The organism is Rossellomorea vietnamensis (assembly GCF_025398035.1).
Classification (GTDB): Bacteria; Bacillota; Bacilli; order Bacillales; family Bacillaceae_B; genus Rossellomorea; species Rossellomorea vietnamensis_B.
This window is the reverse complement of the sequence record NZ_CP104558.1, coordinates 3,345,172-3,402,842: the sequence shown is the minus strand read 5'-3', so window position 1 is coordinate 3,402,842 and position 57,671 is coordinate 3,345,172. Positions and strand designations below refer to the sequence as shown.

45 protein-coding genes and 1 riboswitch (2 of these 46 only partly in view) are annotated in these 57,671 nt (G+C 46.1%); of the genes, 16 read left to right on the top strand and 29 right to left on the bottom strand.

What is annotated here, in order from left to right; all coding sequences use genetic code 11:
* Window positions 1–1,317 carry the 3' portion of a bifunctional 2',3'-cyclic-nucleotide 2'-phosphodiesterase/3'-nucleotidase gene (locus N5C46_RS17355; RefSeq protein ID WP_420720420.1) on the top strand. The gene continues 744 nt to the left of window position 1, outside the view, so only the last 1,317 of its 2,061 coding nucleotides appear in the window; the start codon falls outside the window, past its left edge; the stop codon is at window positions 1,315–1,317.
* A 188-nt stretch (window positions 1,318–1,505) separates the two neighbouring features.
* Window positions 1,506–2,426 (top strand): UDP-N-acetylmuramate dehydrogenase, encoded by a 921-nt coding sequence (gene murB / locus N5C46_RS17350; protein WP_079533214.1) that lies wholly within the window; start codon window positions 1,506–1,508, stop codon window positions 2,424–2,426.
* A 105-nt stretch (window positions 2,427–2,531) separates the two neighbouring features.
* On the opposite strand, the gene N5C46_RS17345 is transcribed toward murB, so the two are convergent.
* The 6 genes from N5C46_RS17345 to N5C46_RS17320 all read right to left on the bottom strand — a co-directional run bounded on the left by N5C46_RS17345 (window position 2,532) and on the right by N5C46_RS17320 (window position 7,278).
* Window positions 2,532–2,660, bottom strand: coding sequence for a hypothetical protein (locus N5C46_RS17345; RefSeq protein ID WP_258264940.1), 129 nt, complete (start codon window positions 2,658–2,660; stop codon window positions 2,532–2,534).
* Window positions 2,661–2,749: 89 nt separating this feature from the next.
* Window positions 2,750–3,211 (bottom strand): hypothetical protein, encoded by a 462-nt coding sequence (locus tag N5C46_RS17340; protein WP_051758487.1) that lies wholly within the window; start codon window positions 3,209–3,211, stop codon window positions 2,750–2,752.
* A 180-nt stretch (window positions 3,212–3,391) separates the two neighbouring features.
* Window positions 3,392–4,288: a helix-turn-helix domain-containing protein gene (locus N5C46_RS17335; protein WP_261749571.1), complete on the bottom strand. Its 897-nt coding sequence runs from the start codon at window positions 4,286–4,288 to the stop codon at window positions 3,392–3,394.
* Window positions 4,289–4,697: 409 nt separating this feature from the next.
* The gene (locus tag N5C46_RS17330; protein WP_261749570.1) at window positions 4,698–5,084 is read right to left on the bottom strand and encodes an SMU1112c/YaeR family gloxylase I-like metalloprotein; all 387 of its coding nucleotides are present in this window, start codon (window positions 5,082–5,084) and stop codon (window positions 4,698–4,700) included.
* 67 nt (window positions 5,085–5,151) lie between these two features.
* The gene (locus tag N5C46_RS17325; RefSeq protein WP_261749569.1) at window positions 5,152–6,078 is read right to left on the bottom strand and encodes a manganese-dependent inorganic pyrophosphatase; all 927 of its coding nucleotides are present in this window, start codon (window positions 6,076–6,078) and stop codon (window positions 5,152–5,154) included.
* Window positions 6,079–6,222: 144 nt separating this feature from the next.
* Complete coding sequence (locus N5C46_RS17320) at window positions 6,223–7,278, bottom strand: DctP family TRAP transporter solute-binding subunit (protein ID WP_261749568.1); 1,056 nt, start codon at window positions 7,276–7,278, stop codon at window positions 6,223–6,225.
* Window positions 7,279–7,353: 75 nt separating this feature from the next.
* Here N5C46_RS17320 and N5C46_RS17315 point away from each other — a divergent pair, with 75 nt between their 5' ends.
* From N5C46_RS17315 to N5C46_RS17290, 6 genes are all read left to right on the top strand, one after another.
* Window positions 7,354–8,964: an ATP-binding protein gene (locus N5C46_RS17315; protein WP_261749567.1), complete on the top strand. Its 1,611-nt coding sequence runs from the start codon at window positions 7,354–7,356 to the stop codon at window positions 8,962–8,964.
* Window positions 8,948–9,643, top strand: a complete 696-nt coding sequence (locus tag N5C46_RS17310; RefSeq protein ID WP_261749566.1) for a response regulator — start codon at window positions 8,948–8,950, stop codon at window positions 9,641–9,643. Before N5C46_RS17315 ends, N5C46_RS17310 begins: the two co-directional genes overlap by 17 nt.
* Window positions 9,644–9,781: 138 nt before the next feature.
* A complete protein-coding gene (locus N5C46_RS17305; RefSeq protein WP_261749565.1) occupies window positions 9,782–10,777 on the top strand; it encodes a TAXI family TRAP transporter solute-binding subunit in 996 nt (331 codons plus the stop codon).
* Window positions 10,778–10,819: 42 nt separating this feature from the next.
* Complete coding sequence (locus tag N5C46_RS17300) at window positions 10,820–11,293, top strand: DUF1850 domain-containing protein (protein ID WP_261749564.1); 474 nt, start codon at window positions 10,820–10,822, stop codon at window positions 11,291–11,293.
* 15 nt (window positions 11,294–11,308) lie between these two features.
* Complete coding sequence (locus N5C46_RS17295) at window positions 11,309–13,471, top strand: TRAP transporter permease (RefSeq protein ID WP_261749563.1); 2,163 nt, start codon at window positions 11,309–11,311, stop codon at window positions 13,469–13,471.
* A gap of 15 nt (window positions 13,472–13,486) precedes the next feature.
* Entirely contained in the window at window positions 13,487–14,278 is a 792-nt protein-coding gene (locus N5C46_RS17290) for an SDR family oxidoreductase (protein WP_261749562.1), read from the top strand.
* Between the two features lie 80 nt (window positions 14,279–14,358).
* Here N5C46_RS17290 and N5C46_RS17285 read toward each other — a convergent pair whose 3' ends face one another.
* Window positions 14,359–16,365, bottom strand: coding sequence for a penicillin-binding transpeptidase domain-containing protein (locus tag N5C46_RS17285; protein WP_261749561.1), 2,007 nt, complete (start codon window positions 16,363–16,365; stop codon window positions 14,359–14,361).
* A 252-nt stretch (window positions 16,366–16,617) separates the two neighbouring features.
* Between N5C46_RS17285 and N5C46_RS17280 the strand changes: the two genes are divergently transcribed.
* Window positions 16,618–17,583: an oxygen-dependent tRNA uridine(34) hydroxylase TrhO gene (locus N5C46_RS17280; protein WP_261749560.1), complete on the top strand. Its 966-nt coding sequence runs from the start codon at window positions 16,618–16,620 to the stop codon at window positions 17,581–17,583.
* Window positions 17,584–17,640: 57 nt separating this feature from the next.
* Here N5C46_RS17280 and N5C46_RS17275 read toward each other — a convergent pair whose 3' ends face one another.
* From N5C46_RS17275 to N5C46_RS17240, 8 genes are all read right to left on the bottom strand, one after another.
* Entirely contained in the window at window positions 17,641–18,078 is a 438-nt protein-coding gene (locus N5C46_RS17275; protein ID WP_261749559.1) for a VanZ family protein, read from the bottom strand.
* A gap of 109 nt (window positions 18,079–18,187) precedes the next feature.
* The gene (locus tag N5C46_RS17270) at window positions 18,188–20,689 is read right to left on the bottom strand and encodes a cell wall-binding repeat-containing protein (protein WP_261749558.1); all 2,502 of its coding nucleotides are present in this window, start codon (window positions 20,687–20,689) and stop codon (window positions 18,188–18,190) included.
* A 121-nt stretch (window positions 20,690–20,810) separates the two neighbouring features.
* Window positions 20,811–24,782 (bottom strand): cell wall-binding repeat-containing protein, encoded by a 3,972-nt coding sequence (locus N5C46_RS17265; RefSeq protein ID WP_261749557.1) that lies wholly within the window; start codon window positions 24,780–24,782, stop codon window positions 20,811–20,813.
* Between the two features lie 240 nt (window positions 24,783–25,022).
* On the bottom strand, window positions 25,023–26,552 hold the full coding sequence (locus N5C46_RS17260; RefSeq protein ID WP_261749556.1) for an AbgT family transporter: 1,530 nt from the start codon (window positions 26,550–26,552) through the stop codon (window positions 25,023–25,025).
* Window positions 26,553–26,724: 172 nt separating this feature from the next.
* Window positions 26,725–28,032 (bottom strand): helix-turn-helix domain-containing protein, encoded by a 1,308-nt coding sequence (locus tag N5C46_RS17255; protein ID WP_261749555.1) that lies wholly within the window; start codon window positions 28,030–28,032, stop codon window positions 26,725–26,727.
* Between the two features lie 3 nt (window positions 28,033–28,035).
* Window positions 28,036–29,268, bottom strand: a complete 1,233-nt coding sequence (locus tag N5C46_RS17250) for a M20 family metallo-hydrolase (protein ID WP_261749554.1) — start codon at window positions 29,266–29,268, stop codon at window positions 28,036–28,038.
* Entirely contained in the window at window positions 29,265–30,584 is a 1,320-nt protein-coding gene (locus N5C46_RS17245) for an amidohydrolase (RefSeq protein WP_261749553.1), read from the bottom strand. Before N5C46_RS17245 ends, N5C46_RS17250 begins: the two co-directional genes overlap by 4 nt.
* Window positions 30,581–31,783, bottom strand: coding sequence for a M20 metallopeptidase family protein (locus tag N5C46_RS17240; protein WP_261749552.1), 1,203 nt, complete (start codon window positions 31,781–31,783; stop codon window positions 30,581–30,583). Before N5C46_RS17240 ends, N5C46_RS17245 begins: the two co-directional genes overlap by 4 nt.
* 278 nt (window positions 31,784–32,061) lie before the next feature.
* Here N5C46_RS17240 and N5C46_RS23230 point away from each other — a divergent pair, with 278 nt between their 5' ends.
* The gene (locus tag N5C46_RS23230; RefSeq protein WP_272501213.1) at window positions 32,062–33,213 is read left to right on the top strand and encodes an SEC-C metal-binding domain-containing protein; all 1,152 of its coding nucleotides are present in this window, start codon (window positions 32,062–32,064) and stop codon (window positions 33,211–33,213) included.
* A gap of 92 nt (window positions 33,214–33,305) precedes the next feature.
* Here N5C46_RS23230 and N5C46_RS17230 read toward each other — a convergent pair whose 3' ends face one another.
* The 8 genes from N5C46_RS17230 to N5C46_RS17195 form a co-directional block, all read right to left on the bottom strand.
* A complete protein-coding gene (locus N5C46_RS17230) occupies window positions 33,306–34,121 on the bottom strand; it encodes a MetQ/NlpA family ABC transporter substrate-binding protein (protein ID WP_261749551.1) in 816 nt (271 codons plus the stop codon).
* 20 nt (window positions 34,122–34,141) lie between these two features.
* Window positions 34,142–34,807, bottom strand: coding sequence for a methionine ABC transporter permease (locus tag N5C46_RS17225; protein WP_261749550.1), 666 nt, complete (start codon window positions 34,805–34,807; stop codon window positions 34,142–34,144).
* Window positions 34,797–35,810: a methionine ABC transporter ATP-binding protein gene (locus N5C46_RS17220; protein WP_261749549.1), complete on the bottom strand. Its 1,014-nt coding sequence runs from the start codon at window positions 35,808–35,810 to the stop codon at window positions 34,797–34,799. Before N5C46_RS17220 ends, N5C46_RS17225 begins: the two co-directional genes overlap by 11 nt.
* 69 nt (window positions 35,811–35,879) lie before the next feature.
* Window positions 35,880–35,985, bottom strand: a riboswitch (SAM riboswitch).
* 184 nt (window positions 35,986–36,169) lie between these two features.
* Complete coding sequence (locus tag N5C46_RS17215; protein WP_261749548.1) at window positions 36,170–37,159, bottom strand: LacI family DNA-binding transcriptional regulator; 990 nt, start codon at window positions 37,157–37,159, stop codon at window positions 36,170–36,172.
* Between the two features lie 91 nt (window positions 37,160–37,250).
* Window positions 37,251–38,888 (bottom strand): alpha,alpha-phosphotrehalase, encoded by a 1,638-nt coding sequence (locus N5C46_RS17210; protein ID WP_261749547.1) that lies wholly within the window; start codon window positions 38,886–38,888, stop codon window positions 37,251–37,253.
* Window positions 38,889–38,969: 81 nt separating this feature from the next.
* A complete protein-coding gene (locus N5C46_RS17205; protein WP_261749546.1) occupies window positions 38,970–39,800 on the bottom strand; it encodes a carbohydrate ABC transporter permease in 831 nt (276 codons plus the stop codon).
* 33 nt (window positions 39,801–39,833) lie between these two features.
* On the bottom strand, window positions 39,834–40,736 hold the full coding sequence (locus N5C46_RS17200; protein WP_261749545.1) for a carbohydrate ABC transporter permease: 903 nt from the start codon (window positions 40,734–40,736) through the stop codon (window positions 39,834–39,836).
* A gap of 111 nt (window positions 40,737–40,847) precedes the next feature.
* Window positions 40,848–42,083, bottom strand: a complete 1,236-nt coding sequence (locus N5C46_RS17195) for a sugar ABC transporter substrate-binding protein (RefSeq protein ID WP_261749544.1) — start codon at window positions 42,081–42,083, stop codon at window positions 40,848–40,850.
* Window positions 42,084–42,448: 365 nt separating this feature from the next.
* Between N5C46_RS17195 and bglX the strand changes: the two genes are divergently transcribed.
* Both bglX and N5C46_RS17185 read left to right on the top strand, forming a co-directional pair.
* Complete coding sequence (bglX, locus tag N5C46_RS17190; protein WP_261749543.1) at window positions 42,449–44,608, top strand: beta-glucosidase BglX; 2,160 nt, start codon at window positions 42,449–42,451, stop codon at window positions 44,606–44,608.
* A gap of 19 nt (window positions 44,609–44,627) precedes the next feature.
* Window positions 44,628–47,960, top strand: coding sequence for a GH36-type glycosyl hydrolase domain-containing protein (locus tag N5C46_RS17185; protein WP_261749542.1), 3,333 nt, complete (start codon window positions 44,628–44,630; stop codon window positions 47,958–47,960).
* Window positions 47,961–48,004: 44 nt separating this feature from the next.
* Here N5C46_RS17185 and chbG read toward each other — a convergent pair whose 3' ends face one another.
* Window positions 48,005–48,688, bottom strand: coding sequence for a chitin disaccharide deacetylase (gene chbG / locus N5C46_RS17180; RefSeq protein ID WP_261749541.1), 684 nt, complete (start codon window positions 48,686–48,688; stop codon window positions 48,005–48,007).
* A gap of 21 nt (window positions 48,689–48,709) precedes the next feature.
* Entirely contained in the window at window positions 48,710–49,435 is a 726-nt protein-coding gene (locus tag N5C46_RS17175; RefSeq protein ID WP_261749540.1) for a GntR family transcriptional regulator, read from the bottom strand.
* Window positions 49,436–49,658: 223 nt separating this feature from the next.
* Here N5C46_RS17175 and N5C46_RS17170 point away from each other — a divergent pair, with 223 nt between their 5' ends.
* Genes N5C46_RS17170 through N5C46_RS17155 form a run of 4 tightly spaced genes read left to right on the top strand, consistent with a single transcriptional unit; the run spans window position 49,659 to window position 52,905 of the window.
* On the top strand, window positions 49,659–50,966 hold the full coding sequence (locus tag N5C46_RS17170; RefSeq protein WP_261749539.1) for a 6-phospho-beta-glucosidase: 1,308 nt from the start codon (window positions 49,659–49,661) through the stop codon (window positions 50,964–50,966).
* A gap of 23 nt (window positions 50,967–50,989) precedes the next feature.
* Entirely contained in the window at window positions 50,990–52,282 is a 1,293-nt protein-coding gene (gene celB, locus N5C46_RS17165) for a PTS cellobiose transporter subunit IIC (RefSeq protein WP_261749538.1), read from the top strand.
* Window positions 52,279–52,587 (top strand): PTS sugar transporter subunit IIA, encoded by a 309-nt coding sequence (locus N5C46_RS17160; protein ID WP_261749537.1) that lies wholly within the window; start codon window positions 52,279–52,281, stop codon window positions 52,585–52,587. Before celB ends, N5C46_RS17160 begins: the two co-directional genes overlap by 4 nt.
* Window positions 52,588–52,599: 12 nt before the next feature.
* Window positions 52,600–52,905 (top strand): PTS sugar transporter subunit IIB, encoded by a 306-nt coding sequence (locus tag N5C46_RS17155; protein ID WP_261749536.1) that lies wholly within the window; start codon window positions 52,600–52,602, stop codon window positions 52,903–52,905.
* A gap of 26 nt (window positions 52,906–52,931) precedes the next feature.
* Here N5C46_RS17155 and N5C46_RS17150 read toward each other — a convergent pair whose 3' ends face one another.
* From N5C46_RS17150 to N5C46_RS17135, 4 genes are all read right to left on the bottom strand, one after another.
* Complete coding sequence (locus tag N5C46_RS17150) at window positions 52,932–53,945, bottom strand: LacI family DNA-binding transcriptional regulator (protein WP_261749535.1); 1,014 nt, start codon at window positions 53,943–53,945, stop codon at window positions 52,932–52,934.
* A 98-nt stretch (window positions 53,946–54,043) separates the two neighbouring features.
* On the bottom strand, window positions 54,044–56,281 hold the full coding sequence (locus N5C46_RS17145) for an alpha-galactosidase (protein ID WP_261749534.1): 2,238 nt from the start codon (window positions 56,279–56,281) through the stop codon (window positions 54,044–54,046).
* A 12-nt stretch (window positions 56,282–56,293) separates the two neighbouring features.
* Window positions 56,294–57,118, bottom strand: coding sequence for a carbohydrate ABC transporter permease (locus tag N5C46_RS17140; protein ID WP_261749533.1), 825 nt, complete (start codon window positions 57,116–57,118; stop codon window positions 56,294–56,296).
* Window positions 57,115–57,671 carry the 3' portion of a carbohydrate ABC transporter permease gene (locus N5C46_RS17135; RefSeq protein WP_261749532.1) on the bottom strand. The gene runs 298 nt beyond the window's last position, so 557 of the gene's 855 nt are visible here — the last part of the coding sequence; its start codon lies off the right edge, out of view; its stop codon occupies window positions 57,115–57,117. Before N5C46_RS17135 ends, N5C46_RS17140 begins: the two co-directional genes overlap by 4 nt.

Sequence of the window (57,671 nt, the reverse complement as noted above, 5' to 3'; positions counted from 1 at the left end):
CCTCACTCCGGTATCGGTAACGTCACACAGGAAGGCATGGAGGAGAACGCAACGTATGACCTTTCTAAAGTAGATGGAATCAACGCGATCTTGTTTGGCCATTCACACGGGGTCTTCCCTTCTGATTCGTACAGCGGGATTGAAGGGGTGGACGTGAAGAAAGGAACGATCAATGGCGTCGGATCGGTTATGCCTGGTTCCTGGGGAGATCACCTCGGACTCGTTGACCTTGAACTTGAGTTGAAAGACGGGAAATGGGATGTGACGAATACGCAAACTTCCACCCGTTCAATCCTGAATCCCGACGGAACGCCTGCTGTTGAGGCAGACCAAAGCATCCTCGACGCAGTGAAAGAAGAGCATGAAGCGACGATTGAATGGGTCCGCAGTGCAGTCGGTGAGACAACTTCACCAATCAACAGTTACTTTGCATTGGTGAGTGATGATCCGTCCGTTCAAATCGTGACAAACGCACAGAAATGGTATGTTGAAAAGTATATCCAAGGGACTGAATATGCAGACATCCCGGTTCTGTCTGCAGGTGCCCCGTTCAAAGCGGGTACACGAGCAAATCCTGATTATTATACAGACATCCCGGCAGGTGAAATCGCGATTAAGAATGTATCTGACCTATACCTTTATCCAAACACGCTTCAAGCCGTGCTGCTTACAGGAGCCGACGTGAAGGAATGGCTTGAAATGTCTGCGGGTCAGTTCAATCAAATCGACCCTTCTACATCAGAAGAACAAAATCTTGTGAACGGTGACTACCGCTCCTATAACTTTGACGTGATTGACGGCGTTACCTATGAAATCGATGTGACCCAGCCTTCTAAATACGATGCTGAAGGCGTACTGGTGAATAAGGACTCAAGCCGCATCAAAAACCTGAAGTTTAATGGAAAAGCCATCGATCCGAACCAGAAATTCATCGTGGCAACCAATAACTATCGTGCAAGCGGTAAATTCCCTGGCGTAAAGAACTCAGAAATCATCGTCAAATCACCGGATGAGAATCGAAATGTGATCATTGATTACATCATGGAGAAAAAGACCATCGATCCAAAAGCGGATGGGAACTGGTCCTTTACTCCTGTGAAAGGAAATACGAATATCGTTTTCGAAACGTCCCTGAAAGCTCAGAATTACATCAAGGATGCAAGAAAGTATAAGTTCCTCGGAGAGCAGGAAAGTGGGTTTGGGAAGTACTCGATCAAACTGAAAGAAAGCGATGGAACGAATCCCGGACAGGAAAAGAAAGAAAACCGCGGTTTCATCACAAACCTCATCTCGAGTGTAGCTAATTTCTTAAAATAATAGGCAATTCCAAGAACCTCCAATTCGGGGGTTCTTTTTCTTATGTATGGAGTGGGATCTTCCTCCAATAGGCTGATATTACTCACTCCCAACTGAAACCATTTAACTTTCATGGGTTTTCGTCATATAATGGTGGGGTAGGATTGAATAGTGAAGAGATGAAAATTACTTTATAGGACTGATATAGAATGTACAATAAAGAAAAAGTGTTTGAAGAATTAACGAAGGTCATGCACTCTGACAATATTAAGCGTGACGAACTGTTAAGGGATCATTTGTATACAAAGCTTGGGGGAAGAGCAGACTTCTTCCTTACCCCGACGACTTATGAAGAAGTTCAAAACATCGTGAAGCTTTCGAATAAAGTCGATGTGCCTTTTACGCTACTTGGAAACGGCTCGAATTTGATCGTGAAGGATGGCGGGATCCGCGGCATCGTCCTTCACTTAAAGAACTTCAAGGACATTAAAGCTACCGATCAGCTGATCGTCGCTCAAAGCGGCGCGGCCATCATCGATGTGTCCAGACGGGCTTTAGCCGAACAGTTATCGGGACTGGAGTTCGCATGCGGGATTCCGGGTACGGTAGGCGGCGCCCTGTTCATGAACGCAGGGGCGTACGGTGGAGAGATCAAGGATGTCCTTGATTACTGCCATGTCGTCGATCGTGAAGGCAACCTTGTGAAACGAACAGCAGCAGAACTTGAGCTTGATTATCGACACAGTAATATCTCTGAAAAAGGGGATATCGTCCTGGAGGCGACGTTCAGTCTGCAGCCCGGGGTCTATGAAGACATCAAGGCCATCATGGACGATTTGACGGACAAACGGGAGTCGAAGCAGCCGCTTGAATACCCATCATGTGGAAGTGTCTTTAAACGTCCTCCTGGATATTTCGCAGGTAAATTGATTCAGGACAGTGAGCTTCAAGGTACGAACTTCGGCGGGGCAGAAGTATCAACCAAACATGCCGGCTTCATCGTGAATAAAGACAACGCAACGGCATCTGATTATATTTCACTGATTGAACATGTCCAGAAGACGGTGAAAGAAAAGTTTGATGTAGAGCTTGAGCGGGAAGTCCGCATCATCGGGGAAGACTTGGAATAATGAAAAGTCGGGAATCAGTGGATTTCCGGCTTTTTCACTTTTTCATATAAAAAAAACAGCCTAAACGGATTTAGACTGAGCAGGGTCTCTTTTCAAAAGGATCCATTAGCTATTCTTTTTAGCAACAGGAGCGGGCTTGGTTCTGCGGTATTCCCTCAATCTTGTAATCTGGGATTGAGATACTTTCGCATCCAGTTCATAGGCTTCACGAGCCTTAAAATAGAGCAATGACAAAGCTAATGCCCTCCTTTATCCATAATTAGTTTCTTATTACCCGGAACACAGGGGATAAAACCAATTCCATTAAAAATTTTTTTCTCCGCTCAGAAATTATAATTCCACAGTATCCTCCAATCGTCTTCTTCAATCGCCACATAACACGTTTGAGTAATCATCAGCTCTCCGAATTGGCTATCGAAATACATGTTCACTTCCGCTTTCCTCACATTTTTGAACTGTAGCCCTTCGTCGTTAAACGTAAACTCCTTCACCTTTTCTATGCTCCCTATTTCCACATCGAACTCATCTACCCCCATATGCCCCATGAATACATGATTCTTCGTCTGGATATAGGAGGATTTGGGAAACTTGTTTTTCATTTCCGAGTGAAATAGCTCCCACGCATTTCCGAAGTCCCCATCTTTTTCGAAGTCATAAAACTCCTTGATTACTTCTTCAGGTGTATCTGGTTCCTGGGTTTTTCCGATAAACGTGAACAGAGCCACCAACAGGATGATTGCCCCGACTGCACCGATCATCAGGGGAACCGGGCTTTTCCTTCTCATACATCCACACCCCTCACCTACAGTTCATCTTATGAGGGACATGCTGAATGTATGAACGAGAATCTCAATACATTCATTTTTAAGATGATTCCTTTTTCTTCGTTAAAATTTCAATGTGAACTTGATTTTTAAGTGATTCAACCGATAATCTGGATTTATCAATATAAGATATGGATTGGTTCACGTTGTATGACTCATCTTTTCTTTCAGTTCTTCTATCTTCCCTTCGATAAAAGCGGATAACGTTGTATTGTATTGAATGTCAAACAACATGGCCGCTTTAATGAGATAAGGTAATGCTTCCCCGTATTTCTCTTCCAGTTCAAGGTTATATCCAATATGATAATTCAATTGAGCGAAACCATATAAATTTTCTTCTTCTATGATCCAACGAATGCCTTCTTCGCAGTACCTGGTGGATTCGTGATATTTTCCAAGTCTCGTCAGAACCCTGGCGATATTATACAACAGTCGTGTTTTGATGGACTTATCGCTAAGCTGGTCATTATAAGTCAAAGCGGCATTGACGTCTTCGTAAATTTCTAACGCCCGTTCATGATTGCGACGGCTGAATTCCAGGATTCCCATACTGATCATAATATTCATTTCACGTTCTGACATCGCCTTTTTCTTGTTATACGTCAGTGAGAGGGCCCTCTCTAATATACTCAGAGCTTCGTCTTTATTTTTTTCGACCTCATTCACATAGATTCCTTTATGCCAGTAGAGAAGTTGAAGATTGGTTTCGTCTTTTAGAAATAACGGATTCTTCTCTTCGGTTTTGACAATCTCAAGGATTTCATCATATTTCAATTTCACTCTCAGCTTCTTTAGTTGCCGCTCAACCTCTCTCACATAATCCAGCCGGGGAGTCAACCCAATCTCAAAAAAGTAGTTTACATCGACGCCGAGCTTCTTTGAAATTTGATAGAGAGACGTGGCGCTCGGATAGATATCCCCCTTCTCTATCCGGCTGATCAGAGCCTGGGTACATATTCCGTCTGCCAGTTCTCCCTGAGTCAAACCGACGACTTTTCTCAATTCCTTTATCTTTTTTCCGATGACTGAATAGTCCACAAGTCCACCTCCTTCAAAATATTAATATTTTAATATTTTATCAGAAAACAGGCAGTTTTTTTAGGATAATCCTCATCTATTCTTTCTCAGGAACCTATGCCGCCAATACATGCATTCTGAATCTATGTTTTAATAATCTTAACGACAAATTACAATACCTTTTGATAGTGCTTCTCCTGGTGGGAAGTGCTCTTTTTTTTACTTAAAGAAAATATTAATATTTTTATATTAATGTATAAAACAACTGATATTCCCTAGGAACCGCACTGTTTTTCCATGATAATCGTGCCATATCCTCAATCCTTCAAAAATCGATATATGTTTAAATGAATCTAACGACAAATTACAATACCTTTGGACAGCACTTCTCTTTATGGGAAGTGCTCTTTTTTTGAGGGACGGACCTCTATCAGATTTCATAAAGCTCCAGCGGCAGTCCATCCGGATCTTCAAAAAACGTGAAACGTTTATGAGTATACGGATCTATCCTTATTTCTTCTGCTTCAATCCCTTTTTGATTTAACTCCTTTACCGCCTCACCGATATCCTCCACTTCAAAGGCTAAATGGCGCAGCCCTTGTGCTTCGGGATAACTCGGCCGCGCCGGGGCTTTAGGGAATGAGAAGAGTTCGATGATATATTCACCGTTTAACGCAAGGTCGAGCTTGAATGAATCCCTTTCTTCCCTGTAAATCTCCTGCTTTATATCCAACCCCAGTTTGTTGACGTAAAAGTCTTTCGATTTGTTGTAATCTGAGCAGATGATAGCGATATGGTGGATTTTTTTGAAGTTCATGTTGGACTTCCTCCTTTGTTGGTATAAAAAAAGAAGCAGCCAAAAGACTGCCCCTTCCAATTTTTCCTTATTTCATTGCATCCGTCAACACAGGTACGATCTGCTTCTTACGGGAGACCACGCCTTTTAATAGGGCCGTGTTGTTTTGAAGTGTGACGTTGAACGCCTTTTCCACTTCAGCCGACTTGCTTCCAAGGGCAAGAGCCGTCGAGTCGTTTTCCAGGATGTCTGTCACGACAAGAAGGAACAGATCCAGACTTTTTTCCTTGATCATCGTTTCCATTGCCGCTTCAACTTCTGCCTGACGTCCGAATACGTCATTCACATCCACAACGTTGATTTGAGCCACTTCCACTTTCGCGTTACCCATGGAGAATTCTTTCGCATCAAGGGTCACAAGTTCAGCGACTGATTTCGTGCTCATATTCGCTCCGGCTTTCAGCATTTCCAATCCGTACACTTGCGGGTCTACCCCTGCGATGTCAGCCAGTTCATTTGCTGCTGCTACATCTTCTTCTGTGCAGGTCGGAGATTTGAATAATAGGGAATCAGAGATGATAGCGGAAAGCATCAATCCAGCCATTTCCTTCGTCACTTCTACTCCCTTTTCCTTGTAGATCTTGTTTAAGATCGTTGCCGTACAACCAACCGGCTCAGCACGGTAGTACAGGGGATCAGCCGTTTCAAAGTTCGCGATGCGGTGATGATCGATGACTTCAAGAACGCGTACTTCCTCGATGTCCTCGGCACTTTGCTGGCGCTCGTTATGGTCAACGAGGATGACCGTATCCGTCTCAGCGGCAACCTTTTCTACCAAACGTGGTGCATCGACTTTAAAGTAGTCAAGGGCATATTGCGTTTCGCCGTTCACTTCACCCAGACGGACCGGCTCCACGTCCATCCCAATTTTTGATTTCAAATCTGCATAAACAAGTGCTGATGTGATCGTATCTGTGTCCGGGTTTTTGTGTCCGAAAATTAGTGTTTTACTCATTGATCATTCTCCTATCTCTATGTAATGTGGTTCTTTGTTATCTCTCTTTACATTTTCTTATATTACCATATTTAAAAGCAAAACCGTATGTCCGGATAAGATTTTTTCCAGTGATTGTGAAGGGAATATTCCCAGATTCTGTACTTACCGACGTCTCCCGTTTATTTCACCAATCTCCCCCATCAATTCCTTTCCAAAAACATCTTCATATTCATCATACAGAGGAGCCAATTTCTCTCTCCACTCCTCTTTCTCTGAATTCAGCAGAATATGAATATCCATATCGGTGTCTCGCTTCAACTCCCGCATTTGCTCATCATTCATTTCGATGGAGTGCCGTCGGATCCAGTCTGTGGTTTGAATCATCGCCTCATTGATTTCCACCTGGTACTCTTCGGGTAACTCATTCCAAAACTCTTCGTTCACTAATACCACATAACCCAGGTACGAATGGTTGCTGACAGTGAGGTAGGATTGATGATCATAGAGCTTTTTGGAATATATATTGGAAATCGTATTCTCCTGCCCATCAATGAAGCCGACCTCCAGGTTTTCATAGGTTTTATTAAAGGGTAGGTCACTCACAGCCGCCCCCATCATTTGATATTGTTTCTTTATGACTTCACTTGGCATGGTTCGAAAATGCAATCGATTAAAATCAGCAGGGGTTAGTAAAGGGCGCTGATTATTCGTTATTTGTTTAAACCCGTTATACCAAAAGGTGACACCTTTTACATGTTCACGCTTTTCTGCTTTTTCCAGTAAAATCTCTCCAATCCTTCCTTCAAAAGCTTGCTGAACCTGGCTGTAGCTATCGAAGGCAAAAGGTAAATCAAATAGTCCGAACTCAGGAACATACTGAGATACTTTCGAGGTGGCCGGAATGATCATCTGCACATTATTATTCTTAAGGGCCTCCCACTCACTGATATCCGAATACAGTGAGCCGTTCGGGTAGATTTCCACCTTCACTTTTCCCTTTGTACTTTCTTCTACAAGCGCTTGAAATCGCCGGACTGCCTTTCCTTTAGGGGTGTTTTCCGACACGACATGACTCACCTTGATCACGATTTGATCCCTCATCTTTTCCTGATCGTCATCATATTCTCCAGAAAATCCATCCCGTGATTGAAATCCCACCACATAGGCGGTCACCATCCCTGTCAGGATAAAGAGGCCAATGAACAAAAAGGTTCTCATCAGCGGAACCCTCCTCTTTCAGATTCTATTAAAAATGGTACAATAACTTTGAACAAAGAGGAAGGAATATTCAGAATGAACCGAAAACAAATGCCCATTCGCTGGAAAATGACGATATTATCCTTCGGGGTTGTCTTATTCGCCCTGATTATCGGATTTATTATTTTTGTCGGAAAAGCAATCGAGATGAAGAAAGAGGAATTAGGGAATCAGGCCCTTATTACGGCGAGGACCGTAGCCAACCTCCCCACCGTTCAAAGTCACCTGGAAGACTCCCTGGGATGGAAGGACATTCAGCCGGTCGTTGAAAACATCCGTACCGTAAATGGATCGGACTATGTTGTCGTACTCAATATGAATCGCATCCGCTATTCCCATCCATCAGAAGAGCAGCTCGGCACCATATCCGCAGGGAAGGATGAAGGTCCTGCCTTTGCGGAACATAGTTATGTCTCGACGGCAAAAGGAGAGCTTGGAGTGGCAGTGAGGGGATTCGTGCCAGTCATGAACCCTGAACATCAACAAATCGGTGTAGTCGTTGTAGGCATCCTCCTCCCTTCCACCTTTGATATTATGAGCAATCTAAAGAATGAATTGATCATCATCGGGGCGATCACCCTTTTATTCGGCATGATGGGTTCCTGGTTGTTAGCGGGACAAATCAAGAAAGACACCTTTCAGCTCGAGCCCCATGAAATTGGCAGGCTCCTGGTGGAACGTACGGCAACATTCCAAGCCATGAATGAAGGAATCATCGCCATTGATAACCAACAGAGACTAACCGTTTTTAATGAAAAGGCGAAAGAAATAGTATTCATTAAGGGGAATCCGACCGGAAAGTCCATTCATGAGGTCCTCCCATCTTTTAAGCTGCCGGACGTTCTGAGAACCAGGGAACCTGTCTATCATGAAGAGATGACATTAAACAACAGGATCATCCTTCATTCAAGGGTTCCGATTTTAATAGATGGCAAGATTGCAGGGGCGGTTGCCGTGTTCCAGGATCGGACAGAAATGACCAAGCTTGCAGAAGAGCTGACGGGAGTCAAGGAATTCGTCGAGGCATTACGGGTACAAAACCATGAACATCAGAATGCATTACATACCGTCGCCGGACTGATTCAACTTGAAGAAAATGAGAAGGCCCTCGATTATATCTTCCACTCTTCCAGGGAAGAGGAGGATCTCTCCGCCTTCTTAACCGAGCGAATCAAGCTTGATCGGTTGACCGGGCTGCTGTTGGGTAAAATCAGGCGTGGACGGGAACTCGGAATAGAGGTTCAGCTCGATACCGATAGTTATCTGACCTCCCTCCCTTCCCTACTGGATGAACATGATTTTGTCATACTCTTGGGAAATCTGATCGAAAATAGTTTATACGCGTTAAAGGACACAGCTGAAGAATCGAAATCGGTCCATATTTATTTGAAAGAAGATCCGGATACTTTCCATATCGAGATAGAAGACAACGGAATCGGGATATCAGAAGACCAGATGCCGCAGTTATTTCATCAGGGTTACACAACCAAAGGAAAAGACGGATCAGGGATCGGGCTCTACTTGATTCACAGAATCATAGAGAAATCGAACGGCCATATACAAGTAAGATCAACCCCTGGGGAAGGGACGCTATTTCAGCTTACCTTCCCCATGAATGGAGGGAACACGTATGACGAAACCAATTAACGTCCTGCTCATTGAAGATGACCCGATGGTTCAAGAGGTGAATCGGATGTTCATTGAACGGGTGCCGGGATTTACCGTGTGCGCCATTGCCGGAAACGGTCAGGAAGGCGCAGAAAAGGTCTCTTCCTACCAGCCCGATCTTGTTCTCCTTGATAATTTCATGCCCCGACAGACCGGGATCGAAACATTACAGGCTTTTCGGCAGCAGGGCACGGACGTGGATGTCATTGTCATATCTGCCGCACAGGATAAAGGAACCATCCGGGATATGATGAGGTTGGGAGTCGTTGATTACATCATCAAGCCTTTCAAGTTCGAGCGGTTGAAGCAGGCTCTCGAAAAATATCGGGCATTTAAACAACAGATATCAGGAGAAGGAATCATTGGACAGCAGGAGATCGATCAGCTCCAAGGAGGACCTTCTCCCTCTGGGGCTGACAACCATCATGTGGATTTGCCGAAAGGGCTGAACGCGCAAACCCTTCAGCAAATCGTTCAATATCTTTCCGGCCAATCCAGCCCCCTTTCCGCTGAAGAGACGGCGGAAGGAATCGGGATTGCGAGGGTGACAGCCCGTAGATACTTAGATTATCTCCTGAAATCAGAACAGGTTCAGATCTTGATCGAATATGGCGGGATCGGGAGACCGGTCAATCGCTATCAGTGGAAGAACGGATAAGGCACTTGGCCTTATCCGTTTTTTTGTTCAGATTAAAAAAGACCAAAAAGACCAAAACGTCCTTTAAGTTCTAAATATTCTAATTTTAATATGTAAGCGTTACCATACTAAATAGGTAACTAAAAGGAGGACGAAATGATGAAAAAATTAAAGTGGATTTCAATGATAGCCATCGTCTCCATTCTACTGGCAGCATGCGGCAGTGACGGGGCAAGTGGAGACGATTCAAGTGGCGGTGATTCTTCCAGCCAATCAGTCGTATTTGGGACAGGTGGAACATCCGGTGCTTATTATGCAATCGGGGGATCGTTAAAACCCATTTTCGAAGAAAGTGATTCCATCGGAAATGTAACGGTAGAATCGACTGGCGCATCTGTTGCCAACATCCAGAACATCACGGATGGCTTGAATCAAATGGCCATCGTGATGAGTGACGTGGCTTATGATGCCGTTGAAGGAAAAGGACAGTTCGAAGGCAATAAAGTAGACGTTCAAGCAATGGCAGGCATGTACCAGAACGTGGTGCAGGTAGTCGCGATGTCTGATAGCGGAATTAAGAGTATTGAAGATTTAAAGGGTAAGAAAGTCGGTGTCGGACAGGTAGGTTCCGGTGTGGAACAGAGCGCAAAGAAGGTATTGGAAGCTGCCGGCCTTACGTATGATGACCTTGAAAAAGTGACTCACACCGGCTATGCGGATTCGGTGCAGGAAATGAAGAACGGCACGCTGGATGCTGCCTTCTTCACCTCGGGAGTACCAAACAGTAATATTACAGACCTGATGCAGCAAAATGATGTATCGTTTGTTGAAATCAAAGGTGATCTTGCTGATAAGCTGATGGAGAAATATCCTTTCTACAAAACCTTCACCATTGATTCAGGTGACGAAGCGAAATACAACCTGGATTCAAAAGTAGAAACCGTCGGGATTCAAAATATGCTGATCGTATCAAAAGATTTAAGCGAAGACACCGTATTCGATCTGACAAAGCGCTACTATGATTACTTAGGGACGGATGCAGTGGCAGTCGCTCCCCTTAAGGAAGTCGACCGGGACGAGATGGCGAAGGGCCTCATAGCTCCCCTTCACCCAGGGGCGAAAAAGTTTTATGAAGAAAAAGGATTACTGGAATAAATCGGAAAGGGCATCAATCCTGGTGCCCTCTTCTTTCTATCTATGAAAAAAAGAATACTGGTTATCGTTATTCTTTTCCTTCTCTCCCTTTCTGCCTTCGTCCCGATGAACACATTGATCTTATCCTATGAAAATCAAAACACAATCGTTCAGCCCTTTTTAGAAGAGAAGGACGTTTCCATACGCTGGACCCATTCGGTTGAAAAAGAAGATTGGGAAGAATTCTTTCATATTCAAAAAGGAACCATCCTGCTGACTTCGACCCGTTTCAAAACGTTCGGAGCAGGCGTCCCTGATCACGCAGGAGAAGATACGTATATCAAAGATGGCTGGGTGTATATGACCGGCATCCATCAAACGATCGGAAGCTCATTGCGTTTTCAAACAGGCAAGGGGACGAATCACCGGGTTCGATTGGACGGACGGACCATTTCCCTTGATCCCCAAGTGTCCTACCAATTATCGGTGAGGTCCGTCCCCCTGTATAAAATGATTTATATGATTGTTAAAGATTAAGCGAGGTGACTCATGATGAAAAACGAGAAGAATACATCTGTGGAAGAGTTGGACCGGGAAGGCAATACGAGGAGCAAGTATCCTAAAATCATCGGTTTATTCCTATTGGTACTGGCGGCCGGGATTGCCCTTTTCCATCTTTACACGTCCTACGCCGGGGCACTGGTCGATGTAAAACAGCGAAGCATTCACTTATATGGACTGATGGCAATCGGCTTCATCCTATACCCCTTTGTGAGTAAAAAGAAAGATCAATCGGTTCCATTTTATGATTATATCTTAAGTGGATTATCCTTGATCGTCGGCATTTATATGTTATTCAGTGCAGAACGCATCATCCGTACAGGCGGGCAGATCAACGATATGGATTTCTACGTCGGAATCCTTGTCATCGTCCTGCTTCTGGAACTGACGAGACGTGTGACCGGCTGGGGATTGACCCTCCTGGCGCTCGGATTCTTACTTTACGGTCTCTATGTGAAACTGTCGATCTATCCTGAATTGAATTCGCAGATCACGCTGACCGTTACCAAAAAGATGATTTCACAACTTGTTTATATTACGGAAGGGATCCTCGGTACGGCGATTGGTGTATCTGCCAGTTACATCATTCTTTTTATCCTGTTCGGCGCATTCTTAAGCCGGTCAGGAATGGGGAAATTATTTAACGACCTTGCCTTGGCCGTTGCCGGTCATACGAAAGGCGGTCCCGCTAAAGTTGCCGTCATTGCCAGCGGTTTTCTCGGTTCCATTAACGGATCAGCCGTTGCCAATGTCGTGACGACAGGTGCCTTTACGATTCCCTTGATGAAAAAGATCGGCTATAAGAAAGAATTTGCAGGAGCCGTCGAATCAGCAGCCAGTGTGGGTGGACAGATCCTCCCGCCGATCATGGGTGCCGCAGCCTTCATTATGGCTGAGAATCTTAACATCCCTTATACGAAGGTGATTCTGGCAGGTATCATCCCTGCCCTCTTATTCTACATCGGGATCCTGCTTCAAGTGCACTTCAGAGCATCCAAGCGTGGGCTGAATGGAGTTCCGAAATCAGAACTTCCATCCGTGAAAGCCGTTCTGGCAGAGCGCGGACACTTAATCATCCCGATGGTGATTCTCCTGTACTTATTATTCTCAGGAAAAACACCATTCTACGCCGCCTTCTGGTCCATTTTAGCCACGATCATCATATCGGGATCAAAGCAGGTTCTCACCTTATCGACCCTGCTCGGGGTATTCTTTGTGTTTCAACCACAAGTGAACGGTCTCCTTTCCGGTGAAGGGATGCCTCCTTTGAAAAACGGATGGTGGGAGCTCCTGTTGGTTGTGGTGATTCCTTTACTGATCAACCTATTTAGAAAATCCAGAAACTTGAAAGCTGAAGAAATCGGATTGAAGGACTGCGTTCAGGCATTGGAAGAAGGCGCGAAAACAACGATCCCCGTCGCCGTTGCCTGCGGTGCTGTCGGGATTGTGGTAGGAGTGGCTTCACTGACAGGGGTGGCCCTTGAACTCGCCAACAGTATCGTCGGGATCGGTGAAATGATCGACAGTCCTCTTCTGCAGCTCGTCATCACATTATTATTGACCATGGTGACGTCCATCGTATTGGGAATGGGCCTGCCGAGTATCCCGACCTACATCATCACGAGTACGATGGCAGCACCGATTCTATTACAACTGCCCCTGTTCCGTGAATTGGCCGGCTCGACGGAAACGGCCGTGTTTGTCGCCCATATGTTTGTGTTCTACTTCGGGATCTTCGCGAACATCACTCCTCCTGTCGCATTGGCAGCCTTTGCCGGAGCGGGAATCAGCGGCGGTGACCCGACGAAGACCGGATTCCAGGCGATGAGGCTCGCCATAGCCGGATTCATCGTTCCATTTATGTTTGTGTTTTCCCATGAAATGCTCATGGTCGACGCTACGGTTACAAGCATCATCACGCTCACCGTTACATCTGTGATCGGCGTATTTCTGTTATCCGTGGCCATTGAAGGCTATTTCAAGAAAAAGTTCCCTATCAACCTGCGTCTCATCAGTGCCGTTGCAGCCTTTCTCCTGATTTATCCAGGCTGGATCACAGACATCATCGGTTTTGCCGTATTCGTCTTTGTTCTGTTTTGGAACTACCAGGGAAAGGGTAAACCGATGAACAAAGAGATCAATATTCCCAATTAAATGAGGTGGATGGAAATGGATTTCGGATTAAAAGATAAAGCAGTCATCGTGACCGCATCAAGTAAAGGTTTAGGAAAAGCCACGGCACTGGAACTGGCAAAAGAAGGAGCCCGCGTGCTTATTTCCAGCAGAAATGAAGAAGAGCTTCAGAAGACTGCAAATGAGATCATGGACTTAACGGGCAATCAGGACATTCATTACACGACATGTGATATGACGAACCCGGAGGATATCCGGTCCCTTGTTGAAACAGCGGTCTCGAAACTTGATGGGGTGGATATTCTCGTCAATAATACTGGCGGTCCGCCGGCGGGAGGATTTCAAAAGTTCGAGGATGACGACTGGCAGTATGCCTTTGAATTGAACCTGCTCAGCTATATTCGAACGATCAGGGAGGTTATTCCTCATATGAAAAGGAATAATGGTGGGCGGATCGTAAATATCGCCTCTTCTTCCACGAAGCAAGCCATTGACGGCCTGATTCTTTCCAATACGTTCAGGACTGGGATGGTCGGGTTATCAAAAAGCTTATCAAGGGAACTCGCCCAGGATCATATTCTCATCAACACGGTCGGTCCCGGAAGAATTGCAACGGACCGGGTGGCGGAGCTGGATCAACTAAACGCTGAGAAACGGAATATGACCGTGGACGAGCTGAGAAGTATGAGTGAGAAAGCGATTCCTATAGGACGCTATGGTGAACCGGATGAGTTTGCCAAAGTGATTACCTTCCTCGTTTCAGATGCCAATACCTATTTAACCGGGCAATCATTGGTCGTGGATGGTGGAATGGTCACTGCATTATAAACACTTTAATCCCCAAAGGAGGTTTTTGGGGATTTTTTTCGCATTGAAAAAGAGAGGAGCATCTGCCCCTCTCTCTCTCTTTATTTCCAAGTATCATAAAACTTCTTGGCCACTTGGACGGTATGGGTACTTCCCCCGGCATCCTGTACATCTTCTAGGAGCATGGCAAGGACCATGGACGGGTCATTCTGATCATAGGAAACGAACACTCCATTTTCCTTACCTTTCGTTCCCTGCTCCGATTTGATTTCTGCCGTTCCGGTCTTACCGGCGATCGCTTTACCTTCTACACTCGCTTTTCCGGCGATGCCTTCTGTGACCACTTTTCGAAAATCCGTTTTCATCATGTCTGCCTGTTCTTTTGAAAGAAGGTCTTTCTTCCACACTTTTTGTTCTTCATCCTTCAGGAGTTTTGGTTCCATCATCGTGCCATCGTTGATGATCCCGCCGTAGGCACTTGCGATGTGAACGATACTCATCAGCACTTCCCCTTGACCGAAAGCGGAATCGGCCAGCTGGACTTCTTTGGAGATTTCCCCGTCGTTGGAAACCTGTGATTTATAGATCGGGTAAGACATAGGGATCTCTTCGCCAAAGCCGAAATCCTTCAAGCCGGCAATGAACGTCTCGGCACCCATATCCAGCCCGACCCGTGCAAAATAGATGTTATCCGAGAATTTAAGGGCGCTTTCCAGATCCACTTTGCTCTCATTGTCGAAAACACGGACCACTTTATAATTCCCCCAAGATTCATCCTTTTGCCACTTCTTTCCCGGGATATCATAGATTTTTTTGGGGTCCAGCTTACCGGATTTCAGACCGACGGATGCTGTGATGCCCTTCATTGTGGATCCCGGTGAATAGGCAAGCTGGAATCGGTTTCGGAGCGGCTTTTGGGGATCGTCCGCCAGCTTCTTATATTTCTCTGAAGACATTCCTAATACGAATTCATTCGGATCATAGGCAGGGGTGCTTACAAGGGCGAGCGCTTCTCCCGTTTGCGGATTGATGGCCGCTGCCGTTCCCGCCTCATCCTTCATCTGTGCGTATATCTTCTTTTGCATCTCGGCATCGATGGTGAGTGTAATATTCTTTCCGTCCTCAACCGGTTGCTCGGCCACGGTGAAGGTGTCTTCTGAATCTTGTTGCTTCAGATAGATACGCTGTCCGTCTTTACCCCTCAGTTCATCTTCATAGACTTCCTCTGCTCCGCTTAAACCCATCAAGGATTGGGCAGTATAGCCTTTGTCTTTCAGCTTCTCCAATCTCTCTGCTGTCAACTTTCCGATATAACCGGTCAGATGGGCAGTGGCTTCTCCGTACGGGTATTCCCTTGCAGGTACCCGCTTGGAGTAAAGTCCGTCCAGTTCAATTACGTCCAGTGCGAGAGGACGCTCTGTTAAGGCGATTTTTTTAATCGGGACGAAATAGTCAGGCTTCACCCAGCTTGCGTCCAATTTACTTTTTATTTGTTCTGGTGATAGATCGAGTAAGGATGACAGCTTGCTCAAGTCATTTTCATTGAACTCTTTCGGGACAATCCCGAGTTCAAAGGCCTCCCCGTTGACAGCAAGGGGTTGCTGATTACGGTCAAGGATTTCCCCGCGCTTGGCAGAGATGCTTTCCACTCCGACTTTATCATCCTTTTCCATTTCAGGCAGGATGAACGAAGGGTCCCAATCCACGAACCAGTTTTCATCGTCGTCCTTTTTTTCTTTTGTCAGCGTGACATCTTTTTTATATGAAACCTCACCGGCAAGGGTGTTAAATGAAATGGTCATGGGAAACTCTGCTTTCGATTTTTTATCCCATTCCACTTCTTTGTCCGGCTTTTTAAAAGATACTTTGACATCCTTCACTTCCAGGTCCTTATAGATATCTTTGTATCTTGTGACGAAATCTTCTTTTTTGAATGTTTCTTTGGTAGAGGAGTTTGCATAGTCTGAGAACATTTTATCGAACTTCCCTTTATTCCAAAGATCCACGTATTCCTGCAGGCGATCATCCGGCTGGGCCTTTTCCTGACATCCTGCGAACAGTAGGCTGAGAGCGGCGAAGGTACAAAGCAGCATGATTTTTTTGATCATATGTAGTGACAACCCCTTATTTATTCTTATCTTCATTGTTTCAAATCGTATCCAGATTTACAAATTTAATGTATTTATATTTTATATTCTAAACCCAATTTCCACCACCTTTTCCTCACAATCCCCAGTATTTCTCACTCTCACATGATGCAATTTCGTAAAAATTTGTTATAATAGTACATCGTAAGAGTAATAAGGAACTGAATCCTAAGATTATATCTTGCAAATATAAATCGATAGGTGGAAATAAACATGAAAGATTATCGCGTATTACTGTATTACAACTATGTTGACATTGAGAACCCAGAGGAAGTCACTGCCCAGCACAAGCAACTGTGTGCGGACATCGGCCTTATGGGGCGGATCCTGATTTCGTCTGAAGGAATTAACGGGACATGTTCCGGTACGATCGAGCAGACGGATGCGTATATGGAAGCGATGAGACAGGATCCACATTTCAAGGATACTGTATTCAAGATCGACGAAGCAGACGAGCATGCGTTCAAGAAGTTGAAAGTGAAGCACCGTCCAGAGCTTGTAACTCTCCGTCTTGAAGATGACGTGAATCCAAATGAGCTTACTGGTGAATACCTTGAGCCAAAGGATTTCTTTGAACAAATCCAACGGGAAGATACGATCCTTCTTGATGCACGTAACGACTATGAATATGAGCTTGGGCACTTCAGAGGAGCCGTGAAGCCGGATATCAAGAACTTCCGCGATCTTCCGAACTGGGTCCGCGACAATAAAGATATACTGGAAGGCAAGAAAATCATCACGTATTGTACAGGTGGGATCCGCTGCGAAAAATTCTCAGGCTGGTTAGTGAAAGAAGGCTTTGAGAATGTGGCTCAGCTGCACGGCGGAATCGCTACTTATGGAAAAGACCCTGAAGTAAAAGGTCAACTGTGGGACGGTCAGCTTTACGTATTCGACGAGCGCATCGGTGTTCCTGTCAACCAGACCGAGCACGTTGTCGTAGGGAAAGATTTCTACACAGGGGAACCTTGTGAGCGCTACGTAAACTGTGCACACCCGCCTTGTAACCGAAAGATTCTTTGCTCTGAGGAAAATGAGCATAAATATATGAGAAGCTGCTCACATGAGTGCCGCACGAGTCCTGAGAACCGCTATGTTATGGAACACGGTTTGACGGAGGAAGAAGTGGCAGAGCGTTTGGCAGTGATTGAGAATGAAAAGGAAACGGCGAATATCTAATATATTTCAAAAAGAGCATCCAGCTTCGACTGGGTGCTCTTTTCTTATGGCAATTCTCTATATTTCGCCACTTCTGCGAATGCTTGATGGATGATAATGAAGTGCCCTGATAATGAAGTAAGCTGCAAAATATATGGTGATGCCCGCGACATCATACCCTACATCCAGCAAACATCCTGTTCTTGAAAAAAAGAGCTGAGCGATTTCTGTGCATAACCCGATAATCGATGCAATTACAAAACCCATCAATGCTTTCTTAACAACTGAGTGAACCACTAATCCCAGTAAAAAAAACGCAGCTGCATGTCCGGCCTTTTGTATGATGTAAGCACTGCTTTGAAACGGAAAAGAGCTCACAGTAAAGAAACTCACAATATCCGGGTGGGGATTCCACTCAAAAACAGGGCGTCCCTCTACTACAAGGTTCGTTAAGCTCTTTGTACATGTAAGGATGAAAATTAACATGCCATAACTGACAGCAACTAAAACACGCAACCCTATCACTCTCCTTGAGAATAGGGTTGACAGTTCCAAGCGACTTTAAAAGGTTCAGGGTAAAAGAAAAAGCTATCGAACGGATTCGATAGCTTTTTACATACAGGTTTTATTTCATTAATTTTTCTACAACAACGTCACTGACAGCATTTTCTCCACCAAGAACATTGAAATGCTTAGCTTTCATTTCTTCGATTGCATCAGAAGTAACGGTTGGAAGATCATTCGGCTGTACTAAAAGCATGGACGCATTTTCTTTAGCTGCAAGGACAGAACCAGCAAGTGCATCAGCAAAGTTCTTTCCTGTTGCCACATATACTTCAGTAGAAGGATTCAGTTCAGTAGCGATTTTGGCTGCTGTGCTGTATCGATCAAGTCCAAAGTAACGGGTTGCATCTGGAAGTGAATCATATACTTTCTTGCCAATCACACCTTCACCACCAACTACGATGGTGCTGTCGATGCCTTTTAGAGCTTTAGTCGTTTCAGATGGCAGCATATCTTTATCCGTTAATAGGATTGGATATCCCTTACTTGCTGCATAAGAAGCAACGGCTAATGCATCAGGGAAATTCTTACCGTTGGCAACTACCGCTTTCTCTGGTGAACCACCAAGGCTTGCAGCAATATTTACAGCTGTCTCCCAGCGGTCGTCCCCTCCAATACGATCAACATCAAGTCCCATTCCTTCAAGCTGATATTTAACATAGTTACTTACAGCACCCTTACCACCAAGAATGATGACATTCTTAGCACCAAGACGCTTGATTTCATCTTTTGCGGCTTTATTAAGTGTACCTTGTTCAGTTAATAAAATCGGTGCATCATGCTTATAAGCAAGAGGTGCTCCTGCTAAAGCGTCAGGGAATGAATCTCCACGGGCCAGGATGACCGTGTCCGCGTTTTCCCAACCTTTTTTAGAGATTTCAACCGCCGTCTCATAGCGTGTATCTCCCGTGAAACGTGCTACTTCCGGAGCTTCTTCTTGAACGATTCTATCTTCCACAACTGGTGAGATAGGATTGTTGTTTTCAAGATAAGACGAGAATACTTCAAAATCGGAAATGAATAAATCGGTTTGACGACCGTCTTCTTTCGCGTCTTTGAACATTGTATAACCGTCTCCACCATTTGCCGTGAACGCATTGGTAGCGACTCTATACATCATGTCAGGATCAATTTCTTCAAATCCATTATCCGTCATGACTTCGACACGCCATACCCGCTCACCAGCCGCTTTTGTTACATCATACTTATAATGGATACCTGATACCTGAAGGAATTCTCCCGGTGCATCTTCGCCTTCTACTTTGGCTACACTGTGCTCAAGGGCATCAACGATTTCCTGTCCAGTCAAATCAAGTGTGACTAGCTGATTCCCAAATGGCAGAGTTGTCAATACTTCTCCAAGAGTGACATCACCGGCATCGATTGAAGCACGGATCCCTCCACCGTTTTGAACAGCGATATGGGTTTTGACAAACTCATTCGCTTTCGCTACCATACCATCGGCAATCAGATTTCCTAAATTTGTTTCTTTTCTGCGCACATCTGCACGTTCACCATTCAAAGCTACTTCCGTCTTACCGACCACTTCACTCTTCAACTCGTCAAGAGGTGCCTTGAATTCTTCAACCTTTGCAAGTGCCTCAGCATTTGCTTCATAGTTTTTAAGATCTAAAACCTCACCATTATTGCCGGTTACAACGCCATTTTCATCAAATGTTACATCCAACAATCCAAGTAAGTTTAAGTATTCTCCAGCTTGAACAATGACAGTCGGCTCTTCCTTATCGATCACTACTGGTTTTTCCAGAGTCGTATGGGAGTGACCGCCAACAATGATATCAAGGCCGTCCACAGCTTCTGCCAATTCTAAATCATGGGAATATCCAAGATGAGAAAGGACGACGATTTTGTTAACGCCTTTGTCCTTAAGCATTTTGATTGTAGAGTTCGACTTTTCCACCGCATCTTCAAATACGATATTTTCACCAGGATTTGAAATAAAGGCTGTATCAGGAGTGGTCAAACCGTAGATTCCGATTTTCTCCCCATCTACTTCTTTAATCACGGCAGGATACACATTCCCACCTTCAGCAGACATACCAATCTCATTTTTAAATAATGGTTCCAGGTCTTTATCCCCTGTTACCTTCACATTTGAAGATACCATCGGGAAATTCATTTTCTTTATGAAATCAGCAAGAGTCTTAGAGTCTTTATCAAATTCATGGTTTCCAAGAGTCATAGCATCATAGCCAAGCTCATTCATAAAATGAAGATCAGCTTGTCCGAGATATTGTCTGAAATATAAGGTTCCAGAGAAGACATCTCCGGCATCCAATAACAAGGAATTCGCTTTTTCCGTTCTAAGCTCATTCACTGCCGTAACCAGGCGAGGGTACCCTTCAACATGAGCATGCGAATCGTTCGTATGCATGATCGTTAAATCGAAATCTCCCCCTTCTGCTGAAGCTGAAATCGTCGGAGATACGGCAAAAATGGCAGCGGCCAGTGCTGCTGTAGACAACACGCCATATAAAGGCTTCTTAATATTCATCTGGTTCATCCCATCCTTTTCATATGTAGGTTTTTGTCGGAATTTCATCCACAATACCCATTATATAGTAGTTTCGATGTGCAATGTACTTAATTTACTAAATATTATAATAAAAATATAGATCCATTTACACAGCCAGAGGGGGAAAGATCCCCCGACTGATTTACTTTCATTTCTTCAGTTTATTTAGAACATCTTCATTGACGGCATTCTTGCCACCTACAACATGGAAGTTATTAATATGGTCCATTTCAATCGCTTCCATGATATCCTCCGGAACTTCATCCTTCTTCACTAGCAGGATTTCAGCGCCTTCTTTGGCCGCCAGAACAGAACCTGCCAATGCATCGGCAAAATTGGCTCCTGTAGCGACGATTGCACGATTTGTTTGTGGAGTTAAGTGCTTGGCGATTTCAGCTGACGTTTCATAGCGGTCCAATCCACTATAACGGGTCGCCTCATCAAAGCTTTCAAAAATGTCTGTGCTGATCGCATTTTCTCCACCCACGACGATCTTTTCATCAATGTCTTTCAGCACTTTGCTGGAAGCTTTTGATAAAGTGTCTTGAGCAGATAATACGATCGGATATCCATTTTGAGCTGCATAGGATGCCACGGAAAGAGCGTCTGCAAATTGATAGGCATTTGCTACAACGGCCTTTTCAGGATTCCCATCCAATCTGGCAGCGATATTTGCAGCCGTTTCGAATCGGTCATCCCCTGAGATACGATCAGTCTTAAGCCCTAAACCTTTCAGTTGATACTGAACATACTTGGATAGTGCCCCTTCTCCTCCAAGGATGATAGCTTTCTTGGCACCAAGGCGTTTGATTTCTGCTTGTACTTTAGGATTCAGATAGTTCTGATCTGTTAATAAAATCGGTGCATCATGTTTGTAAGCAAGTGGAGCTCCTGCAAGGGCATCCGGGAACATATCTCCTCGGGCAATCACGACTGTGTCAGCTGATTCCCAGCCTTTTTTGGAGATCTCGATGGCTGTTTCGTAACGATCGTCACCAGAGATGCGCTCTACCTTGTTGCTGAATTGAATTTTTGCCAACACTGGATCGTGGTCACTCGCGCGTCCGTCTTCCTCGCTGAAATCAGAGTTGATGTTCACACTGTCAATGTCTGTATGATCAGCCAGATTGTTTGTGACTAAAATATGATCAAGGACTTGAGAGTTTCCTTGATAGATATAAGAGTAACGCTGCTCTGAAGGAAGCTTCTCCATCATATCGGTTAAAACATCGCCTTTAAGCGTCTTAAGAGGGTTTGAGAATTCAAAGTCGTTCAGGTCACCCAAAACCACAACATTCGCGTCATCAACGTTCTCGTTTACGTCTTTTACGAAGTTATTGATGATTTCTGCCTGTTTTACACGCTGTACTTCGCTTCCAAGGATAACCGGATGTTCCGCACCGAATAATGCGCCGTCTCCCCCTTTGGAGTTGAAGTGATTCGCTACGACGATGACTTTTTCACCATTGAACATGAACTCGGCAGCGAGTGGCTTACGGGAATCGTCAAACGCTTCGTTCAACGGTTCAACGCGTCCAGGGTTTTGAGTAAGTCCGTTTTCATCGACATCAACCGCTGTGACAGCATCTCCAGCTTCTTTATCTGTCATTTGAACGCGATCCGGATTATAGATGAATCCGACACGGATATTCCCGCCCGGCTGCCCGCCGTCCACTTTGTCGGCAGGGGCAATATCAGTGAATTCGTATGTCGGACCGCCGGCTTCTTCAATCGCTTTGATGATGGCTTCATACGAAGCACTTGCATCGGTCGTTCCATCATCCGTTGGACCGTTATTATCCTGAACTTCGACAAGGCCGACGATATCAGGGGTTTTTAGATTCTTAACGATTGACTCTGCAATCTTATCCACTTTACTTTGGTCGATTCCGGCGTAGAAGTTTTCGATATTATAAGAAGCGATCGTCAAGTCTTCTTTTACCGGTGTGATGCCCGTCACTTCACGGACTGTCCCTCCGTCCATGACTTCAGGAAAATCACCTGTTGGACGGATTTTGAAATTACTGTAATCGTAGCTCACGTTTCCAGTAACAGATCCATTAAGGGTATCACCTGTTTTGACATTGATATCGATCCCATCGACGTCTATCAACATTCTCTCTGGATTGTAGTCTTCAGGGGAAATCAATACGCCTCCTGCTCGTGTACGAAGTTGATCATCGCTTGTGTTCACCACGACAGGCAATTCATCATATTTCACAGGACCTGTGATGGTGGCATCAGGAATTTCAATCAGCATTCCTTCAAGACTTTCATAAAAGTCCAAGCCATCTGTTTCGGGATCGAATGTTTTCATTTCATCGTCTTCTACCACTTCAGTAGGCGGAACGCGGTCCTCACCCATCACAACGGCCGCAGGGACAGTGTTACCTGAGGATTCTACCGATACAGCCGATGCCGTAATTTGAGTCGTCAGAAGATCCTTGGCATCGGAATAGCCGTCTTCCCTCCACTCTTTCACTTGTCCAGCCACATTGACTTTGTCCCCTACGTTTACGGAACTTCCTTTCGCATAAACATAGATTCCTTCAGAAGTCGCTACGTTATCGTCAGGCGTCTCTTCCTGCATGTAGAATGCATTGGAACCGGCCTTCGCTGTCACAATCCCTTCCACGTTTGAAACGGTCATGTTTTCGTAAGGAGATGTATGGGATTCTCCCTGGATATCATGGATGCTTAAGCCATCTGCAGATTTAAGCATTTTATAAGTATAAGTGGACACATCGCTTGTTTTGCCGTCTTTAACAACCACTGCTTTAATGGTCACATCTGTAGTAAGTTCTAACGGCGCTGTGTACGTTGGACTGGCTGATGTAGGATCGGTTCCATCCGTTGTATAGTGAATAGTTCCACCTTCCGTTGCTGTTTGAAGTGTCACCTTCGTCCCTTCGACTACAGAACCCGAAGCAGGATCAGCCGTTACAGAGAAGGCCGTTTCAATGACATCTGCTGAATTTCGAGGGACCAGTTTGTATTCGTCAAAATTATAGTCAACCACTCCACGAAGGATTTCGTACGTTTTCCCAACTTCAAGCACTGTGCCATCATTTGGTTTAATGACGAACTCACCTTTGCTGTCTGCTGCGGTGAAGTTACCGTTACTGTCTTTGGATTTCACAGTCACATCCGTGAATTCCACAAACATCCCTTCGTGCTCTTCACCATTCTCCGCTGAGAGGTCTGTAGATGTCAGGGAAGCTGGTGATGGGACTCCTTTGTCTTCTTCTGTGATTTCAACGCTTGATGCCGTTGCTTCGATTTGCTGCATTCCATAGTAGTCTCCGAGTTTACCTTCCGCGATGACTTCATCCCCCGGCTCGGCAGTAAGTCCACTTGCACGGACGATGACACCGGCTGTCCCGTCCTGGATGAACAGGTTTATCTGACCGCCTGCTTCGAATGCTGCGGTTGCTGTACCCTGGACTTTCACGGTCGTTCCTTTAGGGGCTGTACGGGCATCTGCTATAGTGGATAATTCGATTGGCGTTGGGTCTGGGGCTGGATCGTCTGATAGATGGGTTCCGAGGTCACTGAATACATCTTTGCCCTGGTCTGTCCATTCAACATTAAGGTCAAATGCATCTGTTACAACTGTATCCCCTGTCTTAACGGTATCATGACGGACGATTGAAACGTCTTTTGCGAAATCCGCATCCGAACCAACCTGTCCGATGGAATCGATCACTGTGCCATTCTTCTTTAAGGTAATGGGATCATTTCCGTTGAAATTAATGACATTGCTGTCTAAGATATCCGCTTGGTCAAGAATGTCCTGAACAGCTTGCTTGTGGGCAAGGACAAACGTTTCTCCCGCATTAAGAACACCTGATAAAGTCATAGTCTTGTCCGTCGTTTCGATACCATTTGTATGTAATTCCAAGGAGTAATTCGATAGATCAATGGGTTCACCAGTGCCATTATAAAGTTCAATTGCTTTATTGTAACTGGACCCTTCTATATATTCCGAAATGATTAAATCCTGAAATGCCTCATCTGCAGCGGATACATGCTGAGATAGAGGAGGAGCAAACAAGCTTAAAGCCATACTGGAAGCAACTGTTACGCTTAACAGTTGGCGCTTCATTGTTTTCCCGTTCATATTCTTCCCCCTGTTCATAGTTTTATAAAGTGACAGTTTCGCCACCATCTACCAGTATACAACAGGATTTGTCATAATAGTGTAAAAATAGGGTAAATTATCGTATTTTTTGTTAGCGCTTTCATAAAATCTAAGTAAATTGGATCGATAGAAAATGAATAAAGCCCATTGGTAAGCCACTTATGTGACTCACCAATGGGCAAGATATTTTTTTCTAGTAAAATAGTGGTGACTCTTGTCCTACAAATACACCCCTACCCCTGGTCCAAATGGGATCCCCAACAACGCAAACGCCAAAAGCAGTACGATCCAAACCGATAAGAAGGCAATCGTATAAGGCAGCATGAGGGAAATCAGGGTTCCGAGCCCCGCTTTCTTATCGTATTCCTTCATAAAGGCGAGAATCACGATGATATAAGGGTTCATCGGCGTGATGATATTCGTGGATGAATCGGCAATTCGGTATGCCGCTTGAACGAACGCAGGATTATATCCAAGGGTGGCAAACATCGGGATGAAGATCGGGGCTTCCAATGCCCATTGTGCCGAGCCGCTAAAGATTAATAGATTGAGTAATGCCGTCAACAGGACAAACCCGATGATACCGGCAAGCCCCGTCATGTGGATGGATTCAAGGAAGTTCGCTCCGCTGACGGCCACCCAGGTTCCAAGGTTCGTCCAATCAAAGTAGGCAATGAATTGCGCTGCCGCAAAGATCAGGACGATATAGCCGCCCATGTCTTTCATGGCTTCCGTCATATACTTCGGTATGTCTCTTGTCGATTGGATCTTCTTCACTGTCACTCCGTATGCGACACCGATAATGATGAAGAATAGTAGAGTGATTGGAATGATACCTGATAAGAAGGTAGACGGGATGAGTCCGCCATCTTCATTCCTCATCGGGGAATCCGGCCAGGCGACGGAAACCACCAACAAGACGATAAACGCCAGTCCAGAAAGCGTTGCGTTGCGCAGCGCCTTCCCTTCTAATGGACTTTCTTCTTCCAGTACTTTGTCGACTTTTCCTTTGTACGTCCCGAGTCTCGGTTCCACGATTTTCTCCGTGACAAATGCACCAACGACGGTCAGGAACACGACGGATGTAATCATGAAATACCAGTTATCCACCGGGGTCACGGTGACATCGAAGGCTTTAGCCGCTTCGGTTGAAATCCCTGCAAGGAGGGCATCGGTTCCGGTGATGATGAAGTTTGCCGTGAATCCGGCCCCTACCCCTGAGAATCCTGCGGCAAGTCCTGCCAGTGGATGTCTTCCCACTGTATAGAAAATCATGGCAGCAAGTGGCGGGATAATGACAAACGCCGCATCCGACGCCAGGTTCCCCATGATCCCCACCATGATGACCGCATATGTAATCAATCCTTTTGGAGCATTCAGTACGGTTTTCTTGATGGCCGTTTCAAGCAGTCCCACTTTTTCAGCAAGTCCAATACCAAGCATCATGGCAAGTACGAGGCCGAGCGGTGCGAATCCGGTGAAATTATCGAGCATGGAGGTGAGTATGTACTGTAGACCCTCTCCGGATACCAGGCTCTTGATCGCCAGTACTTCCCCGTTTTTCGGGTGTACGACCGTAACGCCTAAACTCGATATAAACCATGAGAATAATACAATGAAAACAGATAAGTACACAAAAAGCATAAATGGGTCGGGGAGTTTATTCCCTACCTTTTCAATTCCGCCTAAGAAGCGAAGAAATCCCTTCTCCTTTTGAGGTGGATTCGTTTCTAGATTCGGGTTTGTCATGAGGTCACTCCTTCGTTTAATGTTTTAAGGAATAATTCCTTTTTACTTCCGTTAATAAGTATTTCGATATAGAACGTCTGATTCCTTTTTATTTTATAAAATTTATTAGAAAATTTTTAATTTATTGATTACGAAAAAAGATCTCATCCTTGATTCGAATGAGATCTTTCTCTTATAGCTGAAAACGATATAATTTTCGGGGTCTTCCCCTGCCCCCGCTTTGTTCTTCACCACTGATTGCCACAATCCCTATGCGCTCCATTTCCGTCAGGATCCTCCTGCCGTTCCGTTCCGTGCTCTTGAGCCAGCGGGATAGGTCCTGGGAGGTAATCTCTTCCTTATCATAATGGCGGGAAAGAGACAGGATTTTCGAGACAATCGCAGAGCTGACCGTTGCCTCGGTGAAGGCCGCCTTCCATTCCTCACCCAGGTTGTTCAGTGAGTAGGTGACGGGTTTTGATGATGGGAGGATTTCCGTGACGGTCTTATCTTCATTCACGCTTACGACAATGGAGGACTCGTGCTTTCTCGCGTGCTGAAAAGCAAGACGGACATGGTGTTCCGCTTCCAACACGGTCACACCGAATCCGAGCCCGACGCGTATATCCAAATCGGTATGAGCCTTCACTTCCTGAGTCAGGGTAGAGAAAATCGACTCCTCCTCCTGAAGATCCAGTTCCCCTCTCGTTGTATACACAAAAAATAGTCCATCTCCCAATTGAACCATGGATCCATTGATCTTCTGGGCAATATGAAGGAGGTTCCGTTTCAGATCCAGTTCCTGATGCTTCATTTTATAAGAAAAATGGGATTCGTCGAGGGTCTGAGTCGAGTAGATCACTTCAATTCCCACGATGGCGATCTGGGATTTCCGATATTTTCTGGATTGTGCCCTTTCCAGTAAATATTGCAGGATCATCCGGATCGATAAATTCGTCGGTACGACACGGTAGCAAGGAATGCCCATTTCCGTCAGGCTCTTTTGCACACTTTGAATGCACGTGATGGCCGCCTCGATTTCACCTTTTTCATAAAGGGAACGGTGATACTCGATGAGCTGCTCGGCACTCCGGTATCCTTCATAAGGATAGCTTGCGATGTCGATCCCATCAAAAGAATGGAACTTGACGGCCGTTTCAATTTCCTGCTTTGAAATCGTGTCGATGCTGATTTTCTTAAAAAGCGTCTGTTCTTTCATTTGTGCTTCCAATAATGCACCGAAAAAGCTGGATCCATGTAAGGGGGGAAAGCTTCCCTCTTTATCTGTGATCCACCCTTTTTCAAGGGCATAGTAGAATGGGGACTGCCCTGAAAAGAACCATTGATCGACAAGACCGCGATTCTTCTTCAGGATGTGTTCGATCTCATCTATCTGATGATAGGGAAAATTCACGAGTTCAATACGGTCAAAATACGTTGCCACATGATTGATCCGTTTGATCGAATCATCGGGACCGATGACACCAATTTTAATCAACAATGATTATTCACCTGCTTCTTGCTTCAATACTTCAGCTAGAATCTCGACTCCCATAGATAGGTCCTTAAGCGTGCTATGCTCCATCGGATGGTGGCTGATCCCCTTTTCACAAGGAATGAAGACCAAAGCGGATGGCCATTTCGCTGCCATATTCATGACATCATGCCCTGCCCCGCTGTCCATTTCATGGGATGGGTACCCGAGGCTTTCCCCGGCTCCCTTTACCCTCGCTGTCAGCTCTCCATCCAATAGAATGGAAGGATTATCTACAAGAGTTTCCACTTTGATTGTAACATTAAAGTCATTCTCTAAGCTTCGGCATTTTTCGATTATTTTATCACTCATCAATCTCTTCAGGTCATCGTCGACGGAGCGGATATCGATGCCCGCTTCCACGTAACCGGGGATGACGTTCATGACATCCGGCTTTACGTTCAGGGTGCTGACGGTTGCCACAAGTGGTTTCGGGGATTGACGGGAGAACTCCTCCGCCTTCTCGGAAACGAATGAAATAAGGGGAGCGATCGCCACAAGGGCGTCAGTCCGTTTTCCCATCGGGGTCGTTCCCGTGTGCCCCGCCATTCCTTCCACTTTCACCTTCAAGCGGATCGGGCAGGCGACGCCCCTGACGATTCCGAATCGTGCTCCATGGTCTTCGATTTGGGTACCTTGTTCGATATGGAGCTCGATGAAAGAAAGGATGTCGTCTTGGGATCGTTCGGCATGTTGGACCGTTGACCAGTTCAGGATAGTGGATTCTACCGCTTCTTTAACCGAAGTACCATGGCGGTCCGTTACTTTTTCAATGGTTTTATCAAGAATTCCCGCGACGCTCTTACTTCCAATGGTGGACACACCGAAACGGGCTGATTCTTCCGAGGCAAAGCAGACCACTTCTATGCTATGGTGCGGACTGAACCCATGATCTTTCAGGGTTTTTACGGCACCCAAACTGCAGAGGATACCTGCTGCCCCGTCGTACCCTCCTCCATTCTCAACCGTGTCGAGATGAGATCCCGTCATAACGACGTGATCCGTCTCCCCATCCCATCTGGCAAATAGGTTTCCTGCCTGGTCTCTCCGGACAGTTAATCCTAAGCTTTCTGCCACGTTTCGGAATACGTTCATGGCTTCCAATTCTTCCTCTGAATATCCTAACCTTGTAAATCCGTCCGGCTGATTCATCGAATCAACAAGGTTCAACGCCTTTATTGTAGTATCAAGCCATTCTTTCAACGTGTACCCTCCTCTTTTTGGTGAGATCGTTTTAATATAAGACGGGCGAAGGCATCGACCGCCACCTGCAGGACCCCTTCTTCGAAATCGAAGGCGTGATGATGATGGCCGTTTTTCAACTCTGTCCCGAACACCATGAACGTTGCGCTTCCACCCTGCTTCTGTACTTCGTTGATCATGTACGTGACATCCTCTGATGCTTTTAAAGGTAAGACATCATGAACTTCCGAGATGAACGGGCTTGCCTCCGCAGCTTCGTTCAGCCACTGGATCCAGTCTCTGTTACATTCTGCTTCCACCGTATCCCCTACTACATCGATGACGGTTTCCACCCCATACAGTTCACCGGATGCCCGGAGGATTCGCAGTGCTTCATTCAACATATACTGATTGATTGTTGTCGTTTCTCCCCTTGTTTCCATTTCAAGCTGAGCTTCATCGGCAATGATGTTTCGTCCTGCTCCTGCTAGAAGCTTCCCGACATTGATTCTTGATGCCCCATCGGAATGACGCGGGATGGTATAGAGATGAATGCTTGCAGCAGCTGCTGCAAGCAGTGCATTTTTTCCTTTTTCAGGCTCGAGGCCGGCATGTGCCGCTTTCCCTTTATAGGTGACATTGATTTTGGAAGAAGCCAGAAATGAGTTTGTTGTCGCGTAGACGTGACCGAGCTTTGTGTTCCGGATCCCGATATGACCGCTTGCAAAATAATCGACTTGGTGGAGCCAGCCTTTTTTCACCATGGCCTTGGCTCCCCGTCCTCCTTCCTCTGCCGGTTGAAAGAGGAGTGTGAACTTCCCGGAAAGCTGGTCTTTGTATTGAGTTAAAAAAGTGGCGACACCGAGGCCGATTGCCGCGTGTCCGTCATGGCCGCAGGCATGCATGACGCCATCATGGGAAGAGCTGAAATTCCCTTTTGCAGGAAAATGTTCCGGGTCAGTAGACTCCCTGATGGGCAAAGCATCGATATCGAACCGGAACGCCATATGAGGACCGGGCTGACCCGTATCCAATGTGGCGACCAGCCCTGTATGCCCCCCTCGCATTTTATCCAGCCAACTTTCCTCCACCCCTTCCAGTCTGGAACGCTCCTCTTGTAGATGAAGGAATTCATTTGGAGGGACTCCCATTCGGTCCCTCGATTCCAAGGCTTCTTTTCCCATGTGGATCGTGAATCCGAGATCCGTCAATTTTTTCCCAAGAAGATAGGTAGTGACATATTCCGTGAAGCCGAGTTCCGGCTTTTGATGTAAGGTACGCCTGAAAGCAGTGAGAACCGGGGCTATTTCTTCCATAAACTGTTCGAGTGATTTCATGCGCTGGTCACCTCTTTTTCCAGTCTTCCCAAGGCATCCAACGTAAGCTGAACCATTACTTCCACCCCTTTGTTTAACGCGTGTTCATTCAATTTAAAACGGGGGTCATGGAGGGGATATTGAGGTTCCGTCTCTTTCACTGACGTTCCTAGCCAGTAGAAGGCTCCGGGATATTTCTGAAGGAACCGGGAGAAATCCTCCCCTCCAAGGGATGGCGATACGGTTGGTGTTCCGTTTTCCCCAAGCACCTTCTGAGCAGCATTCCTTACTTCCTCAGCCCATTCCGGGGAGTTGACCGTTGCCGGATATCCATCCAAATAGTCAATGGTCATGTGTGCATCAAAGCTTTTTCCGACTCCTTCTATGATGGAATAAAAGCGGCTCTTCACCATTTCTTTCACTTCCGGTTTGAACGTTCGGATCGTTCCTTCCAGGGTCACGCTATCCGCGATGACATTATAGCGGTATCCACCTTCGATTTTACCGATGGTGACAACCGCGGAATCAATGGGATCGGTATTTCGGCTAACGATGGTCTGGAGCTGGGTGATGAGGTTATTGGCGATGATGATCGCATCATTGGTTTGGTGAGGCATGCTGGCATGTCCGCCTGAACCTTTGACGGTGATCTTGAAGCGGTCTGAAGCACCCATGATTTCGTTTTGCAACACCCCGACCTCCCCTTCAGGCAGATCCGGCCATACATGTTGTCCAAAAATGACGTCAGGCGTGAATTCGTCGAAGACCCCATCCTCCATCATTTGTTGGGAACCTCCTATCGGGGCATTCTCTTCAGCAGGTTGAAAGACCAGGAGGACCGTTCCCTTTATGTCCGACTTCAACTGATTGAGGACTTTCCCTGTCCCGATAAGCATTGCCGCATGGGCATCGTGGCCGCAGGCATGCATTTTATCGGGGACGGATGATGTGTATGGAAGGTCGTTTTCTTCCTGGATCGGCAGGGCATCGATGTCCGCTCTGAGCGCTACCGTCCCTCCAGGCTTTTCCCCTTTGATGATTCCCAGTACTCCGGTCTTGGCAAAGCCTGTTTGATAAGGGATGCCAGCTTCCGAAAGCTTCTGTTGAATCGTCTTGGACGTTTCGAATTCCTCGCCACTCACTTCCGGATGCTGGTGAAGATGTCGCCGCAAGGCAATGACTTCATTCTCTAATGATTGAACAAGCTGTTTTATATCCATGAAAAATCTCCTTTTTCGGTCGAATGATTATTTAAGGAAAAGTTCCTTAATAATACCGTTAATATATACATTCGCTACCAAGACGGGAAATCCTTTGAAAATGGGAAAGTTTTTTGTTTTGGAGTCTGGGAGGGACGGACCTCTCGGTATTTCAATGAAAGCCCTTGTCTATCACACTTTTCCCTTCTGGAGTTGACATAACTGAGGTCCGTCCCTCTTCCCTTTTCCCCTTTCACCCATTACACTGAAGGAAATACGTGATAAAGGATGGTTGGATGATGCGTTTTGTTGAAAGTGTCGAGCCTTATTTTTTGAGTGAGGACCCGTTTGTGCAGAGATATGCGATTGAAATGTTGGAAGGTTCTTATTTGGTTGATGGTGATACATTTTTAACCGGGTTAAAGGCCCATGACCGTGGACAGGTTTCGGAATACTCTTCCCCTATACTTCCTTATTTAATGTACATGCCGTTGAATGAGGAAGGGCTGACGGAGGTAGTCAATCGGTTGAATAGCCTGAGTAAAAAGGATGCCGACGTACTCTTCTACATTCAATTAATAGCGAATGCCGATACAGATTTACTGATTTCATACAGAGATGAAGTAAAACCTTTTCTAGATGAAGAGCAACTGAAGAAAATCGCAAAGCTTCCGTATTTAAAAGATGAGGAATTATTCATGGAGCTTGATGGTGTTATGCATTACTTGGATACGAATGAGTATGACCAGGTGTATTTTGACCACGGGAAAAGGATCGTCCACGAGCTGGTTAAGAAAGGGGAAATGAAAAGCTGGGAGGTACAGATTGAGGAAGATGAGCTAGGCGGCTTCAATCTAGTATACACAGTATATATGGCTGGGGAAATCCGCAAAGAGAGCGTGATCCCACAGTTGGTGAACCTCTTCAAGAACGAGGGAGCAGAAGATTTGTTGTTGGAGGAAGTGGCCAATGCCCTGGTGAAGATAGGGTCAGATCAGGTGGTACGCGAGGTTGAAAAAGTAGCTCTCTATGGGAACACCTATTTCTATACACTGGATGTATTAGGCAGAATAAAGAGCGCTGAGGCGGAACAAGCACTGTTACGATTATTTGATCAAACAGATGACCTTACCGCTAAAACACTGATAGCGGATTATTTATGTCAGCAGCTATCAGCGGACTCGATTCCCAAAATCGAAGCACTCATCGAAGAAGGCTATGATGAGAATATGCTTTGTCTGGAAGAATCCCTTTACGTCAACTGCGTCATGAACGGAATCGATCATCCGAAACTTCCACAGTGGAAAAGTCTCATCGAAGAAGTGGAAAAGCATTCATTGGATGAACAACCACTACTCGTTACACAACCCGTCCAAACAGGCGACAAAATCGGACGCAACGACCCCTGCCCGTGCGGAAGCGGGAAGAAATATAAGAAGTGCTGCCTATAATAGATGAGGGACGGACCTCCGCATTTTCATGCGGAAGCCCGTCCCTATCACGTTTCACTATTGAATTATGGTGAAAATCGAGGTCCGTCCCTCTACTCCATCCACTCGGGTTTGCCGAAGCCTTTGAAGTCTTGGTCGATGGTTTTTTCGAATTGGTCTGCTTCGACGACGGCTTTGATGTCTTTGGCGAGTTGTGAGTCAACGTCTTTTGTGTTCATGACTACCCGGTTGCGGTATTGGTCGGGCATGTCCTCCAGCTGCAGGGCATCGAGAAGGTCCATGTCTGCTGCCAGTGCATAGTTCCCAGGAACTGCCGATAGATCGACACTGTCTACAGCTCTTGGAAGCTGTGCCGCTTCGATTGGTTTGAACTGCAGGTTTTTCACGTTTTTATCAATGTCTTTTTCGGATACGGTCAATGGATCCGTGTCCGGCTTTAACGTGATCAGCTTGGCGTCCTCAAGGATTTGAAATGCACGTGCGGCGTTCGTCGGATCGTTCGGAATCGCGATGGCACTGCCTTCTTTGATGTCCTTGATGGAATCAAACTTCTGTGAGTAGATTCCCATCGGCGCCGTCGGTACGACAATGACTTCGGATAGGTCCATGTTATGCTGTTTCGCGAAGGTTTCCATATAGATCTTGTGCTGGAACAGGTTCGCATCCAGGTCTCCCTGTGCCAGTGCGTTGTTTGGCTGTATGTAGTCACTGAATTCCTTCACTTCCACCGTATAGCCTTTTTCTTCAAGACCGGGCTTGATCGCTTTGGTCACCATATCACTATATGGACCGGATGTCGCTCCAATGGTCACTTCTTTTTTATCTTCCGAGCTTGCCTCTTCTCCGCCGCATGCTGCCAGTAAGCTTACTGTTACCGCTAATGCTACAAATAATATCCACTTTTTCACTTTTGTTCCCCCTATAGTTGTTATCGTTTATCGACTAATCGTGCAAATATATCACCCGTGTATTGGATGAGCTGAACCAGACAAATCAGAATGACCACGGTCGTGATCATCACCGTGTTGTCATAACGGTAGTACCCGAAGCGAATCGCCAGGTCCCCGACTCCGCCTCCGCCGACGATGCCGGCCATGGCGGAATAGGCGACTAAACTGATCGTTGTAATCGTGATCGCCTGAATGACGGCCGGCCGCGCTTCCGGTAACAGCACGTCCTTGATGATCATCCAAGGACTGGCCCCGACTGAAACCGAGGCTTCGATGACCCCTTTATCAATCTCCCTGAGGGACGTTTCTACCATTCTCGCAAAAAACGGAATACCCGCAACCGAGAGTGATACCGATGCCGCCGTCGGTCCGATCGTCGTCCCGGTCAATAGTTTGGTTAATGGTAAAAGGGCCACTAATAGAATAATGAAAGGAACCGAGCGGACCATATTCACGACGAATCCTACCACTTTTTTAATCACACTATTTTGTAAAAATAAGCCCTTGTCTGTTACGAAAAGCAGAATCCCCAGCGGCAATCCCACTATAATCGCTACGGCTAATGAGATCCCCACCATATACACCGTTTCAAAAAAGGCTTTATTCAATTCTGGCAATATAGAAGTCAATGAATCAGGCAACATCCTCAAGCACCTCCAGGCTTTGTGTCTTGGCCGTGATATAACGGATCGCCGCTTCGATTTCGTCAGCTGATCCGATCAGTTCCATGATGAAGATCCCAAGTGGGACATCCTGAATGTATTCAATTTTACCGTGGAGGATATTCCCCCGCACCTTGTACCGCTGAAACACCTCTGATACGACGCTTTCCTCGGCGATGGATCCTTTGAATTGAATCTTGATGAGCTTCCCCCTTCTCGATTCCACCAGATGCTGTGGCAGTTCGAATTGGAGAATCGTTTCGATGAACTGCTTCGTCAAAGGCTGCTTCGGTTCGGCAAACAGGTCATACACGGGACCTTCCTCCACGATCTTCCCGTCCTGCATCACGGCCATCCTGTCACAGATTTCCTTTACTACTTCCATCTCATGGGTGATGAGCACAATTGTCAATCCCAGTTCCTCGTTGATTTTTTTCAAAAGCTTCAAGATCGATTTCGTAGTATTCGGATCCAGGGCCGATGTCGCTTCATCACACAGTAATACCGATGGGTTGTTGGCAAGTGCCCTCGCAATTCCGACTCTCTGCTTCTGTCCTCCGCTGAGCTGTGCCGGGTAGGAGTCGGCTTTGTCTGAAAGACCGACCATCTCCAAGAGCTCGACGACTCTCGGTTTGATTTTCGCTTTCGGTACATGGGCCGCTTTCAAAGCAAAGGCGAGATTATCAAACACCGTCTTCGATTTGATGAGGTGAAAGTGCTGGAAGATCATGCTCGTTTTTTGCCGGGCAAGTCTTAACTCCTTGGATGTGAGCTTCGTGAAATCCTGACCATCGATGATGATTTCCCCTGATGTCGGGGTCTCTAATAGATTCAGGCAGCGAATGAGTGAGCTCTTCCCCGCTCCGCTGTACCCGACGATCCCGAAGATCTCCCCTTTTTTAATAGTGACAGAGACGTTGTCGACACCGACCACCGTTTGCTTTTTCGTTTTGTACGTTTTTACTAGATTCCGAATCTCGATCAATGTGCACACCCCTTTTTCTCCAATAAAAAATGCCTCTTTCAACTGAAAGAAGCATCGCCTGTTTATCTCGACTTATCTCTCAGAATGAAATCATTCTGCAGGAATTAGCACCGTTCCATTTCTGGAGGTTGCCGGACGTCATAGGGCCTGATCCCTCGGTCACTCTTGATAATTGAATGTATGTAATTTTCAAAAATTTATCTTATAGAGGATAATACTGGGTATGGAACGGGAAGTCAATAGGGGATTTCGGTAGTGTTTTTATGTAAGCGCTATCTTCATTGATGTAGCAACAAAAGATTTTTGTTTATAAAAAAACGACCTCTCCCATACAGGAAAGGTCAGGCTCTTCCTCTAAGTCAACGACTTTTCACCGAATCTCTCTCTATCAGCTCCGTTGTGAGTTTGTAATACGAATCGACCTCTTCCTTCAAGAGCATCTGAAAGATAAGATGAACGGCCAGTGCACCGGCTTCATATTTCGGCTGTCGCATGGTTGTCAGTGGCGGGGATACGTATTCTGACAGTTGGATGTCGTCAAAGCCCATGATGGAAATATCCCCTGGAACAGAAATGTTTTTTTCGTTCAGTGCCTGCAAGCCGCCGATGGCCATTTCATCATTGGCATAGAAAATGCCCTGCGGGACATCCCGTTGAGCAATCAGCATTTTGGTCGCCTGGTAGCCCCCTTCACGAGTGAAGCCCCCGGATACTTTCCATTTCGACTTATAGTCGATACCGTGTTTGTCCAAAGCTTTCCGGAAACCCTGGAAACGAAGCTCGTTGTCATGGGAGTTGTAAGGTCCGCTGATAAAAGCGATGTTACGGCTCCCCCTCTCAATCAAGTGCTCAGTGGCCACGAACGCTCCGTGAACATTATCGACTTCGATCTGGGTGACGTAATCGCTTTTGATGCTCCGATCGAGGACCACGATGGGAAAACCTTCCCTTGCCGACTCCAGGATCGTCTCGTCATCGATATTATGGGCAAGGATGATGACGCCATCGACCCTTTTTTCTTTTAAAAATTTCACGGCGGTGGACTGTGCCCCACCGATGGAACTGCAGGCGATCAAATCATATCCATTCGTGGAGGTCACATCCTGTACGCCCTTGATCAGTTCGGAGTAATAAGGTCCTGATAGATCGCTCAGGATCAAGGCGATTGTATTCGTGCTTGTCCGCTTCAAATCGGAAGCAAGCCCGTTTTTTTGGTAATTCAATTGTTTGGCTGCCGCTAAAACTTTCTGTCGTGTTTCTTCACTGACTTTCTTACTGTTGTTTAATGCATAAGAAGCGGTCGAAACGGCGACTCCGGACAGTTTAGCCACATCTTTGATGGTTGCCATAAGTTCACATCCTAATTGCTAAATAAATGAAGGCGTCCTTCTTGACTGATTTCTTCTGTTCATTATACATGAAAGCGCTTCAAGTATTGGGTTATTTTCCTAATAAGTATACGATCGCTTCGTAGGGACGAAGGCTGTTGATGTCTGATGGTCTTTCACTGGTATCGGAATAGTTGCTGATGAGCATTTTGGCATGAGAATCATCCGCTGCTTCAGGCAAATGGAATTCAGGATTGCCTCCGTAGAAGTTCGCCACGACCAACAAGGTTTGGTCTTCCCATTTCCGTGTGTACGCCATGATTTCTGGATGATCCCCCAATAGTAACTCATACTCCCCATAAACCAGGATATCCAATCGCTTCCTCAGTGCAATGAGCTTTTGATAATGATGGAAGATAGAGTCCTGATCCTTTATTGCCTGTTTTGCGTTGATTTTTTTGTAATTTGAATTTACTTCAATCCACGGATTCCCTTCGGTAAAACCGCCATGAGTATCGTCATTCCATTGAAACGGTGTCCTGGCATTGTCCCTGCCCTTCGTCCGGATCGATTTCATAATCTCACCCTCTGGGACGCCTTCTGTTTTCTTTTCATGAAAGTAGTTAATCGTTTCAATGTCACGGTATTGGGTGATATCGTCCCAATTACTATTCGTCATCCCGATTTCTTCTCCTTGATAGACGAAAGGCGTCCCCTGCATCATGTGAAGAACGGTTGCGAGCATCTTGGCGGAAACGATCCGGTACTCCTGATCGTTCCCCCACCTGGATACGATACGGGGCTGATCGTGATTATTCCAGTATAAACTGTTCCAACCCTTCTGAAACAGGGAGGTCTGCCATTCGCTCAGTACTCTTTTCAATTCAGGGAAATCCAGTTCTTTTAGAGCCCACTTCCCTTCCCCTGCCCGCTCGTCCAGGGACATATGTTGGAAGGTGAACACCATGTCCAATTCATTCCGCCCTTTCCCTGTATAAAGCTTAGCCGTTTCAGGTGTGGCAGATGGGGTCTCACCGACCGTCACAGTCGGATAATGAGAAAGAACCTTTTCATTCATTTCCTGTAAATACTCATGGAGCCTTGGTCCATCGGTCAGTACTTTTTCATCGATCTCTTTTCCGATCAGATCGATCACATCCATACGGAAACCGCTGACCCCTTTATCGAGCCAGTAATTCATCATTTTGTATAAATGTTCCCGTACTTCCGGGTTATGAAGGTTGAGGTCAGGCTGTTTTTTACTGAAGAGATGAAAGTAATACTCACCAGTCTGTTCATCCCATTCCCATGCGGACCCGCTGAAGACGGATTGAATATCACTTGGAGGTCCGTCCCCGCTCTCCCGCCAAATATAGTAATCCCGATAAGGGTTATCCTTCGATTTCCTCGATTCCTCAAACCATGCGTGCTCATCAGATGTATGGTTGATGACGAGGTCCATCATGATGTGGATGTCCCGTTTCTTTGCTTCTTCTATGAGTTTTTCCATGTCTTCCAAGGTACCGAAATCAGGCATGATCTCATAATAATTGCTGATGTCGTAGCCGTTATCGTCATTCGGGGATTGATAGACCGGGCTCAGCCAAATGATGTCGATGCCGAGAAGTTCGAGATAATCAAGCTTTTCGATGATGCCGGGAATGTCCCCGATCCCGTCCCCGTTGGAATCATTGAAGCTTCGGGGGTATATTTGATAAATAGTGGATTTGTGCCACCATGCTTTTTCCATCGTGTTTCACCTCTTTTTTAACGTATAACTAAAGAAATGTACCAGGTACAATCATTCCGCTTTGTACCTGGTACACGTCAATCATTTGATGCCTGACATCGTAAAACCTTCGACGATGTATTTCTGGAAGAATGAGAAGATGATGATAATCGGTACAACCATGAAGGCAGCACCGGCCATTTGCAGGCCGAAGTTATTGGCATATTGCCCCTGCAGCAATGACAGCCCGACCGATAAGGTGTAAAGACTTTCATCGTTGGCGATGATTAACGGCCACAGGAAGCTGTTCCAGGCTCCGATGAAGGTGAGAATTCCCTGTACGGCGAAGATCGGCTTCGCAATCGGTACGATCAATCGGAAGAAAATATAGAATTCCCCTGCTCCGTCAAGTCTGGCTGCTTCAATCAGGTCAGTCGGGATCGTCGTCATGAACTGCCTGAATAAGAAAATACTGAAGGCAGCGGCCAGTCCCGGCAGCACAATCCCCGTCATCGTATTCGTGAGTCCCATTTCATTCAGGATCAAATAGACAGGAATCATCGTAACCTGTGCAGGAATCATCATCGTGGCAAGCACGATATAGAAGATTTTCTCCCTGCCTTTGAATTGATATTTAGCAAATCCATAACCGGCCATGGCATTAAAGAATAGGCCGACAAAAGAAAATAACACGATGATGAGCGTATTACGTAAATAGACTCCGAAATTCATGCTTTCAAATAAATTTACGTAGTTTTCGAGTGTCGGATTTTCCGGTATCAAGCTTGGCGGTATTTGAAGTACTTCACTTTCAGGCTTGAACGAGCTTGAGATCATCCATATAAAAGGCACGGATACGATAATCCCGCCGAGAGCAAGCAAGACGATGATCAACAGCTTTTCCGCTTTACTTTTCGTTGTTTTGTTTTTCATATTATTCAGCCCCGATACTGTATAGTTTCATTGCTAATATTCTGTATCAGATTTTCTTAATTTAAATTGAACAAGCGTGATGATAATGATGATGACAAACAGGATGAATGAACCTGCTGCTGCATAACCAAATTCACTGAACTGGAATCCTCGTTGATAGATGAATAACGCCATTGAAATCGTTCCATCAAGGGGTCCACCGTTTGTCATGACGAATGGCTCCTCGAAGAATTGCAGCCATCCGATGAGAGTCGTGACCGTGACGAAGAACGTGGCGTAGCGCAGTAACGGGATCGTCACATTCCGCAATACCTGCCATCTGTTCGCCCCATCCATTTCCGCCGCTTCGTAATAAGACTTTGGAATCCCCTGCAGGGCAGCAAGGAAAATAATCATATTGATCCCGATCCCTTTCCATACGGCTAACACAATCAACGATAGCTTGGCGATCGTTGGCTCTCCTAACCAAGGAATCTTCTCGACATCGAGTAAAGAGAGTAAGTAGTTAAATAATCCGTATTCGGTATTGTATAAGAATCCCCATATCACGGCAACGGCAATGATGTTCGTGATCGAAGGCATGTAGTATACTCCGCGGAATACAGTAAACAGCTTGCTTGTCCCATAATTCAGCAGCAGGGCGATTCCCAATGAGAACACAATGACAAGAGGAACGCCAATGACCACATAAAACAATGTGTTGAAAATCGACTTATGGAACAATTCATCAGAAAGTAAGGCTGAGTAGTTGTCCATGCCGATGAAGCTGACATTCGACCAGTCGGCAAGTCCTTTTAAGTCGAGGTCTGTGAAGCTGATCAAAAAAGCTACTATAATAGGAACAATACTGAAAACAGTTAAAATGATCACTGCAGGAGCGATAAACACATAGGGATGCTTATTTTTGCTCATACTGTTTTTCCATCCATTGCTCATGATATCCCACCTATCTAAACGTACGCAAAATGATGTTAAAAATGGAGTTCAGGCTGCACACCTGTAACTCCATTTTATTCTTATGCCAGCGTCAGTTTTTTTTAGTCTCTCTTACTTCTCTACGATTTCATTTGCTTTTTTGTTGAATTTCTCGAGCTCTTTGTCTACATCCGCTCCGCCTACCGTGACCTTTTCAATAGTAGAAAGGAACTCCTGGGCAATCACTTCAAATTCCTTGATTTGCGGAGATGCTTTTGTATCTTCCAGTTGTTTACCGAAGACAGACAGCATTGGATCTTCTTTTAACTTTGGCTCTTCCCATGCATCGACGCGTGAAGGAAGGGTATTGGATACATCCAGCCATTCCATTTGCGTGTCCACTTTATTCATATAAGAGATGAATTTCAGGGATTCATCCACATTCTCAGAATTATGGAAGACAGATAGATTGGATCCACCCATGCTTGATGTGTTCGTTTCTTTCTTAGGCATCACGGCTACAGCCCATTTGTCCTTCAAGTCAGGTGCCTGGTCGTTGATGATGTTGATCATCCAAGGGCCGCTGAAGAACATTGGCTTCACGCCATCTTTAAATGCCTGTACGATATCGATTCCTTCTGTCGTAGGACTGATGCCTTCTTTAAAGAAGTCTGTGTAATACTCCATTGCTTCCTTGAATTCAGGAGAATCGAAGTTCATCTTATCTTTACCTTCAAATTCGTACCCATTCTGCCATGCAAAGATGAATGGTGTGATCTGGTCATTGCGGTCGATATCCAATCCATACACATCGTCGCCCCGGTCGTTCAGCTTACCGGCCGCATCCTTCAGTTCATCCCAAGTAGCAGGAGCCTTGTCGTAACCGACTTCTTTCAATAAATCTGTGCGGTAGTACAGTACGCGTGTATCGATATACCAAGGAACACCGATGACTTTGTCGTCATACTTCATAGAAGTGACGGACCCCTCAAAGTAATTTTCAGGTTTGAATTCAGGATAGTCATCCAAGTATGGAGTCAGGTCAAGCAGTGCACCTGCATCTGCGAATTCCGGTACCCATGTTGTCCCTAATTGAAGGACGTCCGGGCCATTTCCTGAAGCGACTGCCGTAAGCAGCTTATCATGAGCATTCCCCCAAGGGATCGCTTGGATCTTGACAGAAATATCTTTGTTTTCCTCTTCAAATTTTGAAGCCATTTCCTTCAGCTTCTTACCTTCTTCACCCATCGCCCACACGGTGATTTCTTTCTTTCCATCCTTCGACTCACCATTGCCTCCGCAGGCTGTAAGAATCGTGGATAAAGCCAAAATACCGATTAGTAGTAAGGACCACATCTTCTTTTTCATTTCCCCATCTCCATTTCCATTTGATTTGACACCTTTAAAAATGGTAAAGCGCATTGAATGGATTCATCTGTTGTGAAAAATCATTCAAGTTATTGAAACGTTTCGATGACTATATTATAATCAAACGTGAATACGCTTTCAACTCTTTTTTAGAAATTACTTGATAGAACATATTTTCAGCCTGACAAAGGTACCTTCTACATCTGTTAAACACTGGTATATCGCAATAAAAGGTAGTTAATGGATATAGATGGACGGGTTGACTAACCACTGAAACCCGCTTATAATTCAACTCAATTGTTTATCGAAACGTTTCACTTAAGACAAAAAATAAACGAATGAATCGTCATACGGAGGGTCTATCAATGAGGGAAAACAAGCTGCTTTCACTATTGAATCAAATGACATTGGATGAAAAAATCGCCCAGCTTATGCAGTTGGCCACACCTTTTTTCAAAGGAGCGAAAGAACAGGGCCAAATCACCGGACCTATGGCTGAAATGGGTGTGACCGAGGAAGTTGTTCAAAACAGCGGTTCCGTCCTCGGGGCATCGGGAGCGAATGAAATCATCAATATCCAGCGCACGCACCTGGAAGAAAACCGGCTGGGGATCCCGTTATTATTCATGTCCGATATCGTCCATGGATTTAAGACGATTTTTCCTGTCCCACTCGCCATCGGATGTTCCTGGGATCTGAAGTTAACCGAAAAGAGCGCTGAGATTGCGGCAAAGGAAGCTTCCGTTTCAGGCGTTCATGTCACATTTGCCCCGATGGTCGATCTTGTCCGCGATCCTCGCTGGGGAAGAGTGATGGAATCGACGGGGGAAGATCCTTTTCTGAATAGTGAATTCGCACGGGCCTTCGTCCGCGGTTTCCAAGGTCAGGATTTGACGACGGAAGTCGAACGGGTGGCGGCGTGTGTGAAGCACTTTGCTGCTTACGGCGCACCTGAGGGCGGACGTGATTATAATACTGTCGATATGTCTGAAAGAGAGCTTCGTGAGAATTATCTGCCTGCCTACCAGGCTGCCCTTGAAGAAGGCTGTGAAATGGTGATGACCGCCTTTAACACCGTCTTCGGTATCCCGGCAACCGGAAACAAACGGTTGATGCGGGATCTTCTCCGGAAAGAGATGGGATTTGACGGCGTGCTTATTTCCGATTGGGGAGCCGTGAAGGAAATGATCCCCCACGGTGTCGCAGAGAACGAAAAGGAAGCAGCTTATAAGGCGATCACGGCAGGGGTGGATATTGAAATGATGACAACCGCCTATGTGAATCACTTAAAAGAGCTTGTAGAGGAAAAAATGGTGAATGAGTCGATCATTGATGAAGCTGTCTTACGGATTTTACAGTTAAAAGAAAAGCTGGGCTTGTTTGAAAATCCGTATCGTGGAGCAAACGTGGAGCGTGAAGCTGAAGTCGTCATGAGCGCAGAACATCGAAACGCCGCTCGGGAGCTCGCGGCCAAATCGTCCGTCCTATTGAAAAATGAACAAATCCTCCCTATTCATAAGGAACAAAAAGTGGCCCTCATCGGCCCGTTTGCAGAGAGCGGGGACATATTGGGACCATGGTCGTGGCTTGGTTCAAAGGATGAAGCTGTCACGGTAAAAGAGGGAATTTTAAGGAAAACCACCGACCTATCCGTCGCCAAAGGCTGTGATATCGAAACAATCACTGACAGTCAAGTGGAAGAAGCAATGAAAGCTGCCGAAGACGCGGATGTCATTGTATTGGCCTTAGGGGAAGATTCGGAAATGAGCGGTGAAGCCGGCTGCAGAGCGAATATCCAGCTCCCTTCTGCCCAATTACAACTCATACAGCATCTGAAATCATTGGATAAGCCGATGGTCGCTGTCCTGTTTAACGGACGCCCCCTCGACTTACACGGAGTTTTGGACCAAACCGACGCAGTGTTGGAAGCATGGTATCCAGGTACGGAAGGCGGAAATGCCGTAGCCGATTTGTTATATGGAGACATGAATCCTTCAGGACGTTTAACCATGTCTTTCCCTTATCATGTGGGACAGGTGCCTGTTTATTATAATCATTTCAATACAGGCAGACCTCAAGGGGCACCAGATGCACAGGAACGTTATGTATCGCAATACCTCGACATCCCGAACGACCCGCTGCTGCCATTCGGGTTCGGCTTAAGCTACACCACGTTCACCTATTCCGGCATGACGTTATCCCGGGAAACGATGAGTGATACACAGTCCGTGGATGTTTCCATTCAGGTCACAAATGATGGGTCCGTTGCAGGTGAAGAAGTCGTACAGCTCTATATCCGCGATCACAGTGGAGAAGTCATTCGCCCAGTAAAGGAATTGAAAGCTTTCAAAAAAATCAGCCTGAAGCCGGGAGAAACGACAAACGTCACGTTTACGATTTCGGAAGAGCAATTAAGATATCATCATTCAGACCTCCAGTATACGAGCGATCCAGGTACGTTTACCGTTTTTATCGGAAGAAACAGCAAAGAGGTCACGGAGAAAACATTCACACTGACAAAATAGAAGAATCGAGGGGAAAACGATGCATTCACATGTTCAAGTAACAGCAGGGGATCTTCAATTGGAATTTTTAAAAACCGGTGACCTTTTCACCGTCACACATAAACAGAATATGATCAATCAGTTAATGACAAACCCGATCGACGGCTCACTCAATAATCTGTATCTGCGTATTCATGAAGCTGCAGAAATCCACTCCATCCCTCTGATCGGGGTGAAGTCATCAAGCACCGTTCAATTTGCTGAATCACAGGTCAAATGGACGGGATCATATGAAACGATTTCATACGAAGTCACGTTCACCCTAACCGGAAAAGGCGTATGGTTCTGGGATGTGAGACTTGATGGGACAAATGCTGAAGTAGACGTCATTTACGGACAGGACCTCGGCCTTGCAGACATTGGGGCCGTTCGTTCCAACGAAGCCTATATGTCACAGTACATCGACCATAAAGTGTTCCAGGATGAAGAGAAAGGCTACGTCCTTTGCTCCCGGCAAAACCAGCCCCAATCAAGCGGATTCCCCTATATTCAACAGGGATCCCTTGGAAAGACAATCGGCTACTCCACTGACGGATTTCAATTTTATGGACTGACATATAAAGATATAAATGAGCCAGAAGCATTAAAAAGCGCCACCCTTCCAAACGAAGTCTACCAATATGAGTTTGCTTATACAGCACTTCAATCGGAAAAAATACGACTGTACGGGTCGACGCATATTGTGTTCTACGGCGCCTTCAAAGAAAATCATGAAGCCGCCATTACCGCATTGGAGTTTCAGGAAGAAATAGAAGCCGCATGGCAAGAAGCGGCACAGGTTCATTCTGAATTCGCTCCATTAAAAGAGCAAGTACGTTTGAACCCGGAATTCGGTAAGCCACTTTCTACCCTATCCATGACTGAGGAAGAAGTGGGCGCCTATTTCCCTGCCAGACGTAATGAAGAGCGCGAAGGAGATTCACTCCTCTCCTTCTTCACTGAAACCCATGAACATGTCGTATTGAAAGAAAAAGAATTGATGACGGAAAGACCCCATGGGCATATTCTGATGTCAGGAAAGAACCATCAACTGAAAGAAGATACCATCACCACCACTTCATTCATGTATGGATTATTCAATTCACAGCTCGTTGTCGGCAACACGTCCTTCAACAAGATGATGACGAATCAACGAAATCATCTGAACGTGATGAAAACGTCCGGTCAGCGAATTTACATCGAGTCGGGCGGATCGTATCGATTACTTGCCATGCCGTCCATGTTTGAACTTGGATTCAACTATGCCCGCTGGTACTATAAAACGGCTGATGATACGATCATCGTCACTAACTACACCGTCGTCGATTCACCGGAAATCACGCTTCATGTGGAATCAAAAAACAACCGTCACTACCGCTACCTTGTCACGAACCAGGTAACGATGAACAACCACGAATATGAAGTCGGGTTTCATGTGGAAGAAGAGGAAAATGGGTTGAAAATAACGGCAGACCGTCAATCTGAGAGCAGCGGGATTTTCCCGGGATTAAGCTATCGAATGAAAGTCGATGGTGCCTCCATCGAGGTCGGAAATGAAGAAAGAATCGCACAGAATGTCGAACAAAATTCCGCATCACTGATCGTGATGGATGTAAGTGAAACAGCCGTGTGGAAGATGACGATCCAAGGATTGATCCACGGGGAAGAACAATCGTTTACAAAACGGGATATGCAAGGCGAAATCGAAACGTATCGCGCCTATTATCATCAGGTCATGAACGGATTCAAACTCTCATTAGGGGAGCAAGTACCCGCGGAATTGGAAAAAGTGAACGCACTCGCATGGTGGTACACCCATAATATGCTCGTGCATTATTCCGTCCCCCACGGACTGGAACAATACGGCGGAGCAGCTTGGGGAACCCGCGACGTATGCCAGGGGCCGACGGAATACTTCATGGCGACTCAAAATTATCAATCGGTCAAAGAAATCATTCAAACCGTCTACTCCCATCAGTATGAAGATGACGGAAACTGGCCGCAGTGGTTCATGTTTGACCGGTACTACAAATTCCAGCAGGACGACAGCCACGGGGATATCATCGTCTGGCCGCTGAAAGTCGTCGGCGACTACATTGCAGCTACGAACGATTACAGCATTCTGAACGAAACAATCCCATATACAGAACGGAACGGATTTGGTTTTACTGAGGAAAAAGAAACACTGCTTCACCATATTCAAAAAGAAATCTCCTACATCAAGGAGAATTTCCTCCACGACACCTTCTTATCTTCCTATGGTGATGGAGATTGGGACGATACCTTGCAGCCTGCCAACGCTCAATTGAAGAAATACATGGCAAGCAGCTGGACCGTGGCCCTTACGTATCAGGTACTTGTGAAATTGGAAACGGTCCTTGAAGGTACATTCGAGGAGGAAGCACAGGAAATCGGTGCATTGGCACGTGGAATACAGAAGGATTTCAACACCTACATTCTAAAGGATGAGGTCATCCCTGGGTTTGTTTATATGGAAGAGCCGGGTAGCCCAGAGTTCATGGTCCACCCAACAGATACAAAGACCGGTATTCATTACCGCCTGCTGCCCATGAACCGGAGCATCATTTCAGAATTATTCACACCTGAGCAGGCAAACTCTCATTATCAGTTGGTCAAAGAGCATCTGTACTGTCCCGACGGCGTGCGCTTGATGAATCGTCCCGCCAAGTATGAAGGTGGAGTAAGTACACACTTTAAACGTGCCGAACAGGCTTCCAATTTCGGCCGTGAAATCGGACTTCAATACGTCCACGCTCATATCAGGTATGTAGAAGCCATGGCGAAGCTCGGGAAAACCGATGAAGTGTGGCAAGGATTACAAATCATCAACCCGATCGGTCTGAAAGACGTCGTCCCGAACGCGGAAAGAAGACAAAGCAATGCATACTTCAGCAGCTCGGACGGTAAATTCGATACCCGTTATGAAGCACAGGAACGTTTCAACGAACTCCGTGACGGAAGCGTACCCGTGAAAGGCGGATGGAGAATCTACTCCAGCGGACCGGGAATCTATATGAACCAGCTGATTTCAAATTGTTTGGGTGTTCGCCAGGAAGGGGAAGATTTGATCATCGATCCCGTGCTGCCAGACCATCTAGTTGGATTGAGATTGGACTTCGAGATTATGAACAACCCTGTTACGTTTGTTTATCACCTTGGGAAATCTGATACAAAACGGATTGTGGTAAACGGGGAGGAAGTTCCTTTTGAACCAGTGACCAACCGTTATCGTCAAGGCGGGGTTAAATTGGAAAAGCAGGAGCTTAAAAAATGGCTTCATAAGGAATCCAATATCATTGAGCTATTCATCTAATCACTAATAGAGCGAGGGGATTCTCCCCTCGCTCTTCTTATTTGTTATAACAAATCATCACTCGTCAACACATCCAATTCCCTCAACCTCTGCTCACAATAAGAGGAATTCTCTTTCAAAAATGAATCAACATACGCCGGATGACACATAATCTCAAGAGTCTGATTCCCGCTGTCCAAGATCCGCTTAAACCCTTCCACCGACACCCCTTCTCCATAAAATTCCATGGAAAATCGATCGGTCAACAGGTTCTTACCTTCAACGTCATTTCCAAATGCATTCCTGACCGGCACAGCGTATCTCTCCGACAACCTCTTCACCACGGGAATCAAAGGTTGGAAGCTATGTACATGATGATGACTATCGATATGGGAAAGAGGCAGGCCGAATGATAAAAACCGGTCAATCTGCGACGTCCATTCCACTTCCACCTCATCCACATCAATCTCCTTTTCTTCGAAAACCCTGCTCGTGTATCGGAAAAATCCTCTTTCATCTACCAAAGACGAAACTTCACCAGAAACCGGTCTCCCACAGGTCAGCGTCAAATGGATGCCCACACGTAATTTCGGATAAAGCCGCGCCAATTCCACAGCATGCTCCGTCCCAGGCATATTCACAAGCATCGTCGTAGAGTTGACGATGCCAAACTTGTGACTATCAAGGATGCCGTAGTTCACCCCTCGACATAATCCAAAATCATCGGCATTGATGATGACGTTCCTCATAAGCCCCCATCCCCTTTTTCTCTAATAGGTTCTTTCGACAAGAAAACTCGCTTTATCTCCTCTAAAGACTGCTTTGGAAAATTCAATGACGGAGCCGTCTTCAACATAAGCTGTCGTTTCAATCATAAAGCACGGTGTCCCCTCTGGTACTTCAAGCTTCTCGGCCACTCGTTCATCTGCTAAAAACAGCTCGATCGTTTCGACGGTTTTTTTAATGGTCAACTCAAACTGTGTTTCCAGCAGTTTGTAGAGGGATTTCTCACATTCTTCTTTATCCAGTCCCGGTGTTTTGTACCAAGGCAGATACGCTACCTCATACTGCAGGGGGAGTCCGTCTGAATAACGGATCCTTTCCAATCGATTGACCGGATCCCCATTCTTCAATTCCAGTGTTTTTTCCACGGTGGATTCAGCCGGAATCACATTCAAACTGATCACTTTGATCTTCGGCCTTTTCCCCTGCAATCGCAATTGTTCTGTATAGTTATCAATGGTCGAGGAAAGGATCTGACTGACTTTTTGTTCAGCGACGAAGGTTCCCCTCCCCTGTTCCCGATACACGTAACCTTCAAGGGTCAGCTGCTGGAGAGCCGTCCGGATGGTTGTGCGGCTGACATTGAACTTGTCACAAAACTCTGCCTCTGTCGGCAATTTTGTATTCGGCTCGTATTCTTTATTTTTAATCATTTCAATGATTTCTTCCTTCACATGTGAATGCAGGGCTTTCGGTTCTTGTGTCTCTTTCATTCTGTTTCTCCCTTCCACTTTCTTCCTACACTTGTTATAACACATTCACGTTCATTTCTCTATTCCTATTTATTTTATCATATAAATCAATTTGTTATTACAAATAAACAGGATATAGTCATAATTTTAAAATTTGTTATTACAATATATAGACGAGTATAAATTTGTATGATACATTATAAAAAAATAGAAATCGCTTTCATGATGAAAGGAGCTCGACAGAATGTCACTAAAGGTTGTCATAATCGGAGGCGGTTCAAGCTATACCCCCGAAATCATCGAAGGATTCATCAAGAGACATCGTTATTTCCCAGTCTCAGCGATCACCCTGGTGGACATTGAAGCCGGAAAAGAAAAGCTTGAAATCGTTGGGCAATTTGCTCGTCGAATGATCAGAAAGTCAGGTGTACCCATTGAGTTGGAGTGGACTCTCAACCGTCAGGAAGCCCTTATCGATGCTGACTTTGTGACGACACAGATCAGGGTGGGAGGCCTCTCTGCCAGGGAAAAAGATGAACGGATTCCGTTAAGCCACGGAGCCATCGGTCAGGAAACCAACGGGGCAGGCGGGATTTTCAAAGCCCTCCGTACCATACCGGTCCTGATGGAAATTTGTCATGACATCCAGAAGATTTGTCCCAACGCATGGCTCATTAATTTTACCAATCCGGCAGGCATCGTCACGGAAGCATTACTGAAATACAGCCCTCATAAAAAGGTCATCGGGGTATGCAATATCCCCTTCAACATGAAAAACAGCGTGGCTGAAATGATGAATTGCCCGGCAAATGACATACAAATCGAATTCGTCGGGATGAATCATTTTGTGTTTGGAAAAAGGGTTTGGATGCGTGGCAATGAGGTCACCGGTCAGGTTTTACAAAAACTGATCCATCAAGAAGGTGATTATTCTCCCGCCAATATCGTCTCACTCGGGTGGTCGAAGGAATTCCTTCAAGCCCTCGGGATGCTTCCCAATCCTTATCACCAATACTACTTCCAAGGGGCAGCGGTATTGGAGAAAGATCTTCAAGCCTATCGCGAAAATGGTACACGGGCAGAGGTTGTTCGAAAAGTTGAAAAAGAACTTTTCATACAATATAGGAAAGAAGAGTTGAACGAAAAGCCAAAAGAACTGGAAAATCGAGGAGGTGCCTATTACAGTGATGCTGCCTGCAGCCTGATGGAGAGCATCCACAACAACGCCGGCGACATCCAAACCGTCAACACGATGAACAACGGATCTATCCCGGACCTTCCAAACGACGCCGTCATCGAAGTGAACTCCGTCATTACGAGGGACGGACCTCAACCGCTGACGGTCGGACCGCTTCCTGCATCTGTCAAAGGAATCATCCAGCAGATGAAAGCGTTCGAAGAGCTCGTCATCCGGGCTGCACGGTCCGGAAAATACACTCATGTCTATCAGGCCATGGTGATGAATCCATTAGTACAGAACGAAGGGGTAGCAAGACAGCTGGTGGATGAATTATTAGAAGCTCACAGAGAGTTTTTGCCGCAATTCAATTAATCTAGCAAATGGGGGAAAGAGAAATGAGTAAAGTAATGGGGTTTATGGAAAGTAAGTTTATGCCTGTTGCAGGCCGGATCGGATCGCAAAGGCACCTGGTCGCCATACGGGATGGATTCGTCTCGATCATGCCATTGATTATCGTCGGATCCCTGGCGGTGTTATTGAATAACCTGCCGATCGACGCCTTTCAGAACTTCATGGTGTCTGTATTCGGTGAAAGCTGGAAATCCGTCGGCGGGAATATGTGGAACGGATCCTTCGCGATCCTTGGACTGCTCGTCGCTGCCTCCATCAGTTATCACCTAGCAAAATCCTATGATATCGACGGGCTGTCCGCTGCATTGGTGTCGATTGCGTCACTCATCATCCTTACACCGGTCACAGAGGATTGGGGAATATCCTATGCATGGACCGGCGCCCAAGGAATCTTCGTCGCCGTCATCACGTCCCTCCTTGTCACCGAATTATTCAAAGTGTTGATTCGTTCGAAGTTTACGATCAGTATGCCTGACGGGGTCCCTGAAGGGGTCATGAAATCATTCAAAGCCCTGATTCCGGCCACGATCATCTTGATTCTTATTGGTCTCATTCAAGCTCTCTTAACTTCACTTGCAGAAAAAAGCTTATTTGAAATCGTGTTTACGTTGATCCAAGAGCCGTTACAAGCTGTTTCGAACTCACTGCCATCAGCCATCGTCGTCGCATTCCTAAATCATTTCTTATGGTTCTTCGGCTTACACGGCACAAATATTTTAGGTCCGATCATCGAACCGATCTACCTGCCATTAATTGAAAAAAATCAGCAGCTTTTCGCAGCCGGCACCAGTGCCTTCGATGTTCCGTACATCGTCACCAAGCCATTCTTTGACGCGTATGTGTACATGGGTGGATCCGGAACGACCATCGCCCTGATCATCGCCATCTTCCTTGTGGTGAAAACAAAGCATTACCGCACCGTTGGAAAGCTTTCTGCCGCACCCGGGATCTTCAATATCAACGAACCGGTCATTTTTGGGTTACCAATCGTATTGAACCCGTTGATGTTCATTCCATTTTTACTGGCTCCTGTTGTCCTGACGGTTACGTCTTATCTGGCTTTAAGCCTGGGGATCGTACCAAAAACCGTGGCAATCGTTCCGTGGACGACACCGCCAATTATCAGTGGATACCTGGTGACAGGGGGATCTTGGACCGGAATTGCACTTCAACTGGTGAATCTGACCATCGCTACACTTATGTACATCCCATTCCTTCTCGCATCTGAACGTGCTCAATTAAAGAAAACCAATGAAACGAGTGATAAAATCGCATGACGTTAACGTTGGAAGAAATCTCATTTCATATCATCTTGCATGCCGGCAACGCCCGCTCTTCCGCCATGGAAGCGATGCAGTCTGCCAAGAAAAAACAATTTGACATAGCAGAGAATAAAATGGCCGAGGCAGCGGATGAAGTTCACAAGGCCCATCACTATCAAACTCAATTACTACAAAAAGAAGCCAGTGGTGAAGGAGAGAATCCTACGATTCTATTGATTCACGCTCAGGATCATCTTATGAACGCCATCACCGTCAAAGAGCTGGCCCAGGAAATCATTGAAATCCATCAAAACAGGTAAGGAGTGCTTTCTATGAATATCATGCTCGTCTGTTCAGCAGGAATGTCGACAAGTATGCTCGTACAAAAAATGCGGAAAGCCGCTGAAGAAAAGGAACTTAAGGTCACGATCAATGCCACATCCGAAGCGGACTTAAGCAATCATTTAGATAAACTGGACGTGATCCTGATCGGCCCTCAAGTACGCTATCTATCTTCTAAAATCATTGAAAAAGCTGAGCCCTATGGGATTAAAGTCGATGTCATTGATGGGATGCATTATGGAATGATGAATGGGGCGAAGGTGTTGGAGCAGGCAGAGGGATTGGTGAGGAAATAAATAGAACTAAAAAAGAGTAGCCCTGGCTACTCTTTTTTAGTACAGCTCTCCCGCTTTACTAAATGAGCAGGAACCACGACTTTCTTCGCCAGTTCCCGCTTCGATTGAATCTGATCCAGCAATAACTCCACGGCCGATTCGCCCATGAATTCCGTGTACACCTTCACGGTCGTCAAGGAGGGCTGAAGGAACTTGGAAGTAGCGATATCATTGAATCCGATGATCGAGACCTCCTCAGGGATCTTAATCCCTTTTTCGTGAAGCGCCCGAATGGCCCCGATCGCCATGGAATCCGACGCAACAAAGAAGGCAGTCGGCACTCTATCCGCTTTTAACGCTTCACCCATCAAGCGATATCCGTCCTCGGCGGTAAAATGTCCGTCCGTCCAGACCTGGTCCCCGTCGTACAAATTTCGGAGGGCCAGGTATTCGTAAAAGGATACCTCCCGCTCATCACGGATCGGCTCGTCTTCCACCACGTACTCATGGCCACCGATATAGCCGATATGCTCATGACCGAGACCGATCAGGTGATCAAGCACTTCCCCCATCGCTTTCCTGAAGTCGACGACCACACAGTCATAGTCATCGGACGGCGCGTAATCCACGAGTACGAACTGTCGGGCCGCCCGTTCGAACAGATCGATTTCCGATTGACTGTATTTCCCTACGGCTATGATGCCGTCCAACCCTTCAAGCTTGGCGGGATCGATTCCATCGGCGTGTTTATATAATTTCACAAGATCGATATTCCGTTCCTGACATTCCCGTTCCACTCCGGTCCGGACCGCCATATAGTATGGATCCGCCATTTCCTGCTGATCTGAATACCAGTAGATCAATCCGAAGAGCATCCTATCCTTGATCTGTCCGGGATCTTTACGATTCCGCAGCGTTTTATAATTCATATCCTGTGCAACCTGAAACACTCTCTTCTTCGTTTCTTCTGCAACGGAGAGCGTTGTATCATAATTTAATACTCTTGAAACAGTAGCCAGGGAGACACCCGCTTTTTCTGCTATATCCCTTAAAGTGGCCATCCCACTTCCTCCTTCTTTTCACGCAATGCTATTTCCATTATAACGAAGAATCGGGTGCTACACACATACTTCCTCTTATTTGTGGAGGTCCGTCCCTCTTATTTCACTTTGCGGAGCTTCCAGATGTGAGATTGGAAGTCCCCTTTGAGCATGGTTTGTTCTGTTGTGACGGTGCCGTTGAAAAATGGAGGGAGCAGCAGTCCGATGTTCATCAGTTCATCTCCGTACAGTTTCTGTCCGGTATGGTCGATTTCATATAAGGCGTCTGGATCCAGTCCTTGTAGCCGGACACGGATCAATCCGGGGTTTGGCTGTGCGAGCGTCCGGTAAAAAGCCACGATGGCTTCTTCCGATTCCCTGTCCACCACCATCCAGGAGGTTTCATTTCCATTGAACGGACTTAGGAGGCGATAAAAGGTTCCGAACTGAAGCAGTCGTCTATTCTCTTTTATAAAATGAACTTGTTCTTTCACGGTTTCCTTTTCTTCTGCCGTAAAAGTCGTGGCATCGAGTTCATATCCGAAGGCACCGAACATCGCCACATGAAAACGCGTGTCAAGAGGCGTCTCTCTTCCGGTTTGGTGATTAAGCACACTCGAGACGTGGGCACCCATGGATGAAATCGGATAAACAAGTGACGTACCCCATTGAATCTTCAGCCGCTCCACGGCATCCGTGTTGTCACTCGTCCACGTTTGCGGCATATAGTGGATCATCCCCGGATCAAATCGGTTCCCTCCGCTTGCGCAAGATTCGAAGAGAATATGGGGAAAACGGTTTGTCAGTTTGTCCAACAGCCTGTAGAGACCCAGCACATAACGGTGGGCCACCTCCCCCTGACGTCCTGCCGGAACCGAAGCTGAACCTATTTCCGTCATGTTCCGGTTCATATCCCATTTCACGTACGAAATCGAAGCTGAAGAAAATAACTGCTCCAAGGTATCATATACGTGATCCACCACTTCTCCGTTCGCTAAGTCGAGAATGAACTGATTGCGGCCATGTGATAAGGTACGGTCTGTCACACCAAGGACCCAGTCAGGATGTTTTCGGTACAGGTCGCTTTCCTTCGACACCATTTCAGGTTCAACCCAGAGACCGAACTGCATCCCCTTTTTCTTTAAGATCGTTTCACTCAAGCCTTCAATTCCATTCGGAAGCTTACTCTTATCTGGGATCCAGTCACCAAGGGATGTCGTATCATCATTCCGCTTACCGAACCAGCCGTCATCCAGGGCGAACAGTTCGATTCCAAGCTCTGATGCGGCCTCACAAATGTCGAGGATCTTGTCTTCATTAAAATCAAAGTAGGTAGCTTCCCAGTTATTGATGAGAACCGGTCGCTCCTTGTCCCTCCATTCTCCCCTGGCGAGTCGGGAACGGTATAAATCATGGAACGTCTGACTCATCCCGTTCAATCCGGAACCGGAATACACCATCACCGCTTCAGGTGTCTGAAAAGAACATCCTCCTTCTATCGTCCAATCGAACCCAAACGGATTGATCCCCAGAAGGGCGCGGGAAGTATCATAGGCATCCACCTCGACCCCTCCGAAAAAATTCCCGCTGTAGATGAGGCTGAATCCGTACACTTCTCCCTGACTTTCAGAAGCATCAGGGGATATCAACGCGAAAAACGGATTGTGATTCGAGCTTGAGACACCCTTCTTACTGTCAATGGACTGCAGTCCTTTTCTGAGGGGCTGACATGATACATGACGTTCCCTGATCCACGCTCCATGGAGGTGAAGGAAATCAAAGTCGGAATGTGGAAGATCAAGAGAAGCACTGAGCAATCGCTCAATCACGACCGGTTCACTCCCCAGATTACGAAGCCGAACACTTCGCACGATTGCATCCCGATCGTGATAGACCGTATAGAGAAGATCCATTTCAAGCATCGCAGCGGAGTCCTCGAGAGTGACCGTCAATGTCTCCGCTTCCCCTTCATCCTCAACATACGTGGATGGCAAACCGTCAAGCGCCGGCTTCCCTTTTTCCAAACGGAAGCCTTTATAAGTGAAATGAGAAGTCCTGCTACCGTTTTCATGCTGCAGGACGAAGGCAGGCTCTCGATAATCACTGGTCCCAAAGCTTGGATACTCCTGCTTCAAAAATTCCAGTGAGAAGAACGGGTCTCCTTCATAAGGAAACGAGGCGTTACCAAGAGGCTCTGCCGGGAGCTGGATGAGATGGGAGAAATCGTCCCTGTGCCTCACTTTTTTCCCGAAATACAGTTGACCGGGCTGACCATTTCTCAGAATCGAAAAGATGTAGCTTATGTTTCTCCCCTGCAGATGAAACTGCATATATTCTTCATTGATGAATACCGGCATATGAATCCCTCCTTATTTAACGGCACTGCCAAGCATGCCCGAAATGAACTGGCGTTGAAGAGCCAGGAAGAAAATGATGATTGGAATCGTGGCGATCGTAACCCCCGCCATCACCTGACCATAGTCGATCCGGGATAGTCCGAATAAACTGGAAAGCGCAACCGGGAATGTGTACATATCCGTTGACGACAGAGCGATCAACGGCCATAGGAAGCTGTTCCACTGATACAGGAATAAGAAGATCGCTGTCGCAGCGAGTGCCGGCTTCATGGACGGCATGACGATCTTGAAGAAGATCTTCCATTCACCCGAGCCGTCGATCCTTGCCGCTTCGATGAGGGAAGTCGGGAAAGCGAGCATATTCTGCCTCATCAAGAAAATCGCAAATGGATAGGCGAGGTTGGGCAGGATGACGGCTTTATACGTGTTCAGCCATCCGAACCCTGCCATCATTTTGAATAAAGGAATGATGGTCGCGTGATAGGGCACCATCATCGAAAGTAAGAAGATGCCAAAGATGATATTCCGGCCTTTGAAGCGGAATTTGGCAAACGCATAGGCCGCCATGGAACAAATCAACAAACTCAAGACCGTGTAGACAATGGCGATGAATAAGGAATTGAACATGACGCGTCCGATGCCGATTGCCTCATTCAGATTTTGCACATTTTCCACGAGCTTTTCACCAGGTGCAAGGACCGGCGGCTTGGAGAACATCTTCCCACTTTCATTCGTCGCGCCGATCGCTGCCCAGTAAAAGGGAAATAACGATACAAGCGCACCAAGGGCTAAAACGATATAGAGAACGATTTTTCTACCTGTTTTTGATTGTCTCATTCTTGATCACCCGTAATTTTAAATTGGATAAACGTCATGATCCCGATTAGAATCACGATGACATATGCAATCGTTGAAGCATAACCGAAGTCGAAGTAACGGAATCCTGTTTGATATAAATACATACCGATCGTAAGTGTCGCATCACTAGGTCCACCCTTTGTGAGCACAAATGGTTCATCGAATAATTGCAGCGTCCCGATCGTGGACAGAACGACTGTAAAGAGAATCACCGGTTTCAACTGTGGGATGGTGATGAAGAAGAACTGGCGGATGCGGGAAGCACCGTCCATGCTTGCCGCTTCGTAAAGCTCTTCTGGAATATTTTGAAGTCCCGCCAAATAGATGACCATATTGTATCCGACCCACCGCCATGTCATGGCGATGATCAGGGAGGCCTTTGCCCAGAAACGATCGTTCAGCCACGGTATCGCCTTGAAACCCAAGGAGGTCAACAGCTGATTGACGACCCCATCGTTCATCAGCATGATGGAGAAAATGATGGAGTAGGCCACAAGGGAAGTGACAGCAGGCAGGAAGAAGGTGACACGGA

Bases quoted from the DNA above. Each gene is read 5' to 3' on its own strand.
- N5C46_RS17195 (WP_261749544.1), bottom strand. From the start codon at position 42,083: ATGAAAAAGAAGATGTGGTCCTTACTACTAATCGGTATTTTGGCTTTA.
- N5C46_RS17245 (WP_261749553.1), bottom strand. From the start codon at position 30,584: ATGAAATCACTCGAACAGTTTATGGAAGAAATAGCCCCGGTTCTCACT.
- N5C46_RS17325 (WP_261749569.1), bottom strand. From the start codon at position 6,078: ATGAGTAAAACACTAATTTTCGGACACAAAAACCCGGACACAGATACG.
- N5C46_RS17305 (WP_261749565.1), top strand. From the start codon at position 9,782: ATGAAAAAATTAAAGTGGATTTCAATGATAGCCATCGTCTCCATTCTA.
- N5C46_RS17140 (WP_261749533.1), bottom strand. From the start codon at position 57,118: ATGAGACAATCAAAAACAGGTAGAAAAATCGTTCTCTATATCGTTTTA.
- chbG (WP_261749541.1), bottom strand. From the start codon at position 48,688: ATGAGGAACGTCATCATCAATGCCGATGATTTTGGATTATGTCGAGGG.
- N5C46_RS17270 (WP_261749558.1), bottom strand. From the start codon at position 20,689: ATGAAATTCCGACAAAAACCTACATATGAAAAGGATGGGATGAACCAG.
- bglX (WP_261749543.1), top strand. From the start codon at position 42,449: ATGAGGGAAAACAAGCTGCTTTCACTATTGAATCAAATGACATTGGAT.
- N5C46_RS17160 (WP_261749537.1), top strand. From the start codon at position 52,279: ATGACGTTAACGTTGGAAGAAATCTCATTTCATATCATCTTGCATGCC.
- N5C46_RS17320 (WP_261749568.1), bottom strand. From the start codon at position 7,278: ATGAGAACCTTTTTGTTCATTGGCCTCTTTATCCTGACAGGGATGGTG.
- N5C46_RS17315 (WP_261749567.1), top strand. From the start codon at position 7,354: ATGAACCGAAAACAAATGCCCATTCGCTGGAAAATGACGATATTATCC.
- N5C46_RS17225 (WP_261749550.1), bottom strand. From the start codon at position 34,807: ATGTTGCCTGATTCATTGACTTCTATATTGCCAGAATTGAATAAAGCC.
- N5C46_RS17285 (WP_261749561.1), bottom strand. From the start codon at position 16,365: ATGATCAAAAAAATCATGCTGCTTTGTACCTTCGCCGCTCTCAGCCTA.
- N5C46_RS17145 (WP_261749534.1), bottom strand. From the start codon at position 56,281: ATGCCGGTATTCATCAATGAAGAATATATGCAGTTTCATCTGCAGGGG.
- N5C46_RS17280 (WP_261749560.1), top strand. From the start codon at position 16,618: ATGAAAGATTATCGCGTATTACTGTATTACAACTATGTTGACATTGAG.
- N5C46_RS17170 (WP_261749539.1), top strand. From the start codon at position 49,659: ATGTCACTAAAGGTTGTCATAATCGGAGGCGGTTCAAGCTATACCCCC.
- N5C46_RS17185 (WP_261749542.1), top strand. From the start codon at position 44,628: ATGCATTCACATGTTCAAGTAACAGCAGGGGATCTTCAATTGGAATTT.
- murB (WP_079533214.1), top strand. From the start codon at position 1,506: ATGTACAATAAAGAAAAAGTGTTTGAAGAATTAACGAAGGTCATGCAC.
- N5C46_RS17330 (WP_261749570.1), bottom strand. From the start codon at position 5,084: ATGAACTTCAAAAAAATCCACCATATCGCTATCATCTGCTCAGATTAC.
- N5C46_RS17260 (WP_261749556.1), bottom strand. From the start codon at position 26,552: ATGACAAACCCGAATCTAGAAACGAATCCACCTCAAAAGGAGAAGGGA.
- N5C46_RS17240 (WP_261749552.1), bottom strand. From the start codon at position 31,783: ATGGATATAAAACAGCTTGTTCAATCATTAGAGAATGAAGTCATTGCC.
- N5C46_RS23230 (WP_272501213.1), top strand. From the start codon at position 32,062: ATGCGTTTTGTTGAAAGTGTCGAGCCTTATTTTTTGAGTGAGGACCCG.
- N5C46_RS17290 (WP_261749562.1), top strand. From the start codon at position 13,487: ATGGATTTCGGATTAAAAGATAAAGCAGTCATCGTGACCGCATCAAGT.
- N5C46_RS17175 (WP_261749540.1), bottom strand. From the start codon at position 49,435: ATGAAAGAGACACAAGAACCGAAAGCCCTGCATTCACATGTGAAGGAA.
- N5C46_RS17310 (WP_261749566.1), top strand. From the start codon at position 8,948: ATGACGAAACCAATTAACGTCCTGCTCATTGAAGATGACCCGATGGTT.
- N5C46_RS17215 (WP_261749548.1), bottom strand. From the start codon at position 37,159: ATGGCAACCATCAAAGATGTGGCTAAACTGTCCGGAGTCGCCGTTTCG.
- N5C46_RS17200 (WP_261749545.1), bottom strand. From the start codon at position 40,736: ATGAGCAATGGATGGAAAAACAGTATGAGCAAAAATAAGCATCCCTAT.
- N5C46_RS17295 (WP_261749563.1), top strand. From the start codon at position 11,309: ATGAAAAACGAGAAGAATACATCTGTGGAAGAGTTGGACCGGGAAGGC.
- N5C46_RS17150 (WP_261749535.1), bottom strand. From the start codon at position 53,945: ATGGCCACTTTAAGGGATATAGCAGAAAAAGCGGGTGTCTCCCTGGCT.
- N5C46_RS17265 (WP_261749557.1), bottom strand. From the start codon at position 24,782: ATGAACGGGAAAACAATGAAGCGCCAACTGTTAAGCGTAACAGTTGCT.
- N5C46_RS17300 (WP_261749564.1), top strand. From the start codon at position 10,820: ATGAAAAAAAGAATACTGGTTATCGTTATTCTTTTCCTTCTCTCCCTT.
- N5C46_RS17340 (WP_051758487.1), bottom strand. From the start codon at position 3,211: ATGAGAAGGAAAAGCCCGGTTCCCCTGATGATCGGTGCAGTCGGGGCA.
- celB (WP_261749538.1), top strand. From the start codon at position 50,990: ATGAGTAAAGTAATGGGGTTTATGGAAAGTAAGTTTATGCCTGTTGCA.
- N5C46_RS17155 (WP_261749536.1), top strand. From the start codon at position 52,600: ATGAATATCATGCTCGTCTGTTCAGCAGGAATGTCGACAAGTATGCTC.
- N5C46_RS17210 (WP_261749547.1), bottom strand. From the start codon at position 38,888: ATGGAAAAAGCATGGTGGCACAAATCCACTATTTATCAAATATACCCC.
- N5C46_RS17205 (WP_261749546.1), bottom strand. From the start codon at position 39,800: ATGAAAAACAAAACAACGAAAAGTAAAGCGGAAAAGCTGTTGATCATC.